This is a genomic window from Chitinilyticum litopenaei DSM 21440, assembly GCF_000428145.1.
GTDB lineage: Bacteria > Pseudomonadota > Gammaproteobacteria > Burkholderiales > Chitinibacteraceae > Chitinilyticum > Chitinilyticum litopenaei.
Genome location: NZ_ATZJ01000023.1, coordinates 1 through 57,671, shown reverse-complemented (window position 1 = coordinate 57,671; position 57,671 = coordinate 1). Strand labels below are relative to the sequence as shown.

The following is a 57,671-nucleotide window of genomic DNA, read 5'->3' as shown; positions in this document are numbered from 1 at the left end:
CCTTCCGGCACTTTCGGGCCTTCGAAGGTGACCCAGACGCCGTCTTCCTTCGGCTCAATCGACGTGGTCTTCGATTCCAGCATGATGTTGTCGAAGCGGTGCTTGTTCCAGTCCTGCCAGACCTTGACCAGATCGCGATCCGCGCCCTGCATCAGGCCATTGGACAGTTCGACCACATCGAGGCGCGCGCCCAGCGTGGAATACACGGTGCCCATTTCCAGGCCGATGATGCCGCCGCCGATGATCAGCATGCGCTTGGGAACGCTCTTCAGTTCCAGTGCGCCGGTCGAATCGACGATGCGCGGGTCATTCGGGATGAAGGGCAGCTTCACCGCTTGCGAACCGGCAGCGATGATGGCCTGCTTGAATTTGATGACCTTCTTCTCGCCGGTCAGGTCCTTGCCGGTGCCCGAGGAAAGCTGGACTTCCATGTGGTAGGCATCGAGGAAGTTGCCGATGCCGCGCACGTGCTCGACCTTGCGCATCTTGGCCATGCCGGCGAGGCCGCCGGTGAGCTTGTTGATGACCTTTTCCTTGTAGCCGCGCAGCGCGTCGATATCCACTTCCGGCTTGCCGAACTTGATGCCGTTGGACGCGAGGTGGGCCACTTCGTCGATCACCGCCGCGTTGTGCAGCAGCGCCTTGGACGGAATGCAGCCCACGTTCAGGCACACGCCACCCAGCGTGCCGTAACGTTCGACCAGCACGGTCTTCATGCCCAGATCGGCTGCGCGGAAGGCGGCGGAATAGCCACCAGGACCGGCGCCGAGCACCAGCATGTCGACTTCCAGATCAACCGCTCCGCTGTAGCTGCCGGCAACCGGCGCCACTTGCGGGGCGGCGGGCGCAGCAGGTGCGGCCACCGGAGCTGCTGCCGGTGCCGGGGCAGCGGCGGCAGGCTTGGCCTCGGCGGCGCCGGCGGCTTCCACCAGCGCAATCACGCCGCCTTCGGAAATCTTGTCGCCAACCTTGACCTTCAGTTCCTTGATGACACCGGCGTGGCTGGCCGGCACTTCCATGGTTGCCTTGTCGGTTTCCAGTGTGATCAGGCTGTCTTCCACGGCGACGGTGTCGCCCACGTTCACGAACACTTCGATGATGTCCACGTTCTCGTGGCCACCAATGTCCGGCACTTTGAGTTCAATCAGATTGCTCATGTTTGCATCCTGTGATGGGTATGACGTGAGAAGCAATGCAGGGCATTGGCTGGCAGCCAATACCCTGCATGGTCATCCTCACAGAACCAGACGGCGAACGTCGGACAGCAGCTTGCCCAGGTAGACGGTGAAGCGGCCGGCGGCGGCGCCATCGATCACGCGGTGATCGAAGGACAGCGACAGCGGGCACATCAGGCGCGGGGCGAACTCCTTGCCATTCCACACCGGCTTGATCTGGCTCTTGCACACCCCGAGGATGGCCACTTCCGGCGCATTCACGATCGGCGTGAAGCTGGTGCCGCCAATGCCGCCGAGTGACGAAATCGTGAACGTCGCGCCCTGCATGTCGGTCGGCTTCAGCTTGCCTTCGCGCGCCAGGCCGGACAGCTCGGTCAGCTCCTTGGAAATCTGCTTCAGGCCCTTCTGGTCGACATCCTTGATCACCGGAACCACCAGGCCATTCGGCGTGTCGGCGGCAAAGCCGATGTGGTAGTACTTCTTCAGCACCAGGTTGTCGCCATCCAGCGAGGCGTTGAATTCCGGGAAGGCTTTCAGCGCTTCGGCGGCGGCCTTGATGATGAAGGCCAGCGGCGACAGCTTCAGGCCCGACTTTTCCCATTCCTTGCCGATGGTCTTGCGGAAGTCTTCCAGCTCGGTGATGTCGCACTCGTCGTTGAACGTCACGTGCGGGATCATCACCCAGTTGCGGTGCAGGTTCGCCCCGGAAATCTTCTTGATGCGCGACAGCGGCTTGACTTCGATTTCGCCGAACTTGGCGAAGTCGACCTTCGGCCACGGCAGCAGGTCCAGACCGCCGGCGGACACGCCAACGGCAGCGGCGGCGGCCACGACCGGCGCAGCGGCGGTGCCGCTCATCACGGCCTTCACATAGGCCTGCACGTCTTCGTGCAGGATGCGGCCCTTGGCGCCCTTGCCGGCCACCTTGGCCAGATCGACACCCAGTTCGCGCGCAAAGCGGCGTACCGACGGCGAGGCGTGCGCCTTGATGAAGGCGGCGTCGTCGACCTTGGCCGGGGCGCTGACGGCGACCGGAGCCGGTGCTGCGGCAGCCGCAGGGGCGGCAACCGGAGCTGCGGCGGGCGCAGCTGCCGGGGCGGCAGCGGCAGCGGCCGGAGCGGCGGCGCCAGCGCCGCTGCCCTTGACGATCAGGATCAGGCTGCCTTCGCGTACCTTGTCGCCGACCTTGACGACGATGCTCTCGACCACGCCGGCGGCGTTGGACGGCACTTCCATGCTGGCCTTGTCGGATTCCAGCGTGATCAGGCTGTCGTCGATGGCGATGGTGTCGCCGACCTTGACGTTGACCTCGATGACTTCGACGGCGTCGAAGTTGCCGATGTCCGGCACCTTGACCTCGATACTGCCTGCGGCAGCGGGTGCAGCAGCCGGAGCAGGGGCTGCCACGGGGGCTGCAGCAGGGGCTGCGGCGGCAGGAGCGGGTGCGGCGGCAGGAGCGGGTGCGGCGGCTGCAGCGGCCGGTGCCGGTGCAGCGGCGGTGGCACTGGCTTCCACCACGACCACGACGCTGCCTTCGGAGACCTTGTCGCCGACCTTGATGCGGACTTCCTTGACCACGCCAGCATGGCTGGCCGGTACTTCCATGGTGGCCTTGTCGGTTTCCAGCGTGATCAGCGATTGCTCGACTTCGATGCTATCGCCAACATTGACCATGACCTCGATCACGTCCACGTTCTCGTGGCCACCGATGTCCGGTACTTTCAGTTCAATCAGGTTGCTCATGTTCTAAATCCTGTGAGGGGTGAGGAGTGAGGTGTGAGGGGTATGTGTCCCTGGCTCGCGATGGGCAAGGGCAGAAGGGGTATACCCTTGCCCTTGCTTCACGCCTCACGTCTTTACACAGTCCACGGCGCCGGTTTCGCCGCGTTGATGCCGTACTTTTCGATGGCGCGGGCCACGACATCCTTGCCAATCTTGCCTTCGTCGGCCAGTGCCTTCAGTGCGGCGACGGCCACATAGTAGCGGTCGACCTCGAAGAAGCGGCGCAGCGCCTGACGAGAATCGGAGCGGCCATAACCGTCGCAGCCCAGCACGACATACTTGCCCGGCACGTATTCGCGGATCTGGTCGGCGTAGGTGCGCTTGTAGTCGGTCGAGGCAATCACCGGACCCTGGCGGCCGTTCAGCAGCTGGGTCACATAGGGCACCTGCTCGGTGCCGGCCGGGTTCAGCAGGTTGTGGCGCACGGCGGCCTGGCCGTCGCGGCGCAGCTCGTTGAAGCTGGGGCAGGACCAGATGTCGGCGTCAACGTCGAAGTCGGCCTTCAGCAGCTCGGCCGCCGCGATCACTTCGCGGAAGATGGTGCCGGAACCCAGCAGCTGCACCTTCAGCTTGGCCTTCTTGTCGCCTTCCCTGAACAGGTACATGCCCTTCAGGATGCCTTCTTCCGCACCTGCCGGCATGGCCGGGTGGGTGTAGTTTTCGTTCATCACCGACAGGTAGTAGTAGATGTTTTCCTGGTTCTGATACATGCGGCGCATGCCGTCCTGCACGATCACGGCCAGCTCGTAGGCGAAGGTCGGATCATAGGAAATGCAGCTCGGGATGAACTCGGCAAACAGGTGGCCGTGGCCGTCCTGGTGCTGCAGGCCTTCGCCGTTCAGCGTGGTGCGACCGGCAGTGCCGCCGATCAGGAAGCCGCGCGCACGCAGGTCGCCCGCCGCCCAGGCCAGATCGCCGATGCGCTGGAAGCCGAACATCGAGTAGTAGATGTAGAACGGAATCATGGTGTGGCCATGATTGGCGTACGACGTGGCTGCGGCGATCCAGTCGCTCATCGCGCCGGCCTCGTTGATGCCTTCCTGCAGGATCTGGCCGGTCTGCGATTCCTTGTAGAACATCAGCTGGTCGGCATCTTGCGGCTCGTACAGCTGGCCGACGTGCGACCAGATGCCCAGCTGGCGGAACATGCCTTCCATGCCGAAGGTGCGGGATTCATCCGGCACGATGGGCACGATGCGGCGACCGATCTGCTTGTCCTTCACGAGCGTGTTCAGAATGCGCACGAAGGCCATGGTGGTGGACATTTCGCGCTCGCCGGAGCTTTCCAGCATGGCCTTGAAGGCATCCAGGCCCGGCACTTCCAGCGGCTCGTCGACCGGCTTGCGCGACGGAATGAAGCCGCCCAGCGCTGCGCGGCGTTCCATCATGTACTTGTATTCCTGGCTGTCCTCGGCCGGGCGATAGAAGGTGCAGGCCTTGGCTTCTTCATCGGTTAGCGGCACGTTGAAGCGGTCGCGCAGGTGCAGCAGATCATCGTCGCCCAGCTTCTTGGTGTTGTGCGCGGTGTTTTGCGATTCACCCGCAGCGCCCACGCCAAAGCCCTTGACGGTCTTGACCAGCAGCAGTGTCGGCTGGCCCTTGTGCTCGACGGCCGCCTTGTAGGCCGCGTAGACCTTGAACAGGTCGTTGCCGCCACGGGTCAGCTTCCAGATGTCGTTGTCGGTCATGCCGGCGACCAGATCCAGCAGCTCCGGATACTTGCCGAAGAAATGCTCGCGCACGTAGGCGCCGTTCTTCGACTTGTAGGTCTGGTACTCGCCGTCGACGACTTCCATCATGCGCTTTTGCAGCAGACCCTTCTTGTCCTGCGCCAGCAGGGCATCCCAGCCGGAGCCCCAGACCACCTTGATCACGTTCCAGCCCGAACCGCGGAAGTCGCCTTCCAGCTCCTGGATGATCTTGCCGTTGCCGCGCACCGGGCCATCCAGACGCTGCAGATTGCAGTTGATGACGAAGATCAGGTTGTCGAGCTTTTCACGACCGGCCAGCGAAATTGCACCGAGCGATTCCGGCTCGTCCATTTCGCCGTCGCCGCAGAAACACCACACATGGCGGTCGCCCTTTTGCTTGAAGCCGCGGTCGTCCAGGTATTTCATAAAGCGGGCCTGATAGATCGCCATCAGCGGGCCCAGGCCCATCGATACGGTGGGGAATTGCCAGAAATCCGGCATCAGCCACGGGTGCGGGTAGGAGGACAGGCCGTCGCCGTCGACTTCGCGACGGAACTTGTTGAGCTGGTCTTCGGAAATGCGGCCTTCCAGATAGGCGCGGGCATACATGCCGGGCGCGCTGTGGCCCTGGAAGTACACCAGGTCGCCACCGTGGTTTTCATTGGCGGCGTGCCAGAAGTGGTTCCAGCCCACATCGTACAGCGTCGCGGCCGAAGCGAAGGAGGAGATGTGGCCGCCCGGCTCGGCGGGGTCGCGGTTGGCCTTGGCGACCATGGCAGCGGCATTCCAGCGCGTGTACGCGAGGATGCGCTCTTCCAGATCCGGCTTGCCAGGATGCTTGGCCTGCAGGTGTGCAGGGATGGTGTTGATGTACGCCGTTGTTGCGGTGTACGGAATGTTCACGCCGTCCTGACGGGCGTGATCAACCAGTTTTTCCACCAGAAAGTGCGCGCGTTCGGCACCTTCGTTGACCAGTACGCCATCCAGCGCATCCAGCCATTCCTGCGTTTCCTGGGGATCCAGATCATGAAGCTGTTCTGCCATGATTGTGCTCTCTACCTTTTGAGTGGTTGATTGGGTGATACACGAGTGCAGTCGTGTTCCATCTGGCGTTCAGGCCGGACGGCAATAAAAACCGCCCCTGACGATCGGTCAGGGGAGGGGGCTTAGCGCGGTGCGTTCCGCTTGTAATAGTTGATCAGGCCATTGGTTGACGCATCGTGGCCGGTGGTCAGGCCCGGTGTCGTCAGATCGCCTTCGATGGCGCGGGCGAGCTGCTTGCCCAGCTCAACGCCCCACTGGTCGTAGGAGTTGATGTTCCAGACCGTGCCCTGCACGAAGATCTTGTGCTCGTACAGCGCGATCAGCGCACCCAGGCGACGCGGCGTGAGGCGCTGCATCAGGATGGTGTTGGTCGGACGGTTGCCTTCGAAGATCTTGTGCGGCACCAGTGCTTCCTGCGCTTCACCGGTGATGCCCATCTTGTCGAGTTCCGCACGTACCTCGGCTTCATTCTTGCCGCGCATGAAGGCTTCGGTCTGCGCGAAGAAGTTGGCCATCAGGATGGTGTTGTGCGGTTCCGGGATTTCCGGGTGCTCGATGGTGGCGATGAAGTCGATCGGCACCAGCTGCGAGCCTTGATGCAGCAACTGGTAATAGGCGTGCTGGCCATTGATGCCGGTGTCGCCCCACACGACCGGGCCGGTGGCATAGTCGACACGCTTGCCATCCAGGTCGACGGTCTTGCCGTTCGATTCCATGTCCAGCTGCTGCAGATAGGCCGGGAAGCGATACAGGCACTGGTTGTACGGCGATACAAGGTGGGTCTTGGCGCCGAAGAAGTTGGTGTACCACACGCCAAGGAGGCCCATGATGACCGGCAGGTTCTGCTCGAAGGGCTTGCCCTGGAAATGCTGGTCCATGGTGTAGGCGCCATGCAGCAGATCCTGGTAGTTGTGCTTGCCCAGGTAAATGGCGATGGGCAGGCCGATGGCCGACCACAGCGAGTAGCGCCCGCCAACCCAGTCCCAGAATTCGAACATGTTTTCGGTGTCGATGCCGAATTCGGCCACAGCCTTGGCATTGGTCGATACGGCGACGAAGTGCTTGGCAATCGCCTTTTCATCACCGGAATGCGCGACAAACCACTTGCGCGCGGTCTTGGCGTTGGTGATGGTTTCCTGCGTGGTGAAGGTCTTGGACGCGACAATGAACAGCGTGGTTTCCGGGTTCAGCGTCTTCAGCGTGGAGACGATCTGGTCGCCATCGACGGTGGATACGAAGTGCATGGCGATGCGCGCATGACCGTATTGCTTGAGCGCCTGGCAGACCATCAAGGGGCCCAAGTCGGAGCCGCCGATGCCGATGTTGACGATGTCGGTGATGGCCTTGCCGGTGTAGCCCAGCCATTCGCCGGAGCGCACCTTGTCGGAGAACTCGCCGATTTTCTCCTTGACCGCATTGACCTTGGGCATCACGTCTTCGCCGTCGACAATGATGGGGTTCTTGTCGAGGTTGCGCAGCGCGGTATGCAGTACGGCGCGCTTTTCGGTGATGTTGATCTTTTCACCGGAGAACATCTTGTTGATGCGCTCCTGCAGGCCGGACTGACGGGCCAGATCGAACAGCAAGGCCATGGTTTCTTCGGTGACGCGGTTTTTCGAGTAATCGAAAAACAGGCCGCCCGATTCAAAGGAGAATTTTTCGAAACGATGCGGATCGCTGGCGAACAGCTCGCGCATGTGCTGCGACTGGATCTTCTCGAAATGGGCTTCCAGCGCCTTCCACGCCGGAGACTGGGTGAGGGAGGACATCGACTGCTTTCCTTTTTTTTCGGTATCTTTTTGAGTGGTGGCTCGGCGGCTCGGGCCGCTTTTCTTGTTCTGTTTGCTAGCTGTCATGGCCGCGTACCCGTTTTTCCTTGAGGTTGCGCTTCATTTTCTCCAGCTGGTCGATCAGCTCCGGGCCGCGCTTGAGCGCGACGCCGACGGCCAGTACATCAATGATGACCAGATGCACGATGCGGGTGATCATCGGTGTGTAGAGATCCGGATCTTCCATCGTGTCGGCGTACAGGCAGATGTTGCAGCGCTTGGCCAGCGGCGACTTCGAGTGCGTGATGCCGATGACGTCGGCGCCGGCATCGCGAGCGATTTCCACCGAGCGGATCAGGTCCAGCGTGCGGCCGGAATTGGAAACGGCCAGTACTGCGTCGCCCGGCTTCAGCATAGAGGCGCTCATGCCGTGCATGTGCGGGTCAGTGTAGGCCACGGTGGGCACGCCCAGCCGGAAAAATTTGTTTTGCGCGTCGATGGCCACCGCGCCCGATTGGCCCTGACCCCAGACTTCGATCTTGTGGGTGCTTGAGAGCACCTTGATCGCGCGTTCCAGCGCCTCGGTATCGAGTTCGTTGCGGCAGCGCAGCAGGTGCGAGATGTTGTTGTCGAACAGCTTTTTGGCCAGATCGTGCGCAGAGTCATCGGCCGACACCATCGAGTGCACATAGGGCACGCCGGAAACCAGACTGCGCGTGAGGCGCAACTTGAAATCCTGCAGGCCCGAGCAGTTCAGCGAGCGGCAAAAGCGGATGACGGTGGGCTGCGAAACACCGGAGAGCTCGGCAATCTGGGCAATGGGGGCATTGGCGACCAGATTGGGCTGGGCGATGACGAATTCGGCCACCTTGCGTTCGGACTTGGACAAACTGTCCAGCATACTTTTGATACGTTCGAGCATGGTGGGCTCTCACTGGCCTATGCAGGCTGCCGACCCGGATAGGGAAGGCAGCCGGACGGGGGATGGGAAGCGGGTCGCTGGCATCGGCTGGATCAGGCTGCCCAGAACACATGCGCCTTGTCGGCAGCACGGTCCAGTACGCGGCGGATCGGATACAACTCGGTTTCGGCTTTTTGCTCGGTCAGGGCGGTTTCCAGCAGTGCCTTCTTGCCCTCGCCGGTGATGTGCACCAGCACGGTGCCGGCAGCGACAATCGCGGGCGCGGTCAGCGTGATGCGCGTGTGCGGCGCGGTGACCGGCGTGGTCGCGGCCAGCAGAGCAGGGCTGCTCATCGCGTCTTCCAGCTCGGGCGCTTGCGGAAACAGCGAGGCCGTGTGGCCATCGTCGCCCATACCCAGGATGAGTATGTCGATGGGGGTCTTGAAGCTGTTGAGTCTCAGCTGGATACCTTTCAGGCCGTCATGGGCGCTGCTGGCATCACTGACGAGGGAGTAAAAGCGGGCTGCTGCGGCGCGGCCGCAAAGCAGGTTTTCGCGGGTCAGGCGTTCGTTGCTGTCGGCATGGTCATTGGGTACCCAGCGGTCATCAACCAGCGTGAGGTCGACGCGTTCCCAGTCCAGTTCCATGTCGCGCAGGCAGCGGAACATGCCGGCCGGCGTACGGCCGCCCGATACGGCAAGGCTGGCGCGCGGCTGGCTGGCCAGTGCGGTGCGCAGGCGTTCGGCGATGAAGTTCGCCAGTTGCTGGTCCAGTTCTTCTTTCTGGGGAAATTGATGCCATGTCAGTGACATGAAAAGTTACCTCCGGGGTGCGAGTCTAGCACGTATAGGGGAAAACCCGTACGCGGGGCGTACGGGTTGTATGCCGATCAGGCTTCTTCGTGCCAGCACAGGCCATCGCGCGACAGCAGCGCCGACGAGGCAGCCGGGCCCCAGGTGCCGGCGGTATAGGGTTTCGGCGGCTCGCTGCTGCTTTCCCAGTAGTCGAGGATGGGCTCGACCCACTTCCAGGCTGCGCGCTGTTCGTCGCGGCGCACGAACAGCGACAGATCGCCACGGATGACGTCCATCAGCAGGCGCTCGTAGGCTTCCGGCGAACGGGTGGTGAAGATTTCCTTGAAGTCGAGATCCAGATGCACCTGGCGCAGGCGCGGGCGGTTGCCCGGCTCCTTGGCCAGCAGATACATGCGGACGTATTCGTCCGGCTGCAGGCGGATCACCAGCTTGTTGGCGCCCGTGGCAACCTTGCCGAAAATCGACGTCGGCGCTTCGCGGAAATTGATCACGATTTCGGCGATGCGGTCCTGCAGGCGCTTGCCGGTGCGCAGGAAGAAGGGAACGCCAGCCCAGCGCCAGGTCTGGATTTCGGCCTTGAGCGCCACAAATGTTTCGGTGTGTGAATTGGCAGGCACGCCCGGTTCTTCCAGATAGCCCGGCACCGGCTTGCCGGCGACGGCGCCGGCGCGGTATTGCCCGCGCACCACGTGGGTGTGCAGGGTTTCCTGGGTCAGCGGCTTCAGTGCACGCAGCACCTTGAGCTTTTCATCACGCACGGCGTCGGCATCGATGGATGCCGGCGGCTCCATGGCCACGATGGTCATCAGCTGGATCAGGTGGTTCTGGATCATGTCGCGCAGGGCGCCGGCCTTGTCGTAGAAGTCGGCGCGGGTTTCGACACCCACCTGCTCGGTTACGGTGATCTGCACGTCGCGAATCCATTCGCGGCGCCACAGCGGTTCCAGCAGGGTGTTGGCAAAACGCAGTGCGATCAGGTTCAGCACCGGCTCCTTGCCCAGATAGTGGTCGATGCGGTAAATCTGGTGTTCCTGGAAGTAGATGCCGACATCGTCGTTGATCTTGTTGGCCGATTCGAGGTCGTGACCCAGGGGTTTTTCGAGTACGACGCGGGAATTCTCGGTATTGAGACCGGCATCGGCCAGATTCTTGCAGATGGCTGCAAACAGGCTGGAGGCGGTGGAGAGGTAATACACGCGGGTGCGGTCGGTGTACTGATTCAGTGTTTCGGCCAGTGCGACGAAGTCATCCGGGTTGCCAGCGTCGACCTTGTGAAACAGCACGCGGGCCGCAAAGCTTTCCCAGTCGGCGTCGTTATAGGCCTTGCCGAGGTAGCCCTTGGCCAGGCCCTGAGCCTTGGCAAGGTAGGCGGCGGTGTCGGAGGCGCTGCGGCCCAGACAGATGATGCGGCCCTCGGCCGGCAGGTTGCCATCCTGGTGTTGATGGTAGAGCGCCGGCAGCAGTTTGCGCATTACCAGGTCACCGGTGCCACCGAACAGCACCATGTCGAAAGCTTGAATTGCGGTCATCGTCGAATCCCTTTCCTTGTATTTCCGGCAGCATTCACCGTGAGCCGGGCAGGCCCTGCTGCGGGCGTAAGTCGTTGTAATCCTACTACATGGGGTCGTGCAGGCGCAAACGGAAATGCGCAGAGCGGCGAATGTCTGTGCAGGCCCCGTATCGGCTGGCAAGCCCCTGTCCTGTTGGGGTTTTGCTGCACTGCAATACCAGCCAAATACAGTGTTTACTGGTTGCCGCAGACAGTCGATTGTAGTAAAACTACGCTCATTGTCAGCGATGCCACAACTTGGGCATCCACCCTACTGAACCCGGAGTCACCCATGCCCCTGCATCCCCGCCTGGCCGAAGTCACCGACCGCATCATTGCCCGCAGCAAGTCGTCCCGCTCCCGCTATCTGGAACGCATGGCCGCGGCAGCCAGCAAGGAGCCGGTGCGCAAGGGTCTGGCCTGTACCAATCAGGCGCACGCCTGGGCGGCGATGCCGGAAACCGACAAGATCATGTTGCGCGAAATGCGCCAGCCCAATCTCGCCATCGTCTCGGCCTACAACGAGATGCTGTCGGCGCACCAGCCCTTCGAAACATTCCCCGCCATCATCAAGGCTGCCGCGCACGCAGCCGGCGCCACCGCGCAGTTCGCCGGCGGTGTTCCGGCCATGTGCGACGGCGTGACGCAAGGCCAGCCGGGGATGGAGCTGTCGCTGTTCAGCCGCGACGTGATCGCCATGTCGACTGCCGTGGCGCTGTCGCACAATATGTTCGATGCCACGCTGTGCCTGGGTGTCTGCGACAAGATCGTTCCGGGCCTCTTGATCGGTGCGCTGCAGTTCAGCCACCTGCCGACGATTTTCGTGCCGGCCGGCCCGATGACATCCGGCATTTCCAACAAGGAAAAGGCCAAGACCCGCCAGCTGTTCGCCGAAGGCAAGGTCGGCCGCGAAGCGCTGCTGGCTTCGGAAGAGGGCAGCTACCACGGCGCCGGCACCTGTACCTTCTACGGTACGGCCAACTCCAACCAGATGCTGATGGAAATCATGGGCCTGCACCTGCCGGGTGCCGCGTTCACCAATCCGGGTACCGAGCTGCGTGACGCGCTGACCCGCGCCGCCGCCAAGCGCGCCGCGGCGATCACCGCACTGGGCAATGAGTACATCCCGATTGGCCAGGTCATCGATGAAAAGGCCATCGTCAACGGCATCATCGGCCTGCTCGCGACCGGCGGCTCGACCAACCATACCATCCACCTGATCGCGATTGCCCGCGCCGCCGGCATCATTATCGACTGGTCGGATTTCAACGACCTCTCCGCCATCATCCCCCTGCTGGCCAAGGTGTACCCGAATGGCTCGGCCGACGTGAACCATTTCCACGCCGCAGGCGGCATGGGCTACCTGATCCGTGAGCTGCTGGATGCCGGCCTGCTGCACGAAGACGTATGGACCGTCGCCGGTCACGGCCTGCGCCATTATGCCGACGAGCCCTTCCTCGAAAATGGCGAAGCGATCTGGCGTCCTGCTCCTGTGCAGAGCGGCGATGACAGCGTCCTGCGTCCGGCCAGCAACCCGTTCTCGGCCGATGGCGGCACCAAGCTGCTGGCCGGCAATCTCGGTCGCGCGGTGATCAAGGTGTCCGCCGTGGCGCCTGAGCATCGCGTGGTCGAAGCGCCCGCCATCGTGTTTGACGACCAGGACGATGTGCTGGCTGCCTTCAAGCGTGGCGAGCTGGAAAAGGATGTGATCGTCGTGCTGCGCTTCCAGGGGCCGCGCGCCAACGGCATGCCGGAACTGCACAAGCTGACTCCGGCGCTGGGCGTGCTGCAGGATCGCGGTTTCAAGGTCGCGCTGGTGACCGATGGCCGCATGTCCGGCGCGTCGGGCAAGGTGCCGGCTGCCATCCACATCACCCCGGAAGTCGTTTCCGGTGGGCCGCTTGGCAAGGTTCGCACCGGCGACGTGATTCGCCTGGATGCCGAAACCGGCGACCTGATCGCCAAGGTTGATGCAGCCGAATGGAATGCGCGCGACGTTGCTAGCGCTGATATGGCCAAGAATGGCCACGGCATGGGCCGTGAGTTGTTCGCCAGCTTCCGCGCCGCTGCCACCGGTGCCGAGGAAGGTGCGATTTCCCTGGGCCTGGCCCACTGATATGCCCTCTGATTTGCAATAACGACAAGGCAGGCCGGGCATAAGGCCTGTTGACCAACCCTTCAGAAGAGATGAGCTCGATGGATATCAAACAGATCATGCGTTCCTGCCCGGTGATGCCGGTCATCGTGATTGAGGACCTGGATACAGCCGTGCCGCTGGCGAAGGCCCTGGTAGCCGGTGGCATCAAGGTGCTGGAAGTCACCCTGCGCACGCCGGTGGCGCTCGAGGCGGTCAAGGCGATTGCCGATGCCGTACCGGACGCCATCGTTGGCGTGGGAACCGTGGTGCGCCCCGAGCAGTTCGAACAGGCCAAGGCTGCTGGCGCCAAGTTCGCCGTGACGCCGGGTCTGACCCCGAAACTGGCTGCGGCCGCCCGCGAAGCCGGCATGCCCCTGCTGCCGGGCGTGCATACCGCTTCCGAAGTGATTGCCGCCATGGAAGAAGGCTTTGATGCGATGAAGCTGTTCCCGGCCGAGCAGGCTGGTGGCCTGGCCATGCTGAAGGCACTGGGCGGTCCGCTGCCCCAGGTGCTGTTCTGTCCGACTGGCGGTGTGTCGCTGGAGTCTGCCCCGAAGCTGCTCGCACTGCCGAACGTCGGCTGCGTCGGTGGTTCCTGGCTGTGCCCGAAAGACGCCGTCAAGGCCGGCGACTGGGCTGCCATTACCAAGCTCGCCAGCGAAGCGGCTGCGCTGCGTCCGTAATTCTCCGCATCCGGCCGGCGCATGCGCTTGGCATGGGCCGGCATCCTGCTAGAATCAGGCTTCGTCTTGTCGCGCTGCAACATCGCCGCTGACCCGCAAGCAAGAATCTGACGGTTTTTTGTCATGGCACAAAGGCAGCCAGCCCCGGCTGCTGCATGCTTGGGCCGTCCCGTATTTCGTTCCATCCTCTATTTCTGGAGATGATCCATGGCTATCAAAGTAGGTATCAATGGTTTTGGCCGCATCGGCCGCATGGTTTTCCGCGCTGCTGTCTACAACTTCGCCGATGACATCGAAATCGTTGGTATCAACGACCTGCTCGAGCCGGACTACCTCGCCTACATGCTCAAGCACGACTCCGTGCACGGCAAGTTCAAGGGCGACGTGAAGGTGGAAGGCGGCAATCTGGTCGTGAACGGCAAGACCATCCGCCTGACCGCCGTGAAAGATCCGGCCGAGCTGAAGTGGGGCGAGATTGGCGCCGATGTCGTGGTGGAATCCACCGGCCTGTTTTTGACCCACGAAACCTGCGAAAAGCACATCGCCGCCGGCGCCAAGAAGGTCATCATGTCCGCACCGTCGAAAGATGACACCCCGATGTTCGTCTACGGCGTGAACGACAGCACCTACGCCGGTCAGGCCATCATCTCCAATGCGTCTTGCACCACCAACTGCCTGGCACCGATCGCCAAGGTCATCAACGACAACTTCGGCATCAAGCGCGGCCTGATGACCACCGTTCACGCGGCGACTGCAACGCAAAAGACCGTTGACGGCCCGTCCAACAAGGACTGGCGCGGTGGCCGCGGCATTCTGGAAAACATCATTCCGTCCAGCACTGGCGCAGCCAAGGCCGTTGGCGTGGTGATTCCGGAAGTGAAGGGCAAGCTGACCGGCATGGCCTTCCGCGTTCCGACTTCCGACGTGTCCGTGGTTGACCTGACCGTCGAGCTGAACAAGGAAGCGTCCTACGAAGACATCTGCGCCGCGATGAAGGCCGCTTCCGAAGGCAGCATGAAGGGCGTGCTGGGCTACACCACCGAGAAGGTCGTATCGACCGACTTCCGCGGCGAAGCCTGCACCTCCACCTTCGATGCCGATGCCGGCATCGCGCTGGACAAGACCTTTGTTAAGGTTGTGGCCTGGTACGACAACGAATGGGGCTATTCCAGCAAGGTGCTGGAAATGGTTCGCGTGATGGCCAAGTAATTCGCCATCAACCACCAACAAAAAACCCGCTTCGGCGGGTTTTTTGTTGGGTATTGCCTTGCAGCCTATTGAGTAATTGGTTTGCAGGCGGATACCCGCTTGCCGTTGTTTCAGCGTTCGCGACTGAAGCTGATCCTGCCATCAGCTGCATCGACCCGGATCACGTCCTTCGGGCCGAAGTGGCCGGCGAGCAGTTCTTTTGCCAGCACATTCTCGATCTGCTGCTGGATCGCGCGCTTGAGCGGCCGTGCGCCATACACCGGATCGAAGCCGGCTTCCGCCACCAGATCGAGCGCGGCATCGCTGCAGATCAGGCTGATCTCCATCTGCGCCAGCCGTGCTTCCAGCCGGCCGAGTTGAATGCGCGCGATATTGCGGATGGCCGCCTGATCCAGGCCGTGGAACACCACCACCTCGTCAATGCGGTTGATGAACTCGGGGCGGAAATGCGTCTTCACCTCGGCCATCACGGCGAGCTTGACCACCTGGTAATCGCTGTCCGCCATCATCTGGATATGCTGGCTGCCGAGGTTCGACGTCATCACGATCACGGTGTTCTTGAAATCGACTGTTCTGCCCTGGCCGTCGGTGAGCCGCCCGTCGTCGAGCACCTGCAGCAGCACGTTGAACACGTCCGGATGGGCTTTCTCCACCTCGTCGAGCAGGATGACCGAGTAGGGCTTGCGGCGGACGGCCTCGGTGAGATAGCCGCCTTCCTCATAGCCAACATATCCGGGCGGCGCGCCGATCAGCCGCGCCACCGAGTGCTTCTCCATGAATTCGCTCATGTCGAGCCGGATGATGTGCTCGTCGGTGTCGAACAGGAAGGCCGCCAAGGCCTTGGTCAGCTCTGTCTTGCCGACGCCGGTGGGGCCGAGGAACAGGAAGGAGCCATACGGCCGGTTCGGATCGGCCAGACCCGAGCGTGAACGACGGATGGCGTCCGCCACCAGCGTAACCGCCTCGTGTTGTCCAACCACGCGGCGGTGCAGCGCGTCTTCCATTTTCAGCAGCTTGTCGCGCTCGCCTTCCATCATCTTGCTGACCGGGATGCCGGTGGCGCGGCTGACCACCTCGGCGATTTCTTCGGCACCGACCTGGGTGCGCAGCAGCTTCGGCTTGTCGCTGCCACCGGCCTCGCTGGCCTCGGCGGCTTTCAGCTTGGCTTCCAGCGCCGGCAGTTCGCCGTATTGCAGCTCGGACACTTTCTGCCATTCGCCGGCGCGCTTGAGCGCTTCCATCTGGTTTTTCAGTTTCTCGATGTCTTCCTTGATGGCCTGGCTGCCGAGCACCGAGGCCTTTTCGGCTTTCCAGATTTCTTCCAGATCGTTGAACTCGCGCTGCAGGCGTTCGAGTTCTTCCTCGATCAGCGCCAGGCGGCGCTGCGAGGCTTCGTCCTTTTCCTTCTTGACCGCTTCGCGCTCGATCTTCAGCTGGATCATGCGGCGTTCCAGCTTGTCCATGACTTCCGGTTTGGAGTCGATTTCCATCTTGATACGGCTGGCGGCTTCGTCGATCAGGTCGATGGCCTTGTCCGGCAGGAAGCGGTCGGTGATGTAGCGGTGCGACAACTCGGCGGCGGCGACGATGGCCGGGTCGGTGATGTCGACGCCGTGGTGGATTTCATACTTTTCCTGCAGGCCGCGCAGGATGGCAATGGTGGCCTCGACGCTCGGTTCGTCCACCAATACTTTCTGGAAGCGGCGCTCCAGCGCGGCATCCTTTTCGATGTATTTGCGGTATTCGTCGAGCGTGGTGGCGCCAATGCAGTGCAGCTCGCCGCGCGCCAGCGCGGGCTTGAGCATATTGCCGGCGTCCATGGCGCCATCGGCCTTGCCGGCGCCGACCAGCGTGTGCAGCTCGTCGATGAAGATGATGTTGTTGCCTTCGTCCTTGGCGAGTTCATTGAGCACGGCTTTCAGGCGCTCCTCAAACTCCCCGCGGTATTTGGCGCCAGCCAGCAGGGAGGCGAGGTCCAGAACCAATACCCGCTTGGATTTCAGCGAGTCGGGCACTTCGCCGTTGACGATGCGCTGCGCCAGCCCTTCGACGATTGCCGTCTTGCCCACGCCCGGCTCGCCGATCAGCACCGGATTGTTCTTGGTGCGGCGTTGCAGCACCTGGATCGCGCGGCGGATTTCGTCGTCGCGGCCGATCACCGGGTCGAGCTTGCCGGCCTTGGCGCGCTCGGTCAGGTCGACGGTGTATTTGGACAAGGCTTCGCGCTGTTGTTCGGCATCGGCGCTGTTGACCGCCTCGCCGCCGCGCGCGGCGTTGATGGCCGCTTCAATCGAGTTGGTCTGCCCGCCGTGCTCCTTGAGCAGGCGGCCGGCTTCGCCCTTGTCGCCGGTGAGCGCCAGCAGGAAGAGGTCGCTGGCGATGAACTGGTCGTTGCGCTTCATGGCCAGTTTTTCGGTGGCATTGAGCAAATTGCCCAGGTCGCGGCCGATGCTGATGTCGTGCTCGCCGCTGACATTTTTGGCGAGCTGCTTGATCTTGCCGTCCAGCGCGTTTTTCAGCGCCTGCACATTGACGCCGGCGCGCGCCAGCAGCGCCGGGGCGCCGGAATCCTGATCGCCCAGCAGCGCGGCGAGCACGTGCGCCGGCTCGATGGCCGGATTGTCGTTGGCGAGCGCGAGGCTTTGCGCGTCGGACAGCGCTTGCTGGAACTTGGTGGTGAGCTTGTCGAGTCGCATGATGAAAACCCCTTTTTAATTCATGGTCATAGCTGTAAATGGGTATGCGATCCGGCATTTCAAGCGGGTGGGGCCGCTGCGGAGAGATATGGTCTTGCTTGGGGTATATGGCTACAGCCTATTTGCTGCATTGGCTACAGGGCTAATCCTGGTCAGGTATCGCCGCGCGTGCAATTGCGCCCATCGGCCTTGGCCTGATAGAGGTAATGATCGGCCCGCGCGATCAGTTCGCGGCCGGTTTCCACGTCACGCAGGGCTGCGGAGCCTATGCTGATGGTCAGCTGGAAGAGTTCCGGATGAACGCTGAACCAGTCGTGGTGGCTGATCTTCAGGCGGATGCGCTCGGCGATATGGCGAGCGGTTTCGGCGGTGGCGCCGGGCAAGAGGATGACGAACTCCTCGCCGCCGTAGCGGGTGATGAACTCGTCGGCGCGGCAGCAGGCCTGCATGATCTCGGCGACCGTCTTGAGCACCGTATCGCCGACCAGGTGGGAGAAGCGGTCGTTGACCTGCTTGAAGTGGTCGATGTCCAGCATCAGCAGGCTGAAGGGGCGATGGGCCTGCTGTGCGAGATACAATTCGCGCTGCAGGCGTTCTTCCAGTGCGCGGCGGTTGTAGATGCCGGTGAGCGGGTCGGTTTCGGCCTCGATCTTCAGCGCCTGGATGTGTTCCTCATGCACCTGCAGGCGGGCCAGCAGCGAGTTGTTTTCCTCTTCGGACTGCGCGAGCGCCAGCGCGTTTTCCATGCGGCGCATGCGCCTGCGCGTGGTCGGGTCGATCTGGTGATCGCGCTGCGTGTCGATGAAGCCGAGCGTCAGCTCGGTATAGCGGCGGTGATGTTGCAGCGCGCTGACGTAATCGCTGCATTGCTTGCGAATGCTGTAGAGCAGCTCCTCGCACTGGATTTCGAAGAGTACGCAGCGGATTTGCCGGGCAATTTCCCTGGCCTGCAGCAAATGGCCCTCTGCCTGCTGCTCCTGTCCAAGCACGAAATGGATGCGGCCGATTTCCAGGTCGGCCAGCGCCGCGCTCCACTGGAAGTGATGCTCGGTGCTGATCGTGCGTGCATCGACGAGGCAGCGCAGCGCGTCATCCCAGTTGCCCATGCCGGCCAGCGCCTGGCCGCGGTAGGCCAGCAGCTCCGCGCGCCAGTGCAGCATGTTGCGGCTGCTGCCCAGCGAATCCTCGGCAATGGCCAGCGCCACAAAGGCACTGTTGAAATCGGCCAGGCGCAGATAATCGGCAGCAAGGCAGATGTGGATGGTGGTGCTCAGTGTCGAATCGCTCAGCGTGTAGCTGAGCTCCATCGAGCGCAGGTGCTGGGCCTTGGCTTCATCGTATTTCTCCAGTGCATAGAACACCTTGCCGATACCCAGATGGGAGCGGACAAGGCCATAGCGGCTGTTTTCATGCAGGGCGGCTTCGAAGCAGTCCAGCCATTGCTTCAGTGCCTCGTCGGTCAGGCCGCGCATCAGGTAAATGCCGGCGAGCTCGTCCTTGGCCTCGGCGATCAGCTGCCCAAAGCCGCGCAGCTTGGCGCGCCGCAGCGCGAATTCCAGCAGATGCTCGGCCTGCACGTAATCGCCGCAGCGGGCCATGGCAATGCCCTGCAGCAGCTGCAGCGCAATGCGCTCGAAGCGATCCTTGCGCGTGTGCAGCTGGGCCTCGGCCTCGTCGCGCGCGGCGGCCGGGTCGCGGTCAAGCTGGTCGTGCAGCTGGAAGAAGAAGCTCAGTTCGTGCAGCGAGCGGGTCGGGGTGCTCATGCCGCGCTCCCCTTGCCGTCAGCCGGCCAGCGCCAGGCGGGCGGCTGGAGAAGGATTTGCTGGGCGGGCTTGTCGAGTCCGTCGGCATCCAGCAGCGCGAGGCTGTGCACGATGCTGTCCGCGGTGTATTCGCGATGCAGGTGTGGCAGCCATTCCTGCAGACGCAGCAGGGCGGGGGCGGCCTCTCCCCGGTCAATGACCAGCAGCAATCCGCTGCCGTGCAGGCGCATGGCATGGCCGTGAAACTGGCGGGCAGCCTGCAGCAGCAGGCTGGCGCAGCGCTGCAGTACGCGATTGCCGCTGGCCTTGCCGTGCTGTTCGTTGAACAGCGTCAGGCCGTGCAGCCGCCAGTACAGCAGGGTTTGCGGCGTGTGGTTCTGCCTTTCCTGCAGGGTGGCCTCCAGCGTGGCGCGGGCGGGCAGGCCGGTGAGCGCGTCTTCGGGCAGATCGGCGCCATCGTGCTGGCTGGCGGCCTGGCGCAGCAGCGCCAGATCGTAGCGTGCCTTGAGCAGCTGCAGGCGCAGGTCGAGTTGGGCCTCGCGCGCCGGCGGAATCTGGCTGCGGCTTTGCTTGAGCTGGCGGCGGTGACTGACGGCAAAGCGGTGGTAGGCTTCATGTGCGGCCAGCGCCGCAGCATGATCGCCGGCGCGTTCGCGCACCTCGACCAGCTGCTTGCTGATCTGCTGCAGCAAAAAGCCCTGGTCAAAGCTGCTGGCGATGGCGATGGAGGTTTCCAGCGTGCTGCCGGCCTGTGCCAGTTTGCCCTGCGCCTCGTAGAGCCGTGCGAGCAGCATGCGGTTCTGTGTTTCGCCCCAGAGCAGCATGGCGTCCATATTGATTTTCAGCGAGGCTTGCAGCGCGGTTTCGGCTTCCGCGAGCCTGGCCTGTTCCAGATAGATGGCTGCCGCGTAATGCAGCGTTTCGGCGCGCCAGGCCGGGTCGGTATTTTCATCCTGTGACGCCTGTGCGACGGCCAGCACGTCCAGTGCCTCCTCGCTTTGCCCGGCCTGCACCAGATCGAACAGCAGATACAGCGCGGCTTTCAGGCGCAGCTGCAGGTCGCTGTGCTGGGTACCCAGATGGTAGGCATAGCGATGATACAACTGGGCCTTGGCCGGCTGCCGGTCGATGAGGTAGTAATGGCCGATGCCAAGATAGGCTTCAATATAGAGTTCGGGATTGCCGCTGGTGCCGGCTTCTTCGAGGCAAAGAATCCAGCCTTCAAGGGCCTTGCTGTAATTGCCCAGGGCATTGTGCAGCAGGGCCTGCAGGCTGAGGGCCTCGGCACGCAGCAGCGGCGCATCGTCGCTCAGGTTCAGCACCTTGCGCAGGTGTTGCAGGCCTTCGCTGTACTTGACCAGGCCCCAGGCGATCCGGGCGCGTTCCAGCTCGATGGCGGCTTCGAGCGCCGGGTCCGGATCTTCGCTAAGGAGCGCCGCAGCCTGGTCTACCAGCCTGACCGCCTTTTTGGCTGCACCGCCGCGTGTCGCGACCTTCGCTTTGTGCAGCAGTTGCAGGACGTTGTGGTCGGCGGGCATGCAGGGTGAATCCGGTTTGCTTTGTCTGTGAGTATAGAAGCACAAACGGGCCAGCAAAACCTGCTGGCCCGTTTGTGTTCAATTGCGTGCGCGCATTTGCTTAATTGGCGACACAATCCACGAAATAACGCTTGCCGCCCTGATGTTCCTCGACCACCAGGCCGTGCGTGTAGCTTTCAAAGCCGGGGAAGCGGCCGTTGAATTCGCGCACGAATTTCAGGTAATCGACGATGGTCTTGTTGAAGACTTCGCCCGGTACCAAGAGCGGAATGCCCGGCGGGTAGGGCGTCAGCATCACGGCGGTGACGCGGCCTTCCAGTTCGTCGAGCGGCACGCGCTCGATTTCCTTGTGTGCCATCTTGGCAAAGGCCTTGGACGGCTTCATCGCCGGCACCAGATCGGACAGGTACATTTCGGTCGTCAGCTTGGCGACGTTGTTGTCCTTGTAGATGCCGTGAATCTGCTGGCACAGCTCGCGCAGGCCAATGCGCTCGTACTGCGGGAACTGGGCGATGAATTCCGGCAGGATGCGCCACAGCGGCGCGTTCTTGTCGTAATCGTCCTTGAACTGCTGCAACGCGGTCACCATGGTGTTCCAGCGGCCCTTGGTGATGCCGATGGTGAACATGATGAAGAACGAGTACAGGCCGGTTTTCTCGATCACCACGCCGTGCTCGGCCAGATATTTCGCGACGATGGCCGCCGGAATGCCGGAATCGGCAAAGTTGCCGTCGACATTCAGCCCCGGCGTCAGGATCGTCGCCTTGATCGGATCGAGCAGGTTGAAACCTTCGGCGATATCGCCAAAGCCGTGCCAGTTCTCGCCAGCCTTCAGCATCCAGGCGTCGCGGTGATCCAGCCCCTCGTCGGTGAGGTCATCCGGACCCCAGACGCGGAACCACCAGTCCTGGCCGTATTCCTCGTCGACCTTGCGCATGGCGCGGCGGAATTCCAGTGCCTCGGCCAGTGATTCTTCCACCAGTGCGGTGCCGCCCGGCGCTTCCATCATTGCCGCCGCCACATCGCAGGACGCGATGATCGCGTATTGCGGGCTGGTGGAGGTGTGCATCAGGTAGGCTTCGTTGAAGATGTCGCGGTCGAGCTTGTTGTCGGTCGCATCCTGCACCAGGATCTGCGAGGCCTGCGAAATGCCGGCGAGCAACTTGTGCGTGGATTGCGTCGAGAAAATCATCGAATCCTTGCAGCGCGGGCGATCTTCGCCAATGGCGTGGTAGTCGCCATAAAAATCGTGGAAAGCGGCATGCGGCAGCCAGGCTTCGTCGAAATGCAGTGTTTCGATCACGCCATCGAGCAGACCCTTGATTTCCTCGACGTTGTACAGAATGCCGTCGTAGGTCGACTGCGTGATGGTCAGCACGCGCGGCTTGATGTCGGGATTTTCCGCCAGCTTTTCGCGGCAGAAGGGGTTGGCCAGCATTTTCTTGCGGATCGCTTCCGGCTCGAACTCGCTGCGCGGAATCGGGCCGATGATGCCGTAATGGTTGCGCGTGGGCATCAGGAAGATCGGCACCGCGCCGGTCATCATGATCGCGTGCAGGATGGATTTGTGGCAGTTGCGGTCCACCACCACGATGTCGCCCGGCGCGACGGTCGAATTCCACACGATCTTGTTGGAGGTCGACGTGCCGTTGGTGACAAAGAACAGGTGATCGGCATTGAAAATGCGCGCGGCATTGCGCTCGGAGGCCGCGACCGGGCCGGTGTGGTCGAGCAGCTGGCCGAGTTCGTCCACCGCATTGCACACGTCGGCGCGCAGCATGTTTTCGCCGAAGAACTGGTGAAACATCTGGCCAACCGGAGATTTCAGGAAGGCCACGCCGCCGGAGTGACCCGGGCAGTGCCACGAATACGAGCCGTCCTGCGCGTAATGCGTCAGCGCGCGGAAGAAGGGCGGCGCCAGCCCGTCGAGGTAGGATTTCGCCTCGCGGATGATGTGGCGTGCGACGAATTCGGGGGTGTCTTCGTGCATGTGAATGAAGCCGTGCAGCTCGCGCAATACATCATTGGGGATGTGGCGCGCGGTGCGGGTTTCACCATACAGGTAGATCGGGATGTCCGGGTTGCGGCGACGGATTTCCTCGACGAAATGGCGCAGGTGGGCCAGCGCGTCGCGGGTTTCGTCGGGCGAGCCGCCACCGAATTCCTCGTCGTCGATCGACAGGATGAAGCCGGCGGCGCGGCTTTGCTGCTGGGCAAACGAGGTCAGGTCGCCATAGCTGGTATAACCGACGACATCCATGCCCTCGGCCTCGATGGCCGCAGCCAGCTCGCGGATGCCGGAGCCGCTGGTGTTTTCAGAGCGGAAATCTTCGTCGATGATGACGAGGGGGAAGTAAAAACGCATTGGCGTGTCCTTTCCAGACATGTTGGGGTGGAAAGGGAGCGCGGTACCTCTGGCAACCTGCAAGCGCAGGCTGTTACCGGCCTTGGACGTCCCGAAAAACGCGCTATGTTAGCGGGTTTTTGCGGCAAGAGTGTGACGATTGTTGCACTTTGCCAGCCAGTAGGGCTCAGGATGAATTGGCGACTTCCCAGAAGTAGGGTCCCAGGGACGGCTGGTTGCCTTCACCCGCGATGTGCGCAAGGCGACAGCGCCAGATTTGGCCTTGATAACTGACCAGAGCGCCTGCCGTGTAGCTGGCTCCAGCTACCCATGCCGCAACCGATGGCGGCGGAACCGGCGTAGCCATGGTTGCGGAAATCTTGTTCTTCACCAAGGCGGTCAGTGCGACATACTGAACCTTGTCCCTACTGTCCTTCCAGCAGACCGTGACTTGCACTTGTCGCGTGCTCAATGGTGCCGGTACCGGCGTGGTGGTCGAGGTCGGGTTGGTCAGTGTGGTCAGTGTCCAGCTGCGCCGGAAGCCATCCGTTATGTCGCAAGTGGCCGCTCCATCGCTGCCAGAGCTATCGGCGGCGCTGGTAAAGCCGCCAGAGCGGAATTCGTCGATTTTCTGCTGTGCCAGATTCAGTGCCTGAGAACTTCTGGAGCTGTGCGCTACGTCCCGATACAGCGTTCCGGTAAAACGGGACAGAATCATCAGGCCCACGGCCAGAATGGCAACAGCGACCATGACTTCGATCAGGGAGATGCCGAGCTGGTTTGAGCGACTTGCTGGCATTTCAGAAGTCCCTCCAGCTTTGCTCTACTGCTTTCGGTGAAGAGTACTCTGCCTGACCATTGATGACGTTGTCGTCTGCGTTGACGCGCAGCGAGGCATTGGCGGCAAGGCTGCCTTCAAAGGCCATGGCGCCGGTGATGTTCAATGCTCCGGCGGTCGCCTGTACATTGGTTGAGCCGCGAACATACAAAAGTCCCCACATTGTCATGACACCATTGAAGTCAAAGTTGCCATTCACGATCACTGTCACGCTATTGCTCTTGCAGCTGCTGACGTCGCTGCAGTAACCCAGGTTGCCAATATTGGTTCCCCAAGGCAGGGTCAGATTGCCGCTGATCCAGAGCGTTTGCTTGCCCGCTGCCTTTGCGGCATTGATTGCGCTCTCAAATGCCGCCTGTGTGCTCACATCTCCGGTGATGACGTGGGAAGCATCTTTGACCGTCGCTGGGGTGGCATTAAAGAACGATTCAAAGAATGCATCCCCACTCTTGGTGCTCGGGCTGCGCTCTGCGCTTGGCAATCCAGGTTCTGCCGGGCAGCTGCCAAGATGGTTGCAGGTGTCGATGTCATAATTTGGGGGGGCGCGATTGCCGCTGTTGCCGCCACCATCGTTGATATTGCCTCCGACGTGTGCGCCACAGCTGCGCGTATCACTGGTGTAGCCATGGATGCTGGAATTATTAGCGATCGCGACATTGCCATTGATGTCCAGTGCGCAGCGCGGGTTGGCTTTACCTCCCAGGGCAAAATCCTGAACGATAACTGCGGTCGCTTGCGAGCAGTCTGCGCTGTCGCTGCAGCCGCGACTGACCAGACGAAACTGCCTGGGGGAGGTGATGGGAGAGTCAATCAGATACACACTGAATGACTGATGGGAGCTGCCCGTCGTTCCACTCGGAATCAGGGCCGCGGCCAAGGTCGCCGTGTGCATCGGGTCTTTGCCGGTTAGCGGGGAAAAATCGGAAATACTGCCATTGCCATTCCTGCGGCTGGTGTAGTCATACGCGGATTTGATTCGCCAGGAGCCGCTGCTGTTATCAAAGTACTTTTTGTAATTGATGGCGCTATTTCCGTCTTGCAGCAGGGCAAATGCCTGCTCCAGCCCACTCTGAGCCGCTTCATGTGCCAGTGCTTTCTTGATCTGGTTCACCGTCGTTTTCTGTTCAATGAAGACGGCGCGGTTGGAATACAGGGTGATAAACGCCAGCACAATCAGCATCACCACCGCAACCAGCAGTGTCGCCAGTCCCTTTTGTGCGCGCATGGAAATGATCTTGTTGCGGCGGCGAGCAGAATGAATCATGGCAGTGGCGTGATGGCGGGCAGGTTGGGAAGCGTAATGTTCTGGCTCAGGCTGAAGTTCACTGCGCTGTCGCGCGGGGAGCGAGCGCTCATTGCCATTCGCAATTGTGGTGGTGTCGATGAGATTGCGATAAGTGAAAGCCCGGTGATCTGAGCTGTTGATTCACTGCTTATCGGCAGCCAGTTGTTGCTGTCCGCAGAGGCATCATTCGGGCAGGCGGCACTCGTGCTGTCTGGTTTCTTCATATAAAGCCGATTGCCATGCCAGACGAAGCCGCCATGCCGGACGGTCGTCGTGCTGTCGGGGTCGTAGTAAGCGTAGATGAGGCAATTTGCACTCGGCAGTGTGGAACTGGTCTTGCCAATGTAAAGGGGGGTGGCATTTACGCCCGCAGCATTGGCCGGCCGATATGCGGCCCTGCGGATATCACGCTGCATCAGCTCCGCGGCCAGTCGAACCTCCTGCTGAAGCCGGCTCTGCGCAACGAGCGCACTGCTGGTCCGCAGCGTGCTCAGAAAATACGAATAAGCCGCGCCGATGACCAGCATGCCGATGGCCAGTGCCACCAGGATCTCGATCAGGGTGAAGCCATGATTAATGATGGGTATATGCTTGTGGCCCTTTCTGTAATTAGCACGCATCTGGATACCCTGATAGACGCTTGGCGCCGTCTTCTGCTTTCGAGTAGATGCACACGCTGCCCAGCACCGACATCCTGACGGTGGCGCGCAGGCTGTCGCGGCCGGTGACGGCAATCAGCTGGTCGCCGGGCAGGATGCTGCTGCCCTCGACAGGCAGGCCGCGCGCCGCGTCAAAGCTGATGTCGTCGTCAAAGGCGATGGTGTTGCTGCCATTGCCGGGTTTGCTCAGCGTGATGCCATGCGGGAAATTGCCGGCCTGACGCAGCTCGCAGCTGCCCGCCGTGCTGCAGTTGCAGGCGCTGTTGGCGGTGGTCAGTCCGTAGCAGCCGCTATCCACCGTCAGGCGCACCGTTTTGTTCAAGCGGGTGGCTTCACTGCGCGCGAACACCAGGTCCTGGGCCAGGTTGTCAGCGACGCCCTTGACGTGGGTGCGCGCGATGTAGTCGTTCAGATTGGGTACGGCAATGACGAGCACGATGCCGAGAATGGCGATGGTGACCATCATCTCGATCAGCGTGAACGCGGCTTGACGCAAGGGGCGGGGCATTGTCAGGACCATGCCGTATGGTCTGTCAGAATGGCGAGGCTGACAACGCAGATATTCCCGGCGGCAGCTTCGGGCGTATGGGCGGTTGCCGCTCCAGCAAGGACGCTACAGTCGCTGATGCGCCGCGCGGCGCAGACGGTCGTTCACCGCCAGCCAGGCCGGGGTTTGCGGCGGGCTTTCCAATAGCAGCGCGGCAAAGCCCTTGCGGTCGTAATGGCGCAGCGTGGCGTAGATGTCACGGGCAAACTGTTCCGGATCGTCGGGCAGCACGGCGGCGCTCACGCCTTGCGGCGCCGTGCCGGCAAAGGACAGCAGCAGCACTTTCTGGCCAGCTTCCACGCGTTCACCGGCTTCGGCGCGCAGTACATCGAGCGCACCAGTCAGCAGCGGTGTGCGCGGCGAGTAGTGGCTGTCGAGCAGGCCGGAGGCGCGTATCTTGGCGGAGCTGGCGGATTGATGGTGCTCCAGCTCAATACCCAGCAGTGTTTCGATGGCCTCGCGCGGCACGCCGCCGGGGCGCAGCAGCTTGGGGGCGCCAATCAGGCTGACAATGGTCGATTCCACGCCGACTTCGCACGGCCCGCCGTCCAGCACCAGTTGCAGCGTGGCGGTATCGAATTCATCGCGCACGTGTTGCGCGGTGGTCGGGCTGACGTGGCCGAACTGGTTGGCGCTGGGCGCGGCCAATCCGCCACGGAACTGTTTTAAAAGTTCGTGCGTCAGCGGGTGCGCCGGCGCGCGCACGCCAACCGAATCCTGCCCGCCGGTCACCGCCAGCGGGGTGGAGGCTTTGCGCGGCAGGATCAGCGTCAGCGGGCCAGGCCAGAACGCTTCCGCCAGTTGCCACGCCGCAGCGGGAATGTCGGTTGCCCAGTCGGCCAGTTGCTCCTTGCCGGCGATGTGCACGATCACCGGATGATCGGCCGGGCGCCCCTTGGCGGCAAAGATTTTGGCAATGGCTTCCGGGTTACCCGCGTCCGCAGCCAGCCCGTACACCGTCTCGGTCGGAATGCCGACGAGCTCGCCCGCGCGCAACAGCGCGAGAGCCTGGTCGAGTGAAGTGCTGGATGTGGACATGGCTGAATCCAAAAGAAAAGGGTATTGCTCTGCAGCCAAACAAGTGTAAAGGCTGCAGGGCAATACCCGTGTTGTTACTTGACCCGCATGCCCGGCTTGGCGCCGGAATCGGGGTTGAGGATGTAGAGGCCACCATCACCGCCAGCGGCCAGCACCATGCCTTCGGACATGCCGAACTTCATCTTGCGCGGCGCCAGATTCGCGACCATCACGGTGAGCCGCCCCTGCAGGTCTTCCGGCTTGTAGGCCGATTTGATGCCGGCAAAAACGTGACGGGTTTCCGTGCCGATATCCAGCGTCAGCGACACCAGCTTGTCGGCACCTTCGACGGCCTTGGCCTCGACAATGCGCGCGACGCGCAGGTCGATCTTCATGAAGTCGTCGATGCTGATGGTCTCCGCAATCGGCGGCACCTCGTAATCGAGCTTCGGTGCCTCAACGACCGGCGCAAGGCTTTGCTTGTTTTCTTCAACCATGGCTTCGATCTGCTTGGGGTCGATGCGTGTCATCAGGTGATTGTACGGATTGATGCAGTGCGCCAGCAGCAGGCTTTGCGCGTCGGCCCATAGCAGCGGCGAGACATTCAGGAAGGCTTCCACGTCCTGTGCCAGCTTGGGCAGCACCGGCTTCAGATAAATGGTGAGGATGCGGAAGGCATTGATCAGGATCGAGCACACGCGTTGCAGCTCGGCGTCGCGGCCTTCCTGTTTGGCCATTTCCCAGGGCTTGTTGGCGTCGACGAACTGGTTTACCTCGTCGGTCAGCGCCATGATTTCGCGGATGGCCTGGCCATACAGGCGTGCGTCGAACAGACCAGCGATGCGCTCGGCTTCACCCGCGAGCTTGGTCAGCAGCGGCACGTCACCCAGTTCACGGGCCAGCTCGCCGCCAAAGCGCTTGGCGACGAAACCCGCGGCGCGGCTGGCGATATTGACGTACTTGCCGATCAGGTCCGAATTCACGCGTGCGCTGAAGTCTTCCAGATTCAGGTCGATGTCCTCCACCGTGTTGGACAGCTTGGCCGCGAAGTAATAGCGCAGCCATTCCGGATTCAGGTGGCGCAGATAGGACTCGGCGGTGATGAAGGTGCCGCGCGACTTGCTCATCTTCGCGCCGTCGACGGTCAGGAAGCCGTGCGCGTTGATTGCCGTCGGGGTGCGGTAGCCGGAGAACTCCAGCATCGCCGGCCAGAACAGCGCGTGGAAATACAGGATGTCCTTGCCGATGAAGTGGTAGAGCTCGGCGTCGCTGTCCTTGTTCCAGTAGCTGTCGAAATCGATGCCAAGGCGGTCGCACAGGTTCTTGTGGCTGGCCATGTAGCCGACCGGCGCATCGAGCCAGACGTAGAAATACTTGCCCGGTGCATCGGGGATTTCAAAGCCGAAGTAGGGCGCGTCGCGCGAGATGTCCCAGTCGCTCAAGCCGGCCTCGAACCATTCCTGCATCTTGTTCGATGCTTCCGCTTGCAGCTTGCCCTCTGTCGTCGTCCAGTTTTTCAGGAAGTCTTCGCAATCGCCGAGTTTGAAGAAGAAGTGCTCGGAGTCGCGCAATTCGGGCGTTGCGCCGGAAACGGCCGAGTAGGGGTTCTTCAGGTCGGTCGGCGCGTAGGTCGTTCCACAGACTTCGCAGTTGTCGCCGTACTGATCCTTGGCCGCGCACTTCGGGCATTCGCCCTTCACGAAGCGGTCCGGCAGGAACATGTTCTTCACCGGGTCGTACAGCTGGGAGATGGTGCGGCTGACGATCTTGCCGTTGGCTTTCAGCTTGCCGTAGATGTCGTAGGCGAACTGGCGGTTTTCTTCGCTGTTGGTGCTGTAGTAATTGTCAAAGGCGACATGAAAGCCGGTGAAGTCGCGCAAATGCTCGCCATGTACGCGCTCGATCAGTGCCTCGGGCGTGATGCCTTCCTTTTCCGCGCGCAGCATGATGGGTGTGCCGTGCGTGTCGTCGGCGCACACGTAGTGACAGGTGTGGCCGCGCAGCTTCTGGAAGCGCACCCAGATGTCGGTCTGGATGTACTCGACCAGGTGACCGAGGTGGATCGCGCCGTTGGCATACGGCAGGGCAGAGGTGACGAGGATTTTGCGGGACATGGGCAAGGCCGGAAGGCGGGGAATGACAATCGGGCGATTATACCGCAGAGTGCTGGCGCCAGCCGATGCCGGCGGGGGCAGCCCTGTCGCGCTATAGTGCAGGCAAATCTGTTACTGGAGCACTTGAGTCGGCCATGCCACGGTTCCAACGTTTGCTGCAGCACAGCCGCCTGATCGCCCTGGCGCTGGCCGTGCTGGGCTTTTCCGTCAGCGTCTTTGTCTGGCATTACACGCGGGCCGCCGACGAGCGCGAGGCACAGCAGCGCTTCGTGCGCCTGAGCGAGCCGCTGAAGTTGTCCTTGCAGCAGCATGTGCAGAGCTATGCCTATGGATTGCAGTGGGTGCGCGGCATCATCCAGGTCAGTCACGGCAGCATCCAGCCGGCGCAGTTCCGGCGCTATATCGAGGCCCAGCACTTGCAGCAGGATTATCCCGGAGCGCTGGGTTTCGGCTTCGTGCGCTGGGTGCACCCGGAAAAGCGCGAGGCCTATGAGGCCGAACAGCGCAAGGGACGGAGCAATTTCCAGGTGCATGCCCTGTCGGAGCATCGCGGTCCGGCCTATGTCATCGAAATCATCGAGCCGCTGGAGGGCAATCAGGCCGCCGTCGGGCTTGATCTTGCCAGTGAAACCCAGCGCCGGATGGCGGCCGAGCATGCCGCGCGCACCGGCGGCCTGGGCATGACGGCGCCCATCCACCTGCTGCAGGGGCGCACGGCCAGCGAGTGGGGGCTGCTTTTTCTGCTGCCCTGCTATCTGAGCACGCTGCCTGCCTCGACCGAGGCAGAGCGGCAGGAGGCACTGTTTGGCTGGGTTTATACACCCGTGCGGGTCAACAGCCTGACCCGCGACATTGAAGCACTGGCCGCCGGGCAATTCGATGTGGAGCTGCGCCATGGCGCACAGCCGGTGTATTCCCTGCTTGCCGGCGGGTTCGCCGGGACCGATCCGGAAGCGCCCCCGCGTTTTCTGCGCGAGGAGCTGCTGCAGATCGGTGGCCAGACGCTGAGCCTGCAGATCCGCGGCCGGCCCGCCTTCGAGGCGGCGAACCGCAATGGCCTGCCCGGGCTGTTCCTGCTGGGCGGCATCCTGCTGACGGTGCTGTCGTGCATGCTGGTGCTGGTGCTCGGGCGCAACCGCGAGACGGCCCTGATGCTCGCGGCCAGAATGAGCCGCACGGCCAGTGACCGCGAGGCGCAACTGGCCGCCATTCTTGACAGCACCAGCGAAGCCATCGTGACGGCCGACAGTGCGGGCCGCATCGTGACCTTCAACCAGGCTGCCGAGAAAATCTTCGGCTTTGCGCAGGGCGAAATCCTCGGCCAGCCCCTTGCCGGGCTGATGGGCCCGGCAAGGCCGGGGCCGGGGGAGGGGGGGCAGGAGCAGGAGCTGGCCATGCAGGGCCGGCATGCCAATGGCCGCTTGTTTCCGCTGACCGTGGCGCTGAGCCGTTTCGAACTGGCGGGCGAGCATTACGCCGTGGCGCTGGCGCGCGACGTGTCACGCGAAGAGGCCGCAGCCGCCGAGCGGCGCTCGCTGCTCGAACGTGTGCAGTCCAGCCAGGCTTACCTGCGCAGCGTGCTGGATGCGGCGACCGAGTTTTCCATCATTGCCACTGATGTGCACGGCACGATCAAGGTATTCAGCCGTGGTGCGGAGCTGATGCTGGGCTATTGCTCCGGGGAAATGATCGACCAGCAATCGCCGGCCTTGCTGCATGAGCCCGCCGAAGTGGCGCGCATGGCCGAGCGGCTGGTGCGCGAGTCGGGCATAGTCGCCAGCGGTTTCGATGTGTTTGTCGCGCGTGCGCGGCAAGGCGCGCCGGACGCCAACGACTGGACGTATATCCGCAAGGATGGCAGCCGGCTGACGGTGAGGCTGGTGGTCACCGCCGTCAGCGACGGGGGCGGCGAAATCGTCGGCTACCTCGGCATCGCCACCGACATCACCCGTCAGCGCGAAATCGAGCAAACGCTCGCGCAGGCCAAGACCCAGGCCGAGGCGGCCAGTCAGGCCAAGACGGACTTTCTGGCAAACATGAGCCACGAAATCCGCACGCCGCTCAATGCCGTGCTCGGTTTTTCTGCGCTGCTGCGTGATACGGAGCTCGATGGCGTGCAGCAGGATTATCTGTCCGCCATCGAAACAGCGGGCGAGGCGCTGCTGGGGCTGATCAGCGACGTGCTGGATTTTTCCAAGATCGAGGCCGGGAAGCTGGAGCTGGAACACATCGCCTTCGACTTGCGCAACACCTGCGAGGACACGCTGAACATGCTGGCCGAAAAAGCCGCGCACAAGGGCCTGGAGCTGGCCTGTCTGCTGGATCCGCTGGTGCCGCGTCGCCTTTGGGGCGATCCGGGGCGCCTGCGCCAGATTCTGCTCAATCTGCAAAGCAATGCCATCAAGTTCACCGCCAGCGGCGCGGTGGTGACACGCATTACCCTGCTGGACCACCAGGCCGGCATGGTTCAGCTGCGCATTACCGTGAGCGATACCGGTATTGGCATGGATGCGGCCACCCGCGCGGCGCTCTTTCAGCCGTTCACCCAGGCCGATGCTTCGACGACGCGCCGCTTTGGCGGCACCGGCCTTGGCCTGTCGATCTGCAAGCGCCTTGTCGAAGCCATGGGCGGACAGATCGGCGTTGAGTCCGAGCCCGGCAGCGGTTCGACCTTCTGGTTTGAAGTGACGCTGGCCGAAGCGCCGGCGGAGCAGGGTATGCCGCCACCGCCCGATCTGCGCGGGCTGCATGCGCTGATACTGGATGATGTATCCGCCAACCGCTATCTGCTGGAACAGCAATTGCAGCTGCTGGGTGTTAGCTGCGAAAGCTTTGACGCTCCCGACGCGGCGCTGCAGCGGCTGATCCAGGATGATGCCGGCTTTGCCTTTGCCCTGGTCGACATGAGCATGCCGGACATGGACGGCCTGGAATTTGCCCGCCGCCTGCATGCCGGCGCCAGCAGCGCGCCGCCCTTGATCATGCTGACCTCGCTGGCGCTGCCCGGCGCCGGCCAGGAGGCGCGGGAGGCCGGCTTCGCCGCCTATCTCAGCAAACCCATCCGGCAGAGTCAGCTGGAATACGTGATCGCCGAAACGCTGCGGCTGGCCGCTGGCGGGCTGGGTAGCCAGGTGCTGGTGACCCAGCACCGGCAAGCCGAGCAGCAGGCCGCCGGCAAGCCGCAGGTGTTGCTAGTGGAAGACAACGACGTCAACCAGAAACTTGCCGCCATCATGCTCGATAAGCTCGGTTGCCGGGTCGATGTGGCGGCCAATGGCCTTGAGGCGATTGCCGCGCTGGGCGAGCGGGCCTATGACCTGGTGCTGATGGATTGCCAGATGCCGGTGATGGACGGTTATACTGCCTGCACCCATATCCGCACCCTGCCCGGGGCAGCCGCCCGCGTGCCCATCGTGGCGCTGACGGCCAATGCCTTCCATACCGATATCGAACGCTGCCGCAAGGTGGGCATGGATGATTTCATCGCCAAGCCGGTCAGCAGGCAGGCCCTCTACAAGATCCTGCAGGAATGGGTGCCGCAACTGGCCGGCAGCCTGCCGGTGGCGGGCGCGGCGGAAACCGAACAATCCGAGGGGAGTGCAAGCGCGATGAGCACGATTGATCTGACGGCGGAGCTGGCCTCCATCGAAGCCATGTTTGACGCCTTGCGCGAGCAGGTGGGGCTGGACATGCGCGATGAGCTGGTGGCGCTGTTCCTGCCCACCGTCAGCGAGTGCATCGCCGCGATACGCCAGGCCCTGCAGCAGCAGGATGCCGCGACGATGGCCAGTTTTGCCCACAAGCTCAAGGGCGCTTCCTCGCAGCTGGGCGCCGGGCAGCTGGCAGCGCAGGCCAAAATCATCGAGCACGCTGCCCGCGACGGGCAACTGGCCACACTGGGCGACGAGGTCAGCCGGCTCGAGCAGCTGGCCGCCGCGCTGGTCGGCGCACTTGCTCCCGCCGCCTGATCCCGGCCCTCATGTCCGCCGGCGTTCCCGATTTTGACTGGCTCTACCAGATCGGTACCGCCTCGTTCACGATTTCCGGCTACCTGATCGGCGCGAAGAAGCGTTTCGACCTGCTGGGGGTGTGCATCCTGGCGCTGCTGACCGCGATTGGCGGCGGCATGATTCGCGATGTGCTGGTCAACAGCGTGCCGCGCATCTTCCTTGATGCCTCACCGCTCTACACGATTTTCGGCACGCTGGCGCTGGCCTGGATACTGCGCCTGCAGAAGCTGGAAAGCCGCTGGCTGCAGCGTGTCTTCATCGTGGCCGATTCCATCGGCCTCGTGGCCTTCAGCCTGGCCGGTGCGCAATTCGGTCTCGCGCTGGGGCTCAATGCCTTTGGTGTGGCCTTTCTGGGGTTTGTCACCGCAGTGGGCGGCGGGCTGGTGCGTGACATGCTCTGCAACGACGTGCCCTTCATCCTGCATGAGGATTTCTACGGCACGGTGGCGATTCTGGTCGCGGTGCTGCTGTATCTGTGCTGGCAGGCCGGCCTGGCCGGCGACAGCATGAGCTGGCTGCTGTTCGCGGGCGGCCTGATGCTCAGGCTCTGGGCCCACAAGAGCGAGCTGCGGCTGCCAAAGATCGAATCCTGAAGGGGTATTGCCTCGCAGCCTTTTCTGGTGTTTGGTCTGCCGGATATACGTGGTTGTGCATGTGGCGATGGCTTCGCGGCTGCTGGGGCTGCCGATCCGCGCTGCCTCATGCCGGCTCTGGCCGGCACAAGGTAGCGGTTTTGCCTTACAGCAGCTCGCCCAGCTGCACGTCAACCATCAGGTCGTCGGACAACTGTTCCAGATCGGCCTTGAGCGCACGCGTATCGAGCGCGGCGCCGGCTTCCAGCGCGATGTCGGCGTGGAACATCAGCTCTGAGGACATCGGTGCGCTGTCGGTGTGCGTCGTGAGGCTGACCACATTCACCGCGTGGCGGGCCAGAACCTGACTCACTTCCTTCACGATGCCGATGCGGTCGTGCCCGACCAGGCTCAGTGACAGCGCGCGAGTGTATTGCACCGCGCTGCTGCCGGCGATTTCGCAGACGATGTGCAGATTGCTCAGCGCCAGCAGCGCGGCCTGCAGGCCGGCGGCCTTGGGATCAGCAACATCGACACGGACGATGCCGGCGAACTTGCCGGCCAGTTGTGAGAACGACGATTCCAGCCAGTTGCCATCATGCGCGGCAATGACAGATGCGAGTTCGCCGACCAGACCAGGGCGGTCGTCGCCCAGAACGGTAAGAACCAGAGTTTGGCTCATTGGTTTTCCTTTTTGTCTCTACAGGAAGCTAGAGCGCAGAACATGACTGCGTAGCTGCCTTGTTGATCACTGCCTCGATGCGATAGCCATCCGGATCAATCAGAAATGCGGCGTAATAATGCTCGCCATAATGTGGACGCAAGCCCGGGGCACCATTGCATTGACCGCCGATATCCAGCGCACAGCGGTGAAACAAATCCACTGCCGTTCTGGATGGGGCGGCAAATGCCAGATGAAACCCGTCTCCTGCCGGGGTGCTATTGGCACGCAGCTTCAGGCAAAAAAGATCTTTACCTGCTTCAAGCCCATAACCAATAGCGGTTTCATCGGCATACACCCGCTGAAACCCCAGTGCTCCCAAGGCCGCATCGTAAAACCGGCCTGATTCGTGGAGGTCTGTAACCCCGAAAGAGATGTGGTGCAACATTCCTGATCAATCCATTTTCAACTGTGGCTTGTCACATCAGGCCTGATAGTCGTCCATCGGTACGCAGGCGCAGAACAGGTTGCGATCGCCGTACACATCGTCGATGCGGTTCACGCTCGGCCAGTACTTGGCGGCAGCCACCCAGGCCAGCGGGAACACCGCCGTTTCGCGGCTGTACGGGCGATCCCACTCGCCAATCACGTCGGCCTGCGTGTGCGGGGCGTTTTTCAGCGGGTTGTTGTCCGCCGGCAGTGCGCCGCTTTCCACCTGGGCGATTTCGCCACGAATGGCGATCAGCGCGTCGATCAGGCGATCCAGTTCGGCCTTCGATTCCGATTCAGTCGGCTCGATCATGATGGTGCCGGCCACCGGGAAGCTCATGGTCGGCGCGTGGAAACCGTAGTCCATCAGGCGCTTGGCGATGTCGACTTCCGTGATGCCGCAGGCCGCCTTGATCGGGCGAATGTCGATGATGCACTCGTGCGCCACGCGGCCCTGGCTGCCGGTATACAGTACCGGGTAATGCCCTGAGAGCCTTGTGGCCACATAATTGGCGTTCAATAGGGCGACTTCGGTTGCAGCGGTGAGGCCTGTGCCGCCCATCATGGCGATGTACATCCACGAGATCGGCAGGATCGACGCCGAGCCGTACGGCGCGGCCGAGACGGCGCTCTGGCCGATGTTCGGGCCGGAAACGACGTTGACGGCGTGGTTCGGTGCGAACGGCGCCAGATGCGCGGCCAGGCCGATCGGGCCCATGCCGGGACCGCCGCCGCCGTGCGGAATGCAGAAGGTCTTGTGCAGGTTCATGTGGCTGACATCGGCACCGATGGTCGCCGGGCTGGTCAGGCCAACCTGTGCATTGAGGTTCGCGCCATCCATGTACACCTGGCCGCCAGCGGCGTGCACCAGCGCGCAGATGTCCTTGATCGCTTCCTCGAACACGCCGTGGGTGGACGGGTAGGTGATCATCAGGCAGCTGAGATTTGCGGCGTGCTGCGCAATCTTGGCCTTCAGATCCTCGACATCGACGTTGCCGTTGTCGTCGCAGTTCACCACGATCACCGACAGGCCCAGCATCTGCGCAGTGGCCGGGTTGGTGCCGTGCGCGGATTTCGGAATCAGGCAAACCTTGCGATGCGCGTCACCACGGCTGGCGTGATAGCGCTGAATCGCCACCAGACCGGCGTATTCGCCCTGCGCGCCGGAGTTCGGCTGCATGCAGATCGCGGCAAAGCCGGTCACCGCTTTCAGCATCTCGGTCAGCTCGTTCAGCAGCAGCTCGTAGCCACGGGTTTGATCCGCCGGGGCGAACGGGTGGATGTTGCCGAATTCCGGCCAGGTCACCGGAATCATTTCGCTGGTCGCGTTGAGCTTCATGGTGCAGCTGCCCAGCGGAATCATCGAGTGCGTCAGCGCCAGATCCTTGTTTTCCAGGCGCTTGAGATATCTGAGCATCTCATGTTCGGTGTGATAGCGGTTGAACACCGGGTGGGTGAGGATGACGGTATGGCGCTCGGGGCCGAATTCGCTGCCGTCGGCGACGACCGAATCGGTGGCCTCGACATCAAGCTTCCCGCCCGGAACGAAGGCGGCGAACAGCGTCACCAGATCGGCGCGCGTCGTCGTTTCGTCGAACGACACGCTGATGGCCTCGCCGGCCTGGCGCACATTGAAGCCGGCGTCCAGCGCGCGCGCGGCAATAGCCGCCGCATCACTGCTGACAATGGTTAGCGTGTCGAAGAAGGCCGTGTTGCGTACCGAAATGCCGCGTTGCGTCAGCGCGGCCTTGAAAATCTGTGCGCTGCGGTGCACGCGGCTGGCGATGCGCTTGAGGCCTTCGGGGCCGTGATAGGTGGCGTAGAAGCCGGCGATATTGGCCAGCAGCACCTGCGAGGTACAGATGTTGGAGTTGGCCTTTTCGCGGCGGATGTGCTGCTCGCGGGTTTGCAGTGCCATTCTCAAGGCAGTTTTGCCGCGCGCGTCGACCGACACGCCGATGATGCGGCCGGGCACCGAGCGCTTGTGCTCGTCGCGGGTCGCGAAAAACGCCGCGTGCGGGCCACCGAAGCCCATTGGCACGCCGAAACGCTGGGCCGAACCAAAGGCAATGTCCGCGCCCATTTCGCCCGGCGCCTTGGCCAGCACCAGCGCCAGCAGGTCGCAGGCGACGGCAGTGATCACGCCCTTGGCCTTCAGCTCGCCGATCAGCGCGGTGAAGTCGGTCAGTTCGCCGCTGGCATTCGGCGTCTGGAACAGTGCGCCGAACACGTCGTGTTTGGCGGCATCCATTGCGGGGCCGGTGATCAGCGTGAAGCCGAAGCCTTCCGCGCGGGTTTTCAGTACATCCAGCGTCTGCGGGAATACGCCTTCGTCAACGTAGAAGGCATTGCTGGCGGCTTTCGAAATGCGGCGCGCCATCGCCATCGCCTCGGCGGCGGCGGTGGCTTCATCCAGCAGCGACGCGTTGGCGAGCTCCAGACCGGTCAGGTCGATGATCATCTGCTGGTAGTTCAGCAGCGCTTCCAGCCGGCCTTGCGCGATTTCAGCCTGGTAGGGCGTGTAGGCGGTGTACCAGCCCGGGTTTTCCAGCACATTGCGCAGGATGACGGTAGGCAGGTGCGTGCCGTAATAGCCCAGGCCGATCAGGGATTTCTTGACGACGTTCTGGCTGGCGTAGCCGCGGATTTTGGCCAGCGCGTCTTCTTCGCGCATCGGTGCGCCAATCGCCAGCGGGGCGGCCAGACGAATCTGCGCGGGGACGGTTTGGGCGACCAGCTCGGCGCGGCTGGCGACCTTCAGCGTCGCGCACATCGCGGCTTCTTCCGCGGCGGAGACGCCAAGGTGGCGATGAATGAAGGCGTCGTGGCCTTCCAGTTGGGTAAGCGTGCTCATGCGTGTATCTCGGTATTTTTAAAACCTTCAACGCAGAGACGCAGAGGCGCAGAGAAAATCCTGTTCTATGGGTATAGGTCTGTAGCCTTTTAAGGTAAATGGCTGCAAGCGCATACCCGTTTGGTTTTCTCTGCGCCTCTGCGTCTCTGCGTTGGGTTTTGATTTTCTGTTTGCTGCAGGATGGGTTGAGCGTAGCGATACCCATCAATGACGGCTTATCCGTCGCTGATGATGGGTATCGGCCTGCGGCCTCATCCCATCCTGCAGGCGGCAATCAGGCGCCGATCTGGCCGAGGTAGTCGTCGGCGCTCATCAGGCCGTCGAGCACCGAGGCATCGGCCGGCTTGATGCGGAAGAACCAGGCCGCGCCATACGGATCGGCATTGACGGTTTCCGGGGCGCCGACCAGTTCGTCGTTGATCGCCACGACTTCACCGGCGATCGGTGCATACACGTCGCTGGCGGCCTTGACCGACTCGACCACGCCGGCCTGTGCATCCTTGGCCAGTACGCTGCCCACTGCCGGCAGCTCGACGTAAACGACATCACCCAGCAGCTCCTGTGCGTGGTCGGTAATGCCGATGGTCACGGAGCCGTCGGCTTCCAGACGCAGCCATTCGTGCGTTTCAACGTATTTCAGTTCAGCGGGTGCCTTGCTCATGATGATTTTCCTTGGATTGATTTGAAAACAAGATCGAACCACAGAGACACAGAGGGGCACAGAGAAAAAGCACAACAGAAGGGGGCTCCCGGTTTGCTCTGTGCTCTCTGTGCCTCTGTGGTGAAAACGGTTTGGAATTAAGCGAAAACGGTCTTGCCGTTGCGCACGAAGGGCATCTTGACGATACGCGCCGGCTCCAGCTTGCCGCGCACATCGACCGACACCTGGCCGCTGCTGCCTGCCGGAATGCGGGCAATGGCGATGGATTGTTTGAGCGTCGGCGCGAAGGTGCCACTGGTGATCACGCCGTCGCCGTTCTCAGTCACGACGCGCATGCCTTCGCGCAGCACGCCCTTGCCCTCGAACACGAGGCCGACCTGAACCTGCGCCACGCCGGCGGCCTTTTGCGCTTCCAGCGCCTTGCGGCCGATGAAGTCGCGCTCCACCGGTTCCCATGCGATGGTCCAGCCCATGCCAGCCGACAGCGGCGAAATGCTTTCGTCCATGTCGTGGCCGTACAGGTTCATGCCGGCTTCCAGGCGCAGGGTGTCGCGCGCGGCGAGGCCAATCGGGGCGATGCCGGCGTGGGCCAGCGCCTTCCAGAACAGTGGCGCTTCGTTGCCCGGCAGCATGATTTCCAGGCCGTCTTCGCCCGTGTAACCGGTGCGGGCAATGAACCAGCCGCCCGCGAGCGCCAGGCCCTGGAATACCTTCAGTGCCTTGACCGCACTTTCCCATTCTTCGTGGATGACCTTGCAGGCCTTGGCGATGGCATTCGGGCCCTGCACGGCGATCATGGCGAGTTCCGCGCGCTCCTGCAGTTCGACCTTGAAGCTGCCGGCGACCTGCTGCATCCATGCCAGGTCTTTGTCGCGGGTGGCCGCATTGACCACCAAGCGGTAGCCCCAGGCGTCGACGCGATACACGATCAGATCATCAATCACGCCGCCAGACTCGTTGAGCATGCCGGAATAGAGCGCCTTGCCGTCAAAGCCCAGGCGCGCCACGTCGTTGGCGATCAGTTTTTGCAGGTAGGCCGTGGCGTCTTCGCCGGCCACGTCGATCACGGTCATGTGCGACACGTCGAACATGCCGGCATCCGCGCGGACGGTTTCGTGTTCTTTCAGCTGTGAGCCGTAATGGATCGGCATGTCCCAGCCGGCGAAATCGACCATCTTGGCGCCGGATTCGCGGTGGGTGGCGTTGAGCGGAGTAGTTTGAGTGCTCATGAATCATCCAGGGGTGGTTGTGCATTGCATGGACTTGTCGCGTCCATGTCCTCACCCCCCTGTCTCACGGCCTGAGATTTTCCGGCATGGCTGCCGTTAGCCCCTTCGGCGGACGCCGCAGTGTGCGTCTCTCTCCAGAGTGTTTGTGCCGGATACAGTCCGTTTACCTGAGCGATTCCGGGTGACGTTGCGCCTTCGGTGGTGCTGCTGCCAGCACGCTCTCCTGCATCCAGCGCGGATTATCGTGAAGGGCGCGGCGGCAGGCAAGCGCGATCTCGCCGCTGCCCGCCCTGCGGTGCCCGCGACTCAATCGCACCGCCTGATCCGGCGAGCCGCTTGCCCGGCGTGCGGCTGGCAAGCGATTCGGGCTAGACTGCCTGTCTCACCCCTTGAATTTGTGGAGAGGCCAGCGATGCAGGCCGCACAAGCAAGCAACCCCGCCGAGCTGGAAAAGCACTTGCGCCACGCGCTGGCGCATGGACCGCGCAGCGTGCGCGGCGACTGGCAGCAGCGCGATGCCCGCCGCGCCGCCGCCGTACTGGTCGGCATCGTCCCGCGCGACCAGCCCATGCTGCTGTTGACCGAGCGCGCCGCCCACCTGCCCGAGCATCCGGGCCAGATCGCCTTTCCCGGTGGTGCGGTCGACGCCGGCGACGCCGACCTCGTTGCCACCGCATTGCGCGAGGCCGAGGAAGAGATCGCGCTATTGCCGGAGCAGGTCACCCCGCTGGGCCTGCTGCCCGCCTACATCACCATCACGCAATACCATGTCACGCCGGTGCTGGCGCTGCTCGATCCGGACTACCGCGCGACGGCCTGCCCCGACGAAGTCGCCGAGGTCTTCGAGCTGCCGCTGTTCGAGTTGATCGACACCGCGCGCTACGAATGGCGGCGCGTCGAGCGCAAGGGCCAGTCCGGGATGAGTCTCTTCATCGAATGCGGCGGTCGCACCGTGTGGGGTGCGACGGCGGGCATGCTGCTGCAGCTGGCGGTATTGTTGGGGCGGGATGATGTGCAGGGGCCGGCAGTCGTTTGAATGAGCAATTCCCAATAAATTGAGTGGCTTAGCGTTGCCGGTTGTCGGTCGGCCGGTGGGCGCCGATACGCATTGTCACGGCAAGGCCATCAACGCGTGGTAGAATCCCGCGCTTATTTGAATCACCTTTCGAGATCCCATGTCACGCGCACTCCGCAACATTGCCATCATTGCCCACGTTGACCACGGCAAAACCACGCTGGTTGACCAGCTTCTGCGCCAATCCGGCACCTTCCGCGACAACCAGCAGGTTGACGAGCGCGTGATGGACAGCAACGATCTCGAAAAAGAGCGCGGCATTACCATTCTGGCCAAGAACACCGCCATCGATTTCGAAGGCACCCACATCAACATCGTCGACACTCCGGGGCACGCGGACTTCGGCGGCGAGGTCGAGCGCGTGCTCGGCATGGTCGATGGCGTGCTGCTGCTGGTCGACGCCGTGGAAGGCCCGATGCCGCAAACCCGCTTCGTGACCAAGAAGGCGCTGGCGCTGGGCCTGAAGCCCATCGTGGTGATCAACAAGGTTGACCGTCCGGGCGCGCGTCCGGACTGGGTCGTTGACCAGACCTTCGACCTCTTTGACAAGCTGGGCGCAACCGACGAGCAGCTCGACTTCCCGATCATCTACGCCTCCGGCCTGAACGGCTTTGCCAAGCTCGATCTGGCAGCCGAATCCGACAATATGCGCCCGCTGTTCGAGACCGTGCTCGCGCACGTTCCGACCCCGCCGGGCTCGGCCGATGCGCCGCTGCAGCTGCAGATCGCCGCGCTGGATTACTCCACCTACACCGGCCGCCTTGGCGTTGGTCGCGTGCTGAACGGCCGCATCAAGCCGGGTCAGCAGGTGGTCGTGATGAACCATGAGGATCAGGTCGCCACCGGTCGCATCAACCAGGTGCTGGGCTTCCAGGGTCTGGATCGCGTCGAAGTGGCTGAAGCCGAAGCGGGCGACATCATCATCATTTCCGGCATCGAAGACATCGGTATCGGCGTGACCATCTGCGACAAGGAACAGCCGGTCGGTCTGCCGATGCTGACCGTCGACGAGCCGACGCTGACCATGGACTTCATGGTGAACTCCTCGCCGCTGGCCGGTACCGAAGGCAAGTTCGTCACCAGCCGCCAGATTCGCGACCGCCTGACCAAGGAGCTGCTGACCAATGTGGCGCTGCGCGTGGAAGACACCGAAGACACCGACGTGTTCCGCGTGTCCGGCCGTGGCGAACTGCACCTGACCATCCTGCTGGAAAACATGCGTCGTGAAGGCTTCGAGCTGGCCGTGGCCAAGCCGCGCGTCGTTTACAAGGAAATCGACGGCCAGAAGTGCGAGCCGTACGAAAACCTGACCATCGATCTGGAAGACAGCCACCAGGGCGCGGTGATGGAAGAAATCGGCCGCCGTCGTGGCGAGCTGACCAATATGGAATCGGACGGCCAGGGCCGCACCCGTCTGGAATACCACATTCCGGCGCGTGGCCTGATCGGCTTCCAGAGCGATTTCATGACCATGACCCGCGGCACCGGCCTGATGAGCCACGTGTTCGACGACTATGCGCCGGTGAAGCCGGACATGCCGGGCCGTCACAACGGCGTGCTGATCTCGCAGGAAAACGGCGAAGCCGTTGCCTACGCGCTGTGGAACCTGGAAGATCGCGGCCGCATGTTCGTGCACCCGGGCGACAAGCTGTACGAAGGCATGATCATCGGCATCCACAGCCGCGACAACGATCTGGTCGTGAATCCGATCAAGGGCAAGAAGCTGACCAACGTGCGCGCGTCCGGTACCGACGAAGCGGTGCGCCTGACCACGCCGATCAAGCTGACGCTGGAATCCGCCGTCGAATTCATCGACGACGACGAGCTGGTGGAAATCACGCCGAAGACCATCCGCATCCGCAAGCGTCACCTGCAGGAGCACGAGCGTCGCCGTGCCGCCAAGGCAGAAAGCTGAGCCAGCGGCTGGGCGAGTGAAGAAAGGGACAGCCATGCTGTCCCTTTTTTTGATGGGTATATGAGTGGAGCCCAAGCAGGGAAATGTACTCGGGCTGATAGGGGGTGTGGTATGAATGCCGGTCAGGACAAGGTGCGCATCGACAAATGGCTGTGGGCGGCACGCTTTTTCAAGACGCGCTCGCTGGCGACCGACGCTGTGGATGGCGGTCGCGTGCACCTGAATGGTGAGCGCGTCAAACCCGCGCGCACCCTGAAGGTGGGTGACGTGGTGCGCGTGCAGGCCGAGCATGGCGAATTTACCGTGACCGTGCTGGCGCTGGCCGAGCGGCGCGGCTCGGCGGAGGTCGCGCGCACGCTGTATGAGGAAAGTGCGGAGAGCATCCGCAAGCGCGAGGCGCTGGACTTCGAGCGCAGCCTGGCGCCGCAGCTCGACCCCTCGCAGGTCAAGGGGCGCCCCACCAAGAAGTTCCGTCGCCAGATCGAGCGTTTCAACTCCGGCGGATAAGCGCCAAGCTGCTATGCTGACGCAGCCTACCCGGGAAATGATTGCCTGCATGAATACCTTCGCCAATACGCCCCCCTTGCTGTTCGGAACGGCCCAGCGTGCCGCAATGGAAGTCCTGCAGGCCCAGCTGGCCAGTTATGGCATTCCCAACCAGGTATTCACCCGCAAGAGTGCGCTGCTGGCCGCCCTGCACGAGCAAAAGGCGGCGGCTGTCGTGCTGGACGAGGCTGGGCTGGAAGATGCCGGCATGGACGAGGTGCTGCCGCTCTTGACGCGTCTTTTCAAGGGTACGGTGCTGTGCGTGGCGCAGGATTTGCCCGTGGTGCGCCAGATTGCCCTGCTGCGGCTGGGTGTGAGCGGTTTTCTGTCCTGGCCGATCGACACGCAGCGGCTGATCGACCGGCTGGACCAGCTGGAAGAAGCAGGCAAGAGCAATCCTTACCGTGTGCTGGTCGTCGACGATTCGGACGTGATCACCCGCTGGGTCAGCAGCATCCTGCAGGATGCCGGCATGGTGGTGAAGGTCATCCACAATCCGCTGGAGATCTTCCTCGCGCTGGAGCGTTTCCGGCCCGAAATCATCCTGATGGATGTCTACATGCCCGAGTGCGGTGGCGATGAGGCCGCACGCCTGATCCGTCAGCATCCGCAGTTTGACAGCATTCCCATCGTGTTTCTCTCGACCGAAACCAGCCGTGGCCGCCAATGGCAGGCGCGCAGCATGGGGGGCGACGACTTCCTGATCAAGAACCAGGAAAGCGAGGAGCTGCTGGCCTCGGTCAGCATCACCGCCGAACGCTATCGCCGCTTGCGCCACTGGATGACGCGCGACAGCCTGACCGGGCTGTTGAACCACACCAACCTGATCCAGCAGCTGGAGCTGCAAATCGCGGCGGCGCGGCTCAACAGCCTGCCGCTGTGTTTCGCGATGCTGGATATCGATCACTTCAAGCAGGTCAATGATGTGCATGGCCATGCTATCGGCGATCGCGTCATCAAGAGCCTGGCGCGGCTGCTGCGGCAGGCCACCCCCTCGACCGAGCTGATCGGCCGCTATGGTGGCGAGGAGTTCGCCTGGGTCCTGCCGGGGCTCTCGCAGATTCGCGCGGCGCAGCGCGTCGACGAATTGCGGGTGGCTTTTTCGCAGCTGCGGCATTTCAGTGGCAGCAGCACCCTGCAGGCCACCTTCAGCGCCGGTGTGGCGGTGCTGCGCGATGGCATGACCGCGGCCCAGCTGGTCGAGCAGGCCGATCTGGCGCTGTATCAGGCCAAGCATGCCGGGCGCAACCAGGTTGGCATGGCTCCGCCGCGCTGATGTCGGGCCGGGTGGATGTCCACCATCCGGTGCTGGAGGCGGCTTCTCACTGCGGGTAGAGTAATGCCATGGCCGGCGCCGCATTGGCGCCGCTGCATTTGCCAAGGCTGATCATGATCGAATACCGCATATCCCCGCTGCGCCCCCATGCGCACCTGTTTGAAATTACGCTCACCATCCCGCAGCCCGCAGCGGCGGGGCAGATTCTGGCCCTGCCGGTCTGGATTCCCGGCAGCTATCTGGTGCGCGAGTTTGCCCGGAACATCGTGCGCATCGCCGCATCCAGCGCAGGGGCGAGTGTTGCTCTCACCAAGCTCGACAAGCAGCGCTGGCAGGCAGAGCCACTGCCGGAAGGGCAGGGGTTGACGGTGGTATATGAGGTTTACGCTTATGATCTCTCGGTTCGCGGCGCATACCTGGATCAGTATCGTGGCTTCTTCAACGGCACCAGTGTTTTTCTCGCCGTAGCCGGGCAAGAGGATCGGCCGTGCCGCATGCGCATCGATCTGCCGGCCGAGCTGGCGCACTGGCGCGTGGCCGGCGGCCTGCCCGCCGCGGATGCCGCCTGGCAGGCGGACAACTACGATGTGCTGATCGATCATCCCTTTGAGCTGGGTGAATTTCGCGAGTTCTGGTTTGAGGCCGGCAATCGTGCGCACCGCTTCGTGATTGCCGGCCGCCACCAGCTTGACGAAGCGCGCCTGCGCAGCGACGTGCAGCGCATCTGCGATTGCCAGATCGGCTTTTGGGGTGATGCGCCGTTCGCCGATTACCATTTCCTCACCTTTGCCGTCGGTGACGGCTACGGCGGTCTCGAACATCGCAACTCCACCGCCTTGCTGTGCAGCCGCAATGACCTGCCGCTGCCGCATGAAACCAGCCGCAAGCAGGCTTACCGGCAGTTCCTCGGCCTGGTGAGCCACGAGTATTTCCACACCTGGCTGGTCAAGCGCATCAAGCCCGCCGAATTCGTCCCCTACCGCCTGGATGGCGAGAACTACACGCGCCAGCTGTGGCTGTTCGAGGGCGTCACTTCGTACTACGACGACCTTTTGCTGCTGCGGTGCGGCCTGATCAGCGTCGCTGAATACCTCGAAGTACTGTCGCAGACGATTACCGGCGTGCAGCGCAATCCGGGCAGTGCCGTGCAGAACCTGGAAGAGGCGAGCCTGGATGCCTGGGTCAAGTATTACCGGCAGGACGAGAACAGCCCGAATGCGCTGGTCAGCTATTACACCAAGGGCGCGCTGGTAGCGCTGTGCACCGACCTGTTGATCCGCAGGCACAGTGGCGGTGTGTACTCGCTGGATGATGTCATGCGTGAACTGTGGCAGCGCTTTGGCAAGACGGGAGTTGGCGTGCCTGTGGGCGAATTCGAGGCCATCGCCACCCGCCTGGCCGGTGTGGCGCTGGACGATTTTTTTGCCCGGGCCTTGCGTGGCACGCAGCCCTTGCCGCTGCGTGAGCTGCTGGAGGAGCAGGGGCTGCAATGGCAGCAGCGCGCTGCAGTATCGGCCAGGGACAAGGGGGGCTGGCTGGATTCTCCGCCGCCGTCCCGGCTGGAACTGGGCTGCCGCTGGCAGCCGGTGGCCGAGGGGCTGAAGCTGACCCACGTGCTCAGTGATTCGCCGGCGGAGCGGGCGGGGCTGGCAGCCGGGGACGTCATTGTGGCCATCAACGGCTTGCGTGCAAGCGCGGAATTGCTCGAGGGGCTGTTGCTGGCGGATGTGGCTGCGGCGTGCCTGGCGCTGCATCTTTTCCGGCGTGACGAACTGTTGTGCCTGAGTGCGCATCCTGGCGCCACGGTCGCCGATACCATCGGCTTGCGCCTGCCAGGGGACGATGTGCCCGCGATATTCAGGCCGGTATGAGGCAGGGTTGTGTTGACCTAGGCTGATTCAGGCGTCCACTACCTGAATGCAAAACAGCCAGCCCCGGAGGGCTGGCTGTTTTGACAATCGGGCTTGCGGACTGCTTCTGGACTTAGAAGTCGTGACGCACGCCGATGGTGATCAGTTGCTGATCCTGACCGGCGGAGACGCTGGCGCTCGGAGCTTCGGTCTTGAAGGCGGCGGCCTTGTCGTTCTTCAGCAGGGCGTAAGTCAGGTTCACGCTGGTTGCCTTGGAGAGGCTGTAGCGTGCGCCGAGCGAGAACTGGTCTGCGCCGGTATCCTTCAGGCCATCGACATCGCCAGCCCAGGCATAAGCGCCGTGGAAGGTGAACTTGCCGGTCTTGTAGGTAGCGCCAAGGCCGAAGGTGTCCTGGTCACGGCTTTCATTGCCCTTGTCCCAGTCGATGTTTTCGTACACGGCGCTGAGCGTGAAGGCGTCGATGAACACGCTGCCGCCAACCTGGTAGCCGCGGATGGTCGTGCCTGCCACAGCCTTGGCCGGATCGGTGGCCAGATCAACCTTACCATAGGAGACCTTGCGGTCGTTGGCCTGGCTGAAGGTGGCGCCCAGAGCAAATACCTTGGAGGTGTAGGTCAGGGCCGCGTCGAAGGTGTCGGTATTTACATGGTCACCGTATTCACCCAGTTCATAGGAGGTACGGAACTGCATGTCGGCGAATTTCGGGCTTTCATAATGAATCTGGTTGCCGCTGCGGCCACCCATGCGGCGCAGCAGTTGCGAGCCGCCATAGTAGCTGGAGTCGTCGTTGAAGGCGCCATCCAGTGCCTGCAGGAAGGAGCCGGAGGCCTTCTTGTAGGCGTTGTCGGTCAGGCCGACGCGCAGGGTGCCGAATTCGTCGAATTGCAGGCCAACCCAGGCTTCACGGCCACCCCAGACGCCAGCGGTCGAACCGGCTGCCGTGCCCATCTTGACGCCGCTTTCCACGCGCCAGATCAGTTTGCCGCCGGTATCGAGCTTGTCGCTGCCGGTAAAGGCAATGCGAGTGCCCTGATCGGCAACACGGGTCTGGTTGGTGTCGGCCACGGCCGGATTGGTCGCGCCATCAAGGCTCATGAAATCGATCGATTGGCGGATGGAGCCGGTGATCGCAACTTCCGCGAAGGCCGCGGGAGTCAGAAAGGCGGCCGCGACTGCAGCGGCGATGATTTTTTGCATGGAACTCTCCGGTTTTTGATGTAAGGCTAAGCAATTGGGTGCCGCCTGAGGCCAGAACGTTGCTCTGGTAGCGGCGCAAGTCTAGGCTGGCTACGTTAAAGCTCTATGACAACTCGCAACAATTGGCCGGATTGTCTAATCCTTGCGGCCAGTTTTGTGCATTTTGTCGCTTGGGTTCAGCTTGACGAGATTGTAGGCGTGAGTAGGGTGTTCAATAAAGAGAATGCTTATCCTTATTGATTTTTCCGCGCAGGCCTGATCGGGAGGGAAGGGGCGGTTCATCCTGCCCCGGCGGCGCAAGCCAGTAAGGCCGCGCCGTGCAGTGTTCAGCGGATATTCTTGCTCTCGCTACGTGCCAGGCGGGCTTTTTCGCGCTGCCATTCGCGGTCTTTCTCGCTTTCGCGCTTGTCATGCTGCTTCTTGCCCTTGGCCAAGCCGATTTCCAGCTTGATGAAGCCGCGCGTGAAGTGCATGTTCAGCGCGGCCACTGTGTAACCGGCCCGGTCAACCTTGCCGCCCCAACGCTCGATTTCACGCTGCTTGAGCAGTAGCTTGCGAGTGCGGGTCGGGTCCGGCTTGACATGGGTCGACGCAGTGGGCAAGGGCGAGATGTGGGCGCCAAACAGCCAAAAATCGCCATTCTTGTAAATGACGTAGGATTCCTTGAGCTGGACGCGGCCTGCACGAATGGCCTTGACTTCCCAGCCTTCCAGAACGAGCCCGGCTTCGTAGCGCTCTTCGATGAAATACTCGTGAAACGCTTTGCGATTGTCTGTAATGACCATGGTGATGTGCAGTGCTGTCTTTGGCAAAAGAACGATTCTAGGGGAAAGCCGCCCTGCTTGGCTATGTGCGAAGGCTTGGCGCACATGGGGCTTTCCACTACAATCCTCCGCCTGCCCAAGGCAATCCACCTTCGGGCGTACGGGCCTCTAGCTCATGCTTGGTTAGAGCAGCGGACTCATAATCCGTTGGTGCCGGGTTCGACTCCCGGGGGGCCCACCAGAATTTAACCGGGAAGTGCACACAAACCCTCGTCGCTTGCGACGGGGGTTTGTCATTTCTGGACTGCCGGCCAGGCTGGTCTTGAACCAATTTGCGGCATGAAACTCAGACTGCCTTGCGCGCCGGTCATGCCAATGTGGATTTTGCCGGGCGCTGCGGCTATTATGGGCCGTTTTGTCAGTTTTCAACTTACAGGGTTTATTCATGCTGATCCCATCCGCGTATGCGAATGCCGGTGCCGCTTCTCCCGAAGCCGGCTTCATGTCCTTCTTGCCGATGATCGTGATCTTTGTGCTGTTCTGGCTGCTGATGATCCGTCCGCAGCAGAAGAAGGCCAAGGAGCACCAGAAAATGCTCGAAGAATTGCAAAAGGGCGACGAAGTGGTGGTTGGCGGCACGGTAGCCAAGATCGTCAAGCTCAACGACAAGTTCGTGACCGTTGAAGTTGCCGACGGCGTGGAAATGCTGGTTCAGCGCGGCGCCATCGGCCAGAAGCTGGAAAAGGGCACGCTGAAAAGCAACAAGTAAGACCATAAGAACAATGCGGCCGGCGTGACCGGCCGCTGCCTTGTGCCTTCCGGCACACGCTCAGGGGAAGTCCCATGAATCGTTATCCTTGGTGGAAATACACCATCATGGCTGTGGCCCTGGTGGTCAGCCTGATCTATACCATTCCGAATTTTTACGGTGAAAGCCCCGCCGTGCAGATCTCGGTTGCCCGCTCTTCGGCCAAGCTCGATGAAGCCGTGCGCAGCCATGTTGTTGCCGAGCTTGGCAAGGCTGGCATCGTGCCCGCTGCCGTGCTGCCCGGTGCCGATACGCTGAAGTTCCGCTTCAAGGATGTCGAGCAGCAGATTCGCGCCAAGGATGTCATCCAGCATGCACTGGGCGAAGATTACATCGTGGCGCTCAACCTGCTGTCCAATACGCCGGACTGGCTGGAGAAGCTGGGCGCCAAGCCGATGTTTCTCGGCCTGGACCTGCGCGGCGGCGTGCACTTCCTGCTCGAGGTCGACATGAAGGCCGCAGTGGACAAGCAGCTGCAGAAAATCGGCAGCAGCATCCGCCGTGAACTCAAGGACAAGAAAATCCGTTATGGCCGTGTCGTGGTTGACCGCGACAGTGTTTCGGTGCAGCTGCGCGATGCCGAAACCGTCGATGCCGCGCTGGCCGTGCTGAAAAAGGCCATGCCTGATCTGCAGCTGACCCCGGTCAAGGCCGATGGCGTTTTCCGCATTACTGCCGCATACAGCCAGCAGGCATTGAGCCAGCTGAAAAATGATGCCGTGGCGCAGAACATCACGACGCTGCACAACCGGGTAAACGAACTGGGGGTGGCCGAACCCATCATCCAGCAGCAGGGTGAAGGCCGCATCGTGGTGCAGTTGCCAGGCGTGCAGGATACCGCTAAGGCCAAGGATATTCTCGGTCGCACGGCTTCGCTGGAAGTGCGCATGGCCGACATGGATCCGGGGCGCATCATGGGCGCCCAGAATGGCGAGGTCCCGGCCGGCTACGAGCTGCTGCCGATGGCTGGCGTGCGCCAGGGACAGGTGGAATCCATCCTGATCAAGAAGGAAGTCGAGCTGACCGGCGACAATATCGTCAAGGCCGAGCCGCGTTTTGACCAGAACAACAATCCGGTGATCGGCATCGAGCTTGATTCGCTGGGGGCCAGTATCTTCCGCGACCTGACCCGCGAGAATCTGGGCAAGTACATGGCGATCGTCCTGGTCGAAAAGGGCAAGGGTGAAGTCATCACTTCGCCGCGCATCAATAGCGAGCTCGGTGGCAGCTTCGTGATCGAAGGCGGCGGCATGACGGTCAAGGAGGCCAGCGACATTTCACTGCTGGTGCGCGCAGGCTCGCTTGCCGCGCCGATGAACATCGTCGAGGAGCGCACCATTGGCCCGAGCCTTGGCAAGGAAAACATCCAGAAGGGCTTCAACTCGACGCTGTACGGTTTCCTGGCCATCGCCATCTTCATGATGATCTACTACCGCGTGTTTGGTGTCGTGTCGGCGATCGCGCTGGGTGTGAATGTGCTTTTCCTGCTGGCGCTGCTGTCGATGCTGCAGGCCACGCTGACCTTGCCCGGCATTGCGGCCATCGCGCTGGCGCTGGGCATGGCAATCGACTCCAACGTGCTGATCAACGAGCGCGTGCGTGAAGAGGTGCGCAATGGCATGAGCCCGCAGATGGCCATTTCCGAAGGCTATCGCCATGCCTTTGCCACGATTCTCGACTCCAACGTGACCACGCTGATTGCCGGCATCGCACTCCTGATGTTTGGCTCAGGCGCGGTGCGCGGCTTTGCCGTGGTTCACTGTCTTGGCATTCTCACCTCCATGTTCAGCGCGGTGTTCTTCTCGCGCGGCCTCATCAATCTGGTCTACGGCTACCGTCGCCGTGTGACCTCGCTCGCGGTTTAAGGGAGTTGCCGACATGATCGAGTTTTTCCATATCAAGCGCGACATTCCCTTCATGAGCTACGGCAAGCTCACGACGGCGATTTCGCTGATCACCTTTGTACTGGCCGTCTTTTTCCTGGTCTTCAAGGGGCTGAATTTTGGCGTGGAATTCACCGGCGGGACCGTGATCGAACTGCGCTACGAGCAGCCGGCTGACCTGCAGAAGATCCGCGTGCAGGTGGACACGCTGAAGTACGGCGAATCGCAGGTGCAGGCCATGGGCACGACCCGCGATGTCATGGTGCGCTTGCCCAATATCAAGGGCAAAACCAGCGCGCAGCTGTCCGATCAGGTACTGCAGGTGCTCAAGCAGTCGCGTCCGGACGTCAAGGTGATGAAGGTCGAGTTCATCGGGCCTTCCGTCGGTGAGGAGCTGGTCAGTCATGGCCTCACCGCGCTGACGCTGGTATGTCTGGGCATCATCATTTATCTGGCGATCCGCTTTGAATGGCGCTTTGCCGTTTCGGCGGTGATCGCCAACATGCATGATGTGGTGATCATTCTTGGCTGTTTTGCCTTTTTCCAGTGGGAGTTCTCGCTGGCGGTGCTGGCCGGCGTGCTGGCGGTGCTCGGTTATTCGGTGAACGAGTCGGTGGTGGTGTTTGACCGGATTCGCGAAAACTTCCACAAGCCAAACATGCGTGGCAAGAGCGTGCCGGAAATCATCGACAACGCCATTACGGCAACTATGAGCCGTACCATCATCACGCACGCCTCGACCGAGGCCATGGTGCTGTCGATGCTGATCTTCGGTGGCGCCGCGCTGCACGGCTTCTCGATGGCGCTGACCATCGGCATCGTGTTCGGCATTTACTCCTCGGTGCTGGTGGCGTCCCCCCTGCTGCTGATGCTGGGGGTGAGTCGCGATAACATGGTCAAGCCCGAGGTGATCAAGGAAGAAGCGGTCGTTTAGTCGTTTCGCCAGCATTGCCTTTGCGCCGACGGTTCATTCGTCGGCGTTTTCGTCTGAACAAGGATGCCCCATGGACTTCAATGTCATTGATCTGTTTCTCCATCTCGACACGCATCTGCGTGATCTGGTTACCGCATTCGGACCATGGAGCTACCTCATCCTCTTTCTGGTGATCTTTTGCGAAACCGGTCTGGTGGTGACGCCGTTCCTGCCGGGTGATTCGCTGCTGTTTGTTGCCGGCATGCTGTGCGGTGGCGGGCTGCTGGATGTCTGGCTGCTGGGCATCCTGCTGTTCATCGCTGCCGTGCTGGGCGATGCGGTCAACTACACCATCGGGCGCTATTTTGGCCACAAGCTGTTTGCCCGGCCCGATTCGAAAATTTTCCGCCGCGAATACCTGGACAAGACCCACGCCTTTTTCGAGAAATACGGCGGCAAGACCATCATCATCGCGCGCTTCGTGCCCATCGTGCGTACCTTTGCCCCCTTTGTGGCCGGCATGGCCGAGATGACCTACCGCAAATTCCTGATCTACAACGTGAGCGGTGCTGCCATCTGGGTGGGCTCGCTGCTGGCTGCCGGCTATCTGCTGGGCAGCATCCCCTTTATCCAGAAAAACCTGACCGCCATCATCATCGGCATCATCTTTGTGTCCATCCTGCCGGCGCTGATTGAGGTCGCCAAGGCTCGCCTGAGCAAGAGCGCGGCATGAGCGAGGCGTTCTTCACCGACAAGGCGGCGGTGCGCCAGGCCTTTGACCGGGCCGCGCCAGCCTATGACGCCGCTGCCGTGCTGCAGCGCGAGGTGGTCGCGCGCATGCTGGAGCGCCTGCAGCTGATCAAGGTGTCGCCGCTGCGCGTGCTGGATGCCGGTTGCGGCACGGGGCAAGCCCTGGCTGGCTTGCGGCAGCGCTATCCGGATGCGCAGATGCTGGCGCTGGATCTGGCGCCGGCCATGTTGCGCGAGTTGCACAAAAAGCAGCCGACCAGCATCAAGAGTCTGTTCGGCCTGCGTGATCGCCAGCGCCCGCTGCTGCTGGCCGGCGATATCGAGGCGTTGCCGCTGGCCGATGACTCGGTCGACGTCATCTGGTCCAGTCTGACACTGCAGTGGTGTAATACACCCGACCTGGCCTTCGGTGAGTTTCTCCGCGTCCTGAAGCCGGGGGGGCTGCTGATGTTTGCCACGCTCGGCCCGGATACGCTGCAGGAATTGCGCGCCGCCTTTGCCGGTATTGACGGCTACAGCCACGTCAACCGTTTCATCGACATGCATGATCTCGGCGATGCGCTGGGGCAGCAGGGCTTTGCCGCTCCGGTGATGGAGATGGAGCACCTGACGCTGACCTATCCGGATGCGCGCGCGGTCATGCGCGACCTGAAAGAGATCGGCGCGGCTAACCACACGCTCGGCCGTCGTCATGGCCTGTTCGGCAAGGCCGCCTGGCAACGGGTGCAGCAGCAGTACGAGCCTTTCCGGCGCGAGGGTGTCTTGCCCTGCACCTATGAAGTGATCTACGGTCATGCCTGGAAGCCGGAGCGCAGCGCGGCGAAGCGCCTGCCGGATGGTGCGCAGATTATCGAGTTTCGTCCGCGCTTGGGTGGGGTATGAGGCGCTAGCCAATCAGGCTATTTGCTTGTAGGTGTGTAGGTCTATGGGTATTGCTTATTTCATTACGGGCACCGATACCGATGTCGGTAAAACGGTGGTGACTGCGCAATTGCTGCGCGGCCTGGTCAGCCAGGGCTATCGCAGTGTCGGCATGAAGCCGGTCGCTTCGGGTTGCGAATGGCGTGCCGGGGAGTTGTGGAACCGCGATGTCGCGCTGCATGCCGCCGCCAGCAATGTGGCGGCGCCGCTGGCCCTGGTCAATCCCTATCGTTTTGAGCCACCGATCTCGCCGCATCTGGCTGCGGCGGAAGCCGGGGTTGCCATCGATCTGGATCTGATTGCCCGTTGCGCAGAAGAATTGCGGCAGAGCGCCGATATTGTGCTTGTAGAAGGGGCAGGCGGCTGGCTCGCGCCGCTGGACGAGGCGCACAGCATGGCCGATCTGGCCATCAGACTGGACTTGCCGGTCATTCTGGTGGTGGGCATGCGGCTGGGCTGCATCAATCACGCACGGCTGACCGAGCAGGCCATCCGCCTTGCCGGTTGTCGCCTGGCGGGCTGGATTGCCAATGCGCTTGATCCGGACATGGCGCGCTACGCGGAAAACCTGGCTTATCTGCAAGCGGTGTTGCCGGCGCCGCTGCTGGGTGAGGTTGCGTATGCGCGCGATGCCGATGCCGGCGTCCTGCTGTGTGCATCCGGCTTGCTGCTTGCCGATGCCCGAGTGGAGAGCGGCTTGCCGCTGAATGCCTGATGGGAGCAATGACGATGCGTTTCTGGACTCTCGCGCTGCGGCCCGTGCTGCTGGCCTTGGGCTTGCTGCTGGCGGCGTGCGCGCCGGCGCCGGTATTTCAGGGGGTGGACATCACCGGGCAGGGAATCGGGGGGGATTTCCGCCTGCAGGATGCCGATGGCCGCCCCCGCACGCTGGCTGATTATCGCGGCAAGGTGGTTGCGCTGTTTTTTGGCTACACGCACTGTCCGGATGTGTGCCCAACGACGCTGGCGGAAATGCGTGCGGCCTTTGCCGAACTGGGCCCGGCTGCGCAAGACGTGCAGGTGCTGTTTGTTTCGGTCGATCCCGCGCGCGACAAGCCCGAACTGCTGAAGCACTATGTGCCGGCTTTTCACCCGTCTTTTGTCGGACTGACCGGCAGCGAGGCGCAGATCGCCGCAGTGGCCAAGACCTTCCAGGTCATTTATCAGAAGCAGGGCAGCGGGGAGAGTTATACCGTCGATCATACCGCTGCCACCTACCTGCTGGATCGCAGCGGCAAGACCCGCGTGCTGGTCAACTATGGTAGTGACCCGGGGGTATTGCTGCATGACCTTCGCTTGCTGTTGCAGGAAGATCAATAGGGAGATGGGTATGGTGCGCGCAGCGTGCACACTCATCTTGGCTTACCGTATCTGGAGTTTCAAAGCTGTCCATGGCCAATCAAGTAGAGTCTATCCAGCAGCAGCCGCTGGGCAATGAACTGGATCTTGCGCCGTATGTCCTCACGGCGCCCATGGCCATCGGCTATGAGTTGCGGCAGCTCGCCAGCAACGCCACAGCGCTCGCTGCCTACTTCAATCAGGGGCATGACATGCTGCTGACCAGGGTACTGGCCGTGGACGTCAAGGCCAAAACCTTTGTGTTCGATGTTGGCGGCCATGCTCCCAGCAACGACGCCTTGCGGCGCGCCGACAAGATCTTGCTGGTCGCGGCGCCCGATGGCGTCAAGGTGCAGTTTTCGATTGCCGGTGCGCAGTTGTGCCAATTTGAGGGAAAACCGGCATTCACCGCCGCATTTCCGCCTGATCTGATCAAGCTGCAGCGCCGCGAATATTTCCGCCTGACCACACCCGTCGCCAAGCCCTATTTCTGCCGTGCCCGACTCGCCGATGGGGCGGAGCTGCGCATGGACCTGCACGACATTTCGCTGGGCGGTTTCGGCGCCTGGCTGCCGGCCGGTCTGGCGGGGCGGGTCGAGGCTGGCCAGCAATATGAGGAGGCGTGGCTGGAATTGGGAGCGCAAGGCGTGCTGAAGCTGGGCTTTGAAGTACGCAGCGTGCGCGAGGCCCGTCTGAACAGTGGGACACGCTGGTTTGTCGGTTGCCAATACCTCAAGTTCACGCACGCGGTTGAAGCCAATCTGCAGCGTGTGCTGGTGCAGCTGGAGCGCGAGCGCCGGGCATTGGTGGATTGAGCCGCCTGCGCGTCCCGGGCATGCTTTGGGCTGTTGTTGCATCGGCCCAACACATTGCCGGAGAGCCGAATCCGGATTTGCTTCTCGTCTTTCCGCCCTAGTATGCTTCGGTCTGTAGGCACCAAACATTCAGGTGTGTGGTGTTAATACAGGTGGTTTATAAAAACCTCTCGTGTCTAGGAGAAAACTAAATGTTCAAGCGTGTTCTGATCGCTGCTGCTATCGCTGGTGCCTTCGCTGCTCCGGCCATGGCCGAAGTATCCATCACCGGTTCCATGGAAATGAACTTCGTGGTTTATGACTGGGATAAGGGTGACACCCAGCAAGGCTTGGATCGTGGCCTGCAAATCGATTTCAACGGTTCCGACAAGCTCGATATGGGCGGCAAGCTGATCTGGAAAGTTTCCCAGAAGCTGAATACTGGTGATCCGTCCGGCCGTAACAACATCGAAAACGATTACTCCGAACTGGTTAACCAAAATACCTGGGGCGGTCGTGAAGCTTGGGTTGGTTTCGCTGGTGACTGGGGTTCCCTGAAGGTTGGTCGTCAGTTCTTCAACAGCTACCTGGTTCTGGACTGGCCGTACGGTCAGGGCGGCAACTGGCAGCTGGTTGAGCGTAACTGGGGTCCGGCTGGCCACGAAGGCAAGCTGACTTCCCTGATCTTCGCTCCGTCCTCCGTTAACTACCAATCCCCGAACTTCGGTGGCTTCAGCTTCGGTATCCAGCACAGCTGGGATAACTGGGCGACTACCGGTGTAGGCAAGATCGGTGACTCCAACGTGACCGACCTGAGCGTTGCTTTCGGTGCTGGCAGCTTCAACCTGAACGCTGGCTACCTGTTCGGCAACGACATCTGGGCCGCTGGCAGCGAAGCTGAGCAATGGTACATCGGCGCTACTTACGGTTTCGACTTCGGTCTGAACGTACGTGGCCTGTACAACTACCAAGCCATCGAGTATCCGGGTTCCTCCAAGGTTGATTCCTACGACTGGATCATCGGCGCCACCTACGGCTGGGGCAAGAACTACGTCAAGGGTAGCTGGCACCAGTTCGACGGTGACAACTTCGGCAAGGCTGGCGACATCATCTCCGCTGAGTATGGTTACAGCCTGTCCAAGAACACCGTTGCTTATGGTCGTATCCAGAACCGCAACGAAAAAGCTGGCGACCTGACCTACTACATGGTTGGCGTTTGGACCGGTTTCTAATCGTCTGACTGTTTACAGTTGACTGATTAGCGAAAGGGGAAAGCAACTGCTTTCCCCTTTTTCATTTTGCTTCCTGATTAGCAAGACTCCTCAGCTTACAGATTTTTGCTGAACTATGCTGAAAGCAGAACCCAAGCAGGAGAGCAATCATGTCCATGAATCTCGTGCAATTTCAGCGCGGCCTCTCGCTACCGGAATTCCAGCGGCGCTTTGGCACCGAGCCGCAATGCCAGGCCGCACTGGAAAAAGCCCGCTGGCCACAGGGTTTCCGTTGTCCGCATTGCCAGCACACCGCCTGTTACCGCATCGGGAACCGCACGCATCCCCTCTTTCAGTGCACGCAGTGCCGGAAACA

General features: G+C 62.1%; 44 protein-coding genes, 1 tRNA gene and 1 riboswitch (1 of these 46 running past the window's edge). Of the genes, 21 read left to right on the top strand and 24 right to left on the bottom strand.

The window, feature by feature from the left end; translation table 11 throughout:
* The 7 genes from lpdA to zwf all read right to left on the bottom strand — a co-directional run.
* Positions 1-1,157, bottom strand: the 5' portion of a protein-coding gene (lpdA, locus tag C515_RS0110480) for a dihydrolipoyl dehydrogenase (RefSeq protein ID WP_028455497.1). The gene continues 640 nt to the left of window position 1, outside the view; 1,157 of the gene's 1,797 nt are visible here — the first part of the coding sequence; its start codon is at positions 1,155-1,157; the stop codon falls past the left edge of the window.
* A 78-nt stretch (positions 1,158-1,235) separates the two neighbouring features.
* On the bottom strand, positions 1,236-2,918 hold the full coding sequence (aceF, locus tag C515_RS0110475; protein ID WP_028455496.1) for a dihydrolipoyllysine-residue acetyltransferase: 1,683 nt from the start codon (positions 2,916-2,918) through the stop codon (positions 1,236-1,238).
* A gap of 113 nt (positions 2,919-3,031) precedes the next feature.
* Entirely contained in the window at positions 3,032-5,692 is a 2,661-nt protein-coding gene (aceE, locus tag C515_RS0110470; RefSeq protein WP_028455495.1) for a pyruvate dehydrogenase (acetyl-transferring), homodimeric type, read from the bottom strand.
* Between the two features lie 122 nt (positions 5,693-5,814).
* Positions 5,815-7,461 carry a glucose-6-phosphate isomerase gene (gene pgi, locus C515_RS0110465; RefSeq protein WP_028455494.1) on the bottom strand — a complete coding sequence of 549 codons (1,647 nt, stop codon included), beginning with the start codon at positions 7,459-7,461 and terminating at the stop codon, positions 5,815-5,817.
* Between the two features lie 76 nt (positions 7,462-7,537).
* Positions 7,538-8,383, bottom strand: a complete 846-nt coding sequence (gene hexR, locus C515_RS0110460; protein ID WP_028455493.1) for a transcriptional regulator HexR — start codon at positions 8,381-8,383, stop codon at positions 7,538-7,540.
* A gap of 92 nt (positions 8,384-8,475) precedes the next feature.
* Positions 8,476-9,174 (bottom strand): 6-phosphogluconolactonase, encoded by a 699-nt coding sequence (pgl, locus tag C515_RS0110455; RefSeq protein ID WP_028455492.1) that lies wholly within the window; start codon positions 9,172-9,174, stop codon positions 8,476-8,478.
* A 77-nt stretch (positions 9,175-9,251) separates the two neighbouring features.
* A complete protein-coding gene (zwf, locus tag C515_RS0110450) occupies positions 9,252-10,706 on the bottom strand; it encodes a glucose-6-phosphate dehydrogenase (RefSeq protein WP_028455491.1) in 1,455 nt (484 codons plus the stop codon).
* A 312-nt stretch (positions 10,707-11,018) separates the two neighbouring features.
* Between zwf and edd the strand changes: the two genes are divergently transcribed.
* The 3 genes from edd (at position 11,019) to gap (ending at position 14,755) form a co-directional block, all read left to right on the top strand.
* On the top strand, positions 11,019-12,842 hold the full coding sequence (gene edd, locus C515_RS0110445) for a phosphogluconate dehydratase (RefSeq protein ID WP_028455490.1): 1,824 nt from the start codon (positions 11,019-11,021) through the stop codon (positions 12,840-12,842).
* Positions 12,843-12,913: 71 nt separating this feature from the next.
* Positions 12,914-13,546: a bifunctional 4-hydroxy-2-oxoglutarate aldolase/2-dehydro-3-deoxy-phosphogluconate aldolase gene (locus C515_RS0110440; protein ID WP_211234038.1), complete on the top strand. Its 633-nt coding sequence runs from the start codon at positions 12,914-12,916 to the stop codon at positions 13,544-13,546.
* Positions 13,547-13,753: 207 nt separating this feature from the next.
* Complete coding sequence (gap, locus tag C515_RS0110435) at positions 13,754-14,755, top strand: type I glyceraldehyde-3-phosphate dehydrogenase (protein WP_028455488.1); 1,002 nt, start codon at positions 13,754-13,756, stop codon at positions 14,753-14,755.
* Between the two features lie 110 nt (positions 14,756-14,865).
* Here the strand turns inward: gap and clpB are convergent, their stop codons facing one another.
* The 10 genes from clpB to metG all read right to left on the bottom strand — a co-directional run bounded on the left by clpB (position 14,866) and on the right by metG (position 29,556).
* Complete coding sequence (gene clpB, locus C515_RS0110430) at positions 14,866-17,451, bottom strand: ATP-dependent chaperone ClpB (protein WP_028455487.1); 2,586 nt, start codon at positions 17,449-17,451, stop codon at positions 14,866-14,868.
* A gap of 152 nt (positions 17,452-17,603) precedes the next feature.
* The gene (locus C515_RS22545; RefSeq protein ID WP_051304843.1) at positions 17,604-19,214 is read right to left on the bottom strand and encodes a GGDEF domain-containing protein; all 1,611 of its coding nucleotides are present in this window, start codon (positions 19,212-19,214) and stop codon (positions 17,604-17,606) included.
* The gene (locus C515_RS0110420) at positions 19,211-20,752 is read right to left on the bottom strand and encodes a diguanylate cyclase domain-containing protein (protein WP_028455486.1); all 1,542 of its coding nucleotides are present in this window, start codon (positions 20,750-20,752) and stop codon (positions 19,211-19,213) included. Before C515_RS0110420 ends, C515_RS22545 begins: the two co-directional genes overlap by 4 nt.
* A 100-nt stretch (positions 20,753-20,852) precedes the next feature.
* Positions 20,853-23,117, bottom strand: coding sequence for an arginine/lysine/ornithine decarboxylase (locus C515_RS0110415; protein WP_028455485.1), 2,265 nt, complete (start codon positions 23,115-23,117; stop codon positions 20,853-20,855).
* Between the two features lie 166 nt (positions 23,118-23,283).
* Entirely contained in the window at positions 23,284-23,895 is a 612-nt protein-coding gene (locus C515_RS0110410; RefSeq protein ID WP_028455484.1) for a carbohydrate-binding protein, read from the bottom strand.
* Between the two features lies 1 nt (position 23,896).
* Entirely contained in the window at positions 23,897-25,198 is a 1,302-nt protein-coding gene (locus C515_RS0110405; protein ID WP_028455483.1) for a pilus assembly PilX family protein, read from the bottom strand.
* Positions 25,195-25,839 (bottom strand): PilW family protein, encoded by a 645-nt coding sequence (locus C515_RS0110400; RefSeq protein WP_028455482.1) that lies wholly within the window; start codon positions 25,837-25,839, stop codon positions 25,195-25,197. Before C515_RS0110400 ends, C515_RS0110405 begins: the two co-directional genes overlap by 4 nt.
* A complete protein-coding gene (locus tag C515_RS22540) occupies positions 25,829-26,386 on the bottom strand; it encodes a GspH/FimT family pseudopilin (RefSeq protein ID WP_051304842.1) in 558 nt (185 codons plus the stop codon). The genes C515_RS0110400 and C515_RS22540 overlap by 11 nt, the downstream gene beginning before the upstream one ends.
* 105 nt (positions 26,387-26,491) lie before the next feature.
* Positions 26,492-27,463, bottom strand: coding sequence for an L-threonylcarbamoyladenylate synthase (locus tag C515_RS0110390; RefSeq protein ID WP_043649096.1), 972 nt, complete (start codon positions 27,461-27,463; stop codon positions 26,492-26,494).
* Positions 27,464-27,537: 74 nt separating this feature from the next.
* Positions 27,538-29,556: a methionine--tRNA ligase gene (gene metG, locus C515_RS0110385; protein ID WP_028455480.1), complete on the bottom strand. Its 2,019-nt coding sequence runs from the start codon at positions 29,554-29,556 to the stop codon at positions 27,538-27,540.
* Positions 29,557-29,690: 134 nt separating this feature from the next.
* Here metG and C515_RS0110380 point away from each other — a divergent pair, with 134 nt between their 5' ends.
* Positions 29,691-33,524 carry a CHASE domain-containing hybrid sensor histidine kinase/response regulator gene (locus tag C515_RS0110380; protein ID WP_158380809.1) on the top strand — a complete coding sequence of 1,278 codons (3,834 nt, stop codon included), beginning with the start codon at positions 29,691-29,693 and terminating at the stop codon, positions 33,522-33,524.
* Between the two features lie 11 nt (positions 33,525-33,535).
* Complete coding sequence (locus C515_RS0110375; protein WP_028455478.1) at positions 33,536-34,159, top strand: trimeric intracellular cation channel family protein; 624 nt, start codon at positions 33,536-33,538, stop codon at positions 34,157-34,159.
* 145 nt (positions 34,160-34,304) lie between these two features.
* Here C515_RS0110375 and C515_RS0110370 read toward each other — a convergent pair whose 3' ends face one another.
* The 5 genes from C515_RS0110370 to gcvT all read right to left on the bottom strand — a co-directional run bounded on the left by C515_RS0110370 (position 34,305) and on the right by gcvT (position 40,032).
* A complete protein-coding gene (locus tag C515_RS0110370) occupies positions 34,305-34,820 on the bottom strand; it encodes a glycine cleavage system transcriptional repressor (protein ID WP_028455477.1) in 516 nt (171 codons plus the stop codon).
* 28 nt (positions 34,821-34,848) lie between these two features.
* Complete coding sequence (locus tag C515_RS20590) at positions 34,849-35,247, bottom strand: VOC family protein (protein WP_043649094.1); 399 nt, start codon at positions 35,245-35,247, stop codon at positions 34,849-34,851.
* Positions 35,248-35,283: 36 nt separating this feature from the next.
* Positions 35,284-38,142, bottom strand: coding sequence for an aminomethyl-transferring glycine dehydrogenase (gcvP, locus tag C515_RS0110360; RefSeq protein ID WP_028455475.1), 2,859 nt, complete (start codon positions 38,140-38,142; stop codon positions 35,284-35,286).
* A 274-nt stretch (positions 38,143-38,416) separates the two neighbouring features.
* A complete protein-coding gene (gene gcvH / locus C515_RS0110355) occupies positions 38,417-38,803 on the bottom strand; it encodes a glycine cleavage system protein GcvH (protein ID WP_028453203.1) in 387 nt (128 codons plus the stop codon).
* 137 nt (positions 38,804-38,940) lie between these two features.
* Positions 38,941-40,032: a glycine cleavage system aminomethyltransferase GcvT gene (gene gcvT, locus C515_RS0110350; RefSeq protein ID WP_028455474.1), complete on the bottom strand. Its 1,092-nt coding sequence runs from the start codon at positions 40,030-40,032 to the stop codon at positions 38,941-38,943.
* A gap of 145 nt (positions 40,033-40,177) precedes the next feature.
* A riboswitch (glycine riboswitch) is annotated at positions 40,178-40,268 on the bottom strand.
* A 176-nt stretch (positions 40,269-40,444) separates the two neighbouring features.
* Here gcvT and C515_RS20585 point away from each other — a divergent pair.
* From C515_RS20585 to C515_RS0110325, 5 genes are all read left to right on the top strand, one after another.
* The gene (locus tag C515_RS20585) at positions 40,445-41,068 is read left to right on the top strand and encodes a CoA pyrophosphatase (RefSeq protein ID WP_051304841.1); all 624 of its coding nucleotides are present in this window, start codon (positions 40,445-40,447) and stop codon (positions 41,066-41,068) included.
* 139 nt (positions 41,069-41,207) lie between these two features.
* Complete coding sequence (typA, locus tag C515_RS0110340; protein WP_028455473.1) at positions 41,208-43,022, top strand: translational GTPase TypA; 1,815 nt, start codon at positions 41,208-41,210, stop codon at positions 43,020-43,022.
* A gap of 111 nt (positions 43,023-43,133) precedes the next feature.
* Positions 43,134-43,529: an RNA-binding S4 domain-containing protein gene (locus tag C515_RS0110335; protein ID WP_028455472.1), complete on the top strand. Its 396-nt coding sequence runs from the start codon at positions 43,134-43,136 to the stop codon at positions 43,527-43,529.
* Positions 43,530-43,578: 49 nt separating this feature from the next.
* Positions 43,579-44,844, top strand: a complete 1,266-nt coding sequence (locus C515_RS20580; protein WP_158380808.1) for a GGDEF domain-containing protein — start codon at positions 43,579-43,581, stop codon at positions 44,842-44,844.
* 68 nt (positions 44,845-44,912) lie between these two features.
* Positions 44,913-46,715, top strand: coding sequence for a M61 family metallopeptidase (locus tag C515_RS0110325; RefSeq protein WP_211234037.1), 1,803 nt, complete (start codon positions 44,913-44,915; stop codon positions 46,713-46,715).
* Between the two features lie 112 nt (positions 46,716-46,827).
* Here C515_RS0110325 and C515_RS0110320 read toward each other — a convergent pair whose 3' ends face one another.
* Together C515_RS0110320 and smpB are read right to left on the bottom strand one after the other, a co-directional pair.
* A complete protein-coding gene (locus tag C515_RS0110320) occupies positions 46,828-47,913 on the bottom strand; it encodes a porin (RefSeq protein ID WP_028455470.1) in 1,086 nt (361 codons plus the stop codon).
* Positions 47,914-48,239: 326 nt separating this feature from the next.
* Complete coding sequence (gene smpB, locus C515_RS0110315) at positions 48,240-48,698, bottom strand: SsrA-binding protein SmpB (RefSeq protein ID WP_028455469.1); 459 nt, start codon at positions 48,696-48,698, stop codon at positions 48,240-48,242.
* A 141-nt stretch (positions 48,699-48,839) separates the two neighbouring features.
* On the opposite strand from smpB, the gene C515_RS0110310 reads away from it, so the two are divergent.
* From C515_RS0110310 to C515_RS20570, 11 genes are all read left to right on the top strand, one after another.
* A tRNA-Ile gene (locus tag C515_RS0110310) sits at positions 48,840-48,918 on the top strand.
* Between the two features lie 204 nt (positions 48,919-49,122).
* Positions 49,123-49,446, top strand: coding sequence for a preprotein translocase subunit YajC (yajC, locus tag C515_RS0110305; RefSeq protein WP_028455468.1), 324 nt, complete (start codon positions 49,123-49,125; stop codon positions 49,444-49,446).
* Positions 49,447-49,520: 74 nt separating this feature from the next.
* On the top strand, positions 49,521-51,350 hold the full coding sequence (secD, locus tag C515_RS0110300; RefSeq protein ID WP_028455467.1) for a protein translocase subunit SecD: 1,830 nt from the start codon (positions 49,521-49,523) through the stop codon (positions 51,348-51,350).
* A 16-nt stretch (positions 51,351-51,366) separates the two neighbouring features.
* Positions 51,367-52,302 carry a protein translocase subunit SecF gene (gene secF / locus C515_RS0110295; RefSeq protein ID WP_028455466.1) on the top strand — a complete coding sequence of 312 codons (936 nt, stop codon included), beginning with the start codon at positions 51,367-51,369 and terminating at the stop codon, positions 52,300-52,302.
* 70 nt (positions 52,303-52,372) lie between these two features.
* Positions 52,373-53,014, top strand: a complete 642-nt coding sequence (locus C515_RS0110290; RefSeq protein WP_028455465.1) for a DedA family protein — start codon at positions 52,373-52,375, stop codon at positions 53,012-53,014.
* Positions 53,011-53,913: a malonyl-ACP O-methyltransferase BioC gene (gene bioC, locus C515_RS0110285; RefSeq protein WP_028455464.1), complete on the top strand. Its 903-nt coding sequence runs from the start codon at positions 53,011-53,013 to the stop codon at positions 53,911-53,913. Before C515_RS0110290 ends, bioC begins: the two co-directional genes overlap by 4 nt.
* Before the next feature lie 43 nt (positions 53,914-53,956).
* Positions 53,957-54,667, top strand: a complete 711-nt coding sequence (bioD, locus tag C515_RS20575; RefSeq protein WP_081686889.1) for a dethiobiotin synthase — start codon at positions 53,957-53,959, stop codon at positions 54,665-54,667.
* A gap of 14 nt (positions 54,668-54,681) precedes the next feature.
* Complete coding sequence (locus tag C515_RS0110275; protein ID WP_043649100.1) at positions 54,682-55,272, top strand: SCO family protein; 591 nt, start codon at positions 54,682-54,684, stop codon at positions 55,270-55,272.
* 71 nt (positions 55,273-55,343) lie between these two features.
* Positions 55,344-56,105 (top strand): flagellar brake protein, encoded by a 762-nt coding sequence (locus C515_RS0110270; protein WP_028455462.1) that lies wholly within the window; start codon positions 55,344-55,346, stop codon positions 56,103-56,105.
* Positions 56,106-56,296: 191 nt separating this feature from the next.
* Positions 56,297-57,316 (top strand): porin, encoded by a 1,020-nt coding sequence (locus C515_RS0110265; RefSeq protein WP_028455461.1) that lies wholly within the window; start codon positions 56,297-56,299, stop codon positions 57,314-57,316.
* A 149-nt stretch (positions 57,317-57,465) separates the two neighbouring features.
* On the top strand, positions 57,466-57,671 hold a 206-nt coding region (locus tag C515_RS20570), incomplete at its 3' end, for a transposase (protein WP_144290425.1).

Bases quoted from the DNA above. Each gene is read 5' to 3' on its own strand.
- C515_RS22545 (WP_051304843.1), bottom strand. From the start codon at position 19,214: ATGAGCACCCCGACCCGCTCGCTGCACGAACTGAGCTTCTTCTTCCAG.
- C515_RS0110420 (WP_028455486.1), bottom strand. From the start codon at position 20,752: ATGCCCGCCGACCACAACGTCCTGCAACTGCTGCACAAAGCGAAGGTC.
- C515_RS20590 (WP_043649094.1), bottom strand. From the start codon at position 35,247: ATGTTGCACCACATCTCTTTCGGGGTTACAGACCTCCACGAATCAGGC.
- C515_RS0110440 (WP_211234038.1), top strand. From the start codon at position 12,914: ATGAGCTCGATGGATATCAAACAGATCATGCGTTCCTGCCCGGTGATG.
- zwf (WP_028455491.1), bottom strand. From the start codon at position 10,706: ATGACCGCAATTCAAGCTTTCGACATGGTGCTGTTCGGTGGCACCGGT.
- edd (WP_028455490.1), top strand. From the start codon at position 11,019: ATGCCCCTGCATCCCCGCCTGGCCGAAGTCACCGACCGCATCATTGCC.
- gap (WP_028455488.1), top strand. From the start codon at position 13,754: ATGGCTATCAAAGTAGGTATCAATGGTTTTGGCCGCATCGGCCGCATG.
- C515_RS0110390 (WP_043649096.1), bottom strand. From the start codon at position 27,463: ATGTCCACATCCAGCACTTCACTCGACCAGGCTCTCGCGCTGTTGCGC.
- C515_RS0110400 (WP_028455482.1), bottom strand. From the start codon at position 25,839: ATGCGTGCTAATTACAGAAAGGGCCACAAGCATATACCCATCATTAAT.
- C515_RS0110290 (WP_028455465.1), top strand. From the start codon at position 52,373: ATGGACTTCAATGTCATTGATCTGTTTCTCCATCTCGACACGCATCTG.
- smpB (WP_028455469.1), bottom strand. From the start codon at position 48,698: ATGGTCATTACAGACAATCGCAAAGCGTTTCACGAGTATTTCATCGAA.
- metG (WP_028455480.1), bottom strand. From the start codon at position 29,556: ATGTCCCGCAAAATCCTCGTCACCTCTGCCCTGCCGTATGCCAACGGC.
- gcvT (WP_028455474.1), bottom strand. From the start codon at position 40,032: ATGAGCACTCAAACTACTCCGCTCAACGCCACCCACCGCGAATCCGGC.
- hexR (WP_028455493.1), bottom strand. From the start codon at position 8,383: ATGCTCGAACGTATCAAAAGTATGCTGGACAGTTTGTCCAAGTCCGAA.
- pgl (WP_028455492.1), bottom strand. From the start codon at position 9,174: ATGTCACTGACATGGCATCAATTTCCCCAGAAAGAAGAACTGGACCAG.
- C515_RS0110370 (WP_028455477.1), bottom strand. From the start codon at position 34,820: ATGAGCCAAACTCTGGTTCTTACCGTTCTGGGCGACGACCGCCCTGGT.
- aceE (WP_028455495.1), bottom strand. From the start codon at position 5,692: ATGGCAGAACAGCTTCATGATCTGGATCCCCAGGAAACGCAGGAATGG.
- secD (WP_028455467.1), top strand. From the start codon at position 49,521: ATGAATCGTTATCCTTGGTGGAAATACACCATCATGGCTGTGGCCCTG.
- C515_RS0110380 (WP_158380809.1), top strand. From the start codon at position 29,691: ATGCCACGGTTCCAACGTTTGCTGCAGCACAGCCGCCTGATCGCCCTG.
- yajC (WP_028455468.1), top strand. From the start codon at position 49,123: ATGCTGATCCCATCCGCGTATGCGAATGCCGGTGCCGCTTCTCCCGAA.
- C515_RS0110325 (WP_211234037.1), top strand. From the start codon at position 44,913: ATGGCCGGCGCCGCATTGGCGCCGCTGCATTTGCCAAGGCTGATCATG.
- C515_RS0110405 (WP_028455483.1), bottom strand. From the start codon at position 25,198: ATGATTCATTCTGCTCGCCGCCGCAACAAGATCATTTCCATGCGCGCA.
- bioD (WP_081686889.1), top strand. From the start codon at position 53,957: ATGGGTATTGCTTATTTCATTACGGGCACCGATACCGATGTCGGTAAA.
- C515_RS0110335 (WP_028455472.1), top strand. From the start codon at position 43,134: ATGAATGCCGGTCAGGACAAGGTGCGCATCGACAAATGGCTGTGGGCG.
- C515_RS22540 (WP_051304842.1), bottom strand. From the start codon at position 26,386: ATGCCCCGCCCCTTGCGTCAAGCCGCGTTCACGCTGATCGAGATGATG.
- C515_RS0110270 (WP_028455462.1), top strand. From the start codon at position 55,344: ATGGCCAATCAAGTAGAGTCTATCCAGCAGCAGCCGCTGGGCAATGAA.
- typA (WP_028455473.1), top strand. From the start codon at position 41,208: ATGTCACGCGCACTCCGCAACATTGCCATCATTGCCCACGTTGACCAC.
- pgi (WP_028455494.1), bottom strand. From the start codon at position 7,461: ATGTCCTCCCTCACCCAGTCTCCGGCGTGGAAGGCGCTGGAAGCCCAT.
- C515_RS20585 (WP_051304841.1), top strand. From the start codon at position 40,445: ATGCAGGCCGCACAAGCAAGCAACCCCGCCGAGCTGGAAAAGCACTTG.
- C515_RS0110415 (WP_028455485.1), bottom strand. From the start codon at position 23,117: ATGCGTTTTTACTTCCCCCTCGTCATCATCGACGAAGATTTCCGCTCT.
- C515_RS0110320 (WP_028455470.1), bottom strand. From the start codon at position 47,913: ATGCAAAAAATCATCGCCGCTGCAGTCGCGGCCGCCTTTCTGACTCCC.
- clpB (WP_028455487.1), bottom strand. From the start codon at position 17,451: ATGCGACTCGACAAGCTCACCACCAAGTTCCAGCAAGCGCTGTCCGAC.
- gcvP (WP_028455475.1), bottom strand. From the start codon at position 38,142: ATGAGCACGCTTACCCAACTGGAAGGCCACGACGCCTTCATTCATCGC.
- C515_RS0110410 (WP_028455484.1), bottom strand. From the start codon at position 23,895: ATGCCAGCAAGTCGCTCAAACCAGCTCGGCATCTCCCTGATCGAAGTC.
- C515_RS0110375 (WP_028455478.1), top strand. From the start codon at position 33,536: ATGTCCGCCGGCGTTCCCGATTTTGACTGGCTCTACCAGATCGGTACC.
- C515_RS0110275 (WP_043649100.1), top strand. From the start codon at position 54,682: ATGCGTTTCTGGACTCTCGCGCTGCGGCCCGTGCTGCTGGCCTTGGGC.
- C515_RS20580 (WP_158380808.1), top strand. From the start codon at position 43,579: ATGAATACCTTCGCCAATACGCCCCCCTTGCTGTTCGGAACGGCCCAG.
- C515_RS0110265 (WP_028455461.1), top strand. From the start codon at position 56,297: ATGTTCAAGCGTGTTCTGATCGCTGCTGCTATCGCTGGTGCCTTCGCT.
- aceF (WP_028455496.1), bottom strand. From the start codon at position 2,918: ATGAGCAACCTGATTGAACTGAAAGTACCGGACATCGGTGGCCACGAG.
- gcvH (WP_028453203.1), bottom strand. From the start codon at position 38,803: ATGAGCAAGGCACCCGCTGAACTGAAATACGTTGAAACGCACGAATGG.
- bioC (WP_028455464.1), top strand. From the start codon at position 53,011: ATGAGCGAGGCGTTCTTCACCGACAAGGCGGCGGTGCGCCAGGCCTTT.